Genomic DNA, 56,673 nt, shown 5'->3' with positions numbered 1-56,673 from the left:
CCTCGGTTTTGCACGAGACCCCAGTCTTCGGTACCCATGATCGAATCTACTGCGTCCCGTGGCGCCGGCGTGACAAGTTCTCCAACCGGTGGATTGTCGACAAGGCAACTTGGCGTGAAGCGATCGATAGCGGGGAGGCGTCTCCGGAGGTCCCCGAGGGGCGCGCCGGGGTGGTGAACGCCCCGGTACGCGGGGGGTGTGACCCCCTGGGACGGGGCTTCCGGGGGTGTCGGCGCCGGGGTTGGCCAATCGTTACGCCAAGGACGCGCCGGTCACCGGAAGTTGGCTGAAAACGTATGGGCTCGGGTGTGCGAGCCTGTCAACTCGGAGGGGGTCGGGGGCCGGTCGGGGACCCCTCCGGAACTAGTGCCGGCGTCCGCCGCGGGCGGTCTCCGCGCGCAGACCCCGCTCCGAGCGCCGCAGCAGCAGCCGGCAGGCCGCCGTCACCGCGACGAGGCCGAGGGCGGCCCCGGCCGCCCCGCCGGGCGAGGTGCCGTAGACGACGAGCACCACCGGGACCAGGGCGCAGCAGAAGACCGCCCAGCGGACGACGTCACCGGCGGCCTGCCCGCCCTTCTCCGCCCCTTCTTCCCCCACCGTCCCCTTCTCCCGTCTCCCCGGGTCCCCCGGAGCGGAGCCGGGCGGGGCGTCCGCGCGGCGGTGGGCGCGGGGCGCGGCGAGCGTCGGGGTGGGGATGACGGAGGACCGGGCGGCGGCGGACGGCGGTACGGGCACGGGCGCTCTCCCTGCGACGGTGGGGCGGACCTGTGGCAACGAGGAACGGAACGCTCCGGTCACTCTCGGCGACGTCCGTTCGGCCCCGCGCGGACCCCCGGTCCGGTTCCGTCCGGGCCCCCGGTCCGTCCCCGCGCGGACCCCCGGTCCGGCCCCGTCCGGACCCCCGGCCCGGTCCCGGGGCGGACGCTTGTAGGACACAACCGGCATTGCCAGATCCCGAACCGCTCGTGCATGCTCCCTGGAACGCCGCGCGCGAGCGGCGTGCCCGTCCGGTCGGGCGCGGTGGGCCCTGGGCAGGAGAGGAGTGCCGCCGTACCCTTGGGGGTATGGGCTTGGGAAGATGATTCCCGGACACAGCTCCGCCGCCTCCCGTCGTTCCTCTCCTCCTTCTCCCGTCCCTTCCCACGAGGACCCTCTTCGCCGAGACACCGATGGCCGGTCACGAATTCTCCGAACCCGCGGACCGCAAGCGCGTCGCCGACTCCACGGTCGACCCCCTCGCGGTCGAACAGCCACGTCATGCCTGCGACCCGGCCTTCCGGCACGGGGTCGTCATCGGCTTCGACGGCTCCACGTCCAGTGAGCGCGCCCTCGCGTACGCCATCGGCATGGCCCGCCGCTCAGGCTCGGGCCTGATCATCGTGCACGTGGCCAACCGGCTGCCCACCACGGTGTGGGCCGGCTGCGAGCCGCCCGTCTTCGTCGACGTGCCGGACCACCGCACCGAGGTCCTCGGCCTGGAGCTGGCCTGCGCCGAGCACCTCGCCGAGGTGCCGTGGATCCTGGTCGAGCGCGGTGGCGACATCTGTCACGAGCTGGAGGAGGTCGGCCGGGAGTACTCGGCCGACGCGATCGTGGTCGGTTCCACGCACGGGATCGTCGGGCGGATCTTCGGCTCGGTGGCCGGCCGCCTCGCGCGCCGCGCCCAGCGGCCCGTCGTCGTCATCCCGTAACTCCGCGGCGCTCGCTCCCCTTCCTCAACTGCCGTCATCCGGCCATGATTTCGGCCTTCCTCAGGTGAATTGTGTGCTTGTGAAGGGTAGATAAAGGCCACGGAACACAGCAGCTCACGCAGCACGACTGCGCATCTGAAGGGAGCCCGCCGTGGACAACGACGTCGCCGCGGGAAACACCAGCTCCACGCTCGGCCACCTCGCACTCGGACTGACCCTCCTGGCCTTCGGCCTGGGCGGCACCGGTGTCATCGACAACGTCGCGGCGACGGACGCCGCGGGCCTCGCCACCTGGGTCGGCGGGGTGACGCTCTTCCTCGTCGGCCTGCTCGCGCTGCGCGCGGGCGACGCCCGGGACGGCACGGCGTACACGGCGCTCGGCGCCTTCTGGTTCACCTGGGGGACCGCCGTCGGCGGCGGCGCCTCGGCCGACGCCGTGGGGGTCTTCCTGCTCCTGTGGGCGCTCCTCGCGCTCACGCTGACCCTGGCGGCCTCGGGCGGCGGGCTCTTCGGACAGGGCGTGTACGGGCTGCTGTTCGTCGCCCTGCTGCTGCTCGGCATCGGCGCCCTGGCCGGCATCGGCGTCCTCGGGACGGCGGGCGGCTGGGTCGCCGCCGTCGCCGGACTGCTCGCCTGGTACGGCGCCACGGCCGCCGTCGCGGTCCGGCCGACGGCGCTCCGGCGCCGGGCGTCGGGCGAGGGCGCCCCGGCCGCGGGCTAGGGGGTATCCGGCGGATCATGGCCGGGGCCGGGAAGTGCGTCGGTCCCCGTGCACGGGAGGTGTGTGCACGGGGACCGGCGCGTGTCAGGTCGGGCGGCGCCGGGGGACAGGCCCGGCGGCGGGTCCGGGGGACAGGCCCGGATCCCGCTGCTACTCGACCGTGACGGACTTGGCCAGGTTGCGCGGCTTGTCGATGTCGCGGCCCATGGCGAGGGCGGTGTGGTACGCGAAGAGCTGGAGCGGGATGCCCATGAGGATCGGGTCCAGCTCGTCCTCGTTCTTCGGGACCACGAGGGTGTGGTCGGCCTTCTCCTGCGGCTGGTGCGCGACCGCGAGGATGCGGCCGCTGCGGGCCTTGATCTCCTCCAGGGCGGCGCGGTTCTTCTCCAGGAGGTCGTCGTCGGGGACGATCGCGACCGTCGGCAGGGCCGGCTCGATGAGGGCGAGCGGGCCGTGCTTCAGCTCGGAGGCCGGGTAGGCCTCGGCGTGGATGTAGGAGATCTCCTTGAGCTTGAGGGAGGCCTCCAGGGCGACCGGATAGCCGCGCACGCGCCCGATGAACATCATCGACTGGGCGCCCGCGTACTCCTCGGCGAGGCGCTTGATCTCGTCCTCGCCCTTGAGGATCTCCTCGATCTGGGCGGGCAGCCTGCGCAGGCCCTCGATGATCCGCTTGCCGTCGGTGACGGACAGGTCGCGGATGCGGCCGAGGTGCAGGGCGAGCAGCGCGAAGGCGGTCACCGTGTTGGTGAAGCACTTGGTGGAGACGACGCAGACCTCGGGGCCCGCGTGGACGTACACGCCGCCGTCGGCCTCGCGGGCGATGGCGGAGCCGACCACGTTGACGACGCCGAGGACGCGGGCCCCCTTCCGCTTGAGCTCCTGGACGGCGGCGAGCACGTCGTAGGTCTCGCCGGACTGGGAGACGGCGATGTAGAGGGTGTCGGGGTCCACGACCGGGTTGCGGTAGCGGAACTCCGAGGCCGGCTCGGCGTCGGCGGGGATGCGGGCCATGGACTCGATGAGCCCGGCGCCGATGAGGCCGGCGTGGTACGAGGTGCCGCAGCCGAGGATCTTGATGCGGCGGATGGTGCGGGCCTCGCGCGGGTCCAGGTTCAGGCCGCCCAGGTGCACGGTGGAGAAGCGGTCGTCGATCCGGCCGCGCAGGACGCGGTCGACCGCGTCGGGCTGCTCGGAGATCTCCTTGTGCATGAAGGTGTCGTGGCCGCCCATGTCGTAGGAGGCGGCCTCCCACTCGACGGTCTCCGGGGTGGCCGTGGTGGTGGCGCCGGAGGTCGTGTAGGTGCGGAAGTCGTCGGCCTTGAGGGTGGCCATCTCGCCGTCGTCGAGGGTGACGACCTGGCGGGTGTGGGCGATCAGGGCGGCGACGTCGGAGGCGACGAGCATCTCCTTCTCGCCGATGCCGAGGATGACCGGGGAGCCGTTGCGGGCGACCACGATGCGGTCGTTGAAGTCGGCGTGCATCACGGCGATGCCGTAGGTGCCCTCGATGACCTTCAGGGCCTCGCGGACCTTCTCCTCCAGGGTCTCGGCCTGGGAGCGGGCGATGAGGTGGGTGATGACCTCGGTGTCCGTCTCGGAGGCGAAGACGACGCCGTCGGCCTCCAGCTTGGCGCGGAGCTCCTGGGCGTTGTCCACGATGCCGTTGTGGACGACGGCGACCTTGTTCTCGGGGTCCAGGTGCGGGTGCGAGTTGACGTCGCTCGGCGCGCCGTGGGTGGCCCAGCGGGTGTGGGCGATGCCGGTGGTGCCGGTGAAGCGCTTGGGGACGCGGGCCTCCAGGTCACGGACCCGGCCCTTGGCCTTCACCATCTTCAGGCCGGTGGCCTTCGGGCTGGTGACGACCATGCCGGCGGAGTCGTAGCCGCGGTACTCCAGGCGCTGCAGGCCTTCGAGCAGCAGCGGTGCCACGTCGCGCTTACCGATGTAACCGACAATTCCGCACATAAAGGTGAAACCCCTCCAGGTCAGTGGATGTACTCGGCCGCCCGAGCGATGGTTCGGGAGGTCGGCCGCTCAGCCGTACACGATCCGGCGCAGCTGCCGGAGCGAGAGCTCCGGCGGTGCCACGGCCCGGTGCGGCAGCTCCGCCGCGATCCGTTCGAAGATCTCGGCGTTCACGGCCCCGCCGGACTGCAGTTCGCGGTGGCGGCGGCGGACGAACTCCTCGGTCGTCTCGTCGAAGTACGCCAGCACGTCGAGCACCACCCGGGCGGCCTCACCGCGCTGGAGCGCGGTGCTGCGGACCAGGTGGTCGACGAGGTCGTCGTGCGACGGGCGGCGTTCGAGCACCCGTGAATACTGAGGGGTGTCATGGGCCCCACGCAAGAATCCTGCCCGAAATCGGGCAGGTATGGTCGGGTCACACCCTCGATCCGGGTGATTGGCCTAGACCTTGACCGGTGGTGAGCCCGGCGGTACGCAAGGGCATGGTTCGGATACAGAATCGACAGACGCGTCGACCACCCGAAGGGGAGCCCGCCCGTGAGACAGCTCCGAAGGATTCCACGCCTGATCGGATCCCTGCTCCTGGTCACGGCCGCCGGTGTCGGCTGCGGCGAGGCCGCCGGCGGCACCGACGGCACCGACGGCAAGGCGGCCGGCCACCGGGCCGCCGCCGAGCCCGAGGTCCGCCCGCTCGGCCGCATCGTCCCCGTGCCCGCCTCCGTCGCCCCCGGGGGCGAGCCCTACGCCCTCACCACCGCCACCCGCATCGGCGTGGACACCCGCTCCGCCGAGACCAAGGCCCTCGGCGCCTACCTCGCCGGACTCCTCCGGCCCGCCACCGGCTTCCCGCTGCCCGTCGTCGACGAGCAGGCGGCCGGCGGCGGCATCCGGCTCCGGCTCAGCCCCGGCGACACCGCCCTCGGCGACGAGGGCTACCGGCTCCGCTCCGGACCGGACGGCGTCACCCTGACGGCCCATCGCCCCGCCGGACTCTTCCGCGGCGTCCAGACCCTGCGCCAGCAGCTCCCCGCCGCCGTCGAGCGCGCGACCGTCCAGCCGGGCCCCTGGAAGGTCGCGGGCGGCACGATCACCGACACCCCGCGCTACGCCTACCGGGGCGCCATGCTCGACGTCGCCCGCCACTTCTTCACCGTCGACGAGGTGAAGCGGTACATCGACCAGCTCGCCCTCTACAAGGTGAACACCCTCCACCTGCACCTCTCCGACGACCAGGGCTGGCGCATCGCCGTCGACTCCTGGCCCCGGCTCACCACGTACGGCGGCTCCACCGAGGTCGGCGGCGGCCCCGGCGGCTTCTACACCAAGGAGGAGTACAAGGAGATCGTCCGGTACGCCGCCTCCCGCTACCAGGAGGTGATCCCGGAGATCGACGTGCCGGGCCACACCAACGCGGCCCTCGCCTCCTACGCCGAGCTCAGCTGCGACGGCGTCGCCCCGCCGCTCTACACCGGCACCAAGGTCGGCTTCAGCTCCCTGTGCGTGCCCAAGGCGGTCACGTACGACTTCGTCGACGACGTGATCCGGGAGATCGCCGCCCTCACCCCCGGCCGCTACCTCCACATCGGCGGCGACGAGGCCCACTCCACCAGCCACGCCGACTACGTGGCCTTCATGGACAAGGTGCAGCCGGTCGTCGCCAAGTACGGCAAGAAGGTCATCGGCTGGCACCAGCTGACCGGCACCACCCCCGCCCCCGGCGCCCTCGTCCAGTACTGGGGCCTCGACCGCACCCCCGCAGCCGAGAAGGAACGCGTCGCCGCCGCCGCGCGGAACGGCACCGGCCTGATCCTCTCGCCCGCCGACCGCACCTACCTCGACATGAAGTACACGAAGGACACCCCGCTCGGCCTCTCCTGGGCCGGATACGTCGAGGTGCGGCGGTCGTACGACTGGAACCCGGCGGCCTACCTCCCCGGTGTCCCCGAGAGCGCCGTCCGGGGCGTCGAGTCCCCCCTCTGGACCGAGACCCTCGCCACCACCGACGACCTCGACGTCATGGCCTTCCCCCGCCTGCCGGGCGTGGCCGAACTGGGCTGGTCCCCGGCGGCGACCCACGACTGGGACGCCTACAAGGTCCGCCTCGCCGAACAGGCCCCGCGCTTCGAGGCCCTGGGCATCGACTGGTACCGCTCGCCGGAGGTGCCGTGGCCGGCGCCGTAGCCGCCGCTTGAACGGGAACGCCCGGCCGGGTTCCTACCCGGCCGGGCGTTCCCGGTGTGCGCGGAAGCCGAAGAAGCCCAGGCCGTCGACCTCCCGCCCGGCGTCGACGTCTTCGAGCGTCCAGCAGTGGTCGGAGTGGTCGTCGACGACGACGCCGCCGGCTTCGAGGACGTGCGACAGGAGGGCACGGAGCTCGGCGGCGCCGTCGATGCGACCGGAGACGCCGACCAGCAGGGCCCAGGCCGGACGACGGCCGACCGCGGAGTCCAGCATGCGTACGGCCCCGGGAGTCCAGCCGGTGAACACGTGGTCCTTCCGCGCGTCCATGAGGTCGACGAAGAGCTTCCCGTCCGACCAGTACCCGTTCTCGCCGGGCATCAGCCGGTCGAGCCGTGCGGTCGTCGCGGCCGGCTCTCCGGCGGGGAACACGTAGACGCTGCGCATGGGCGGAGCATAGGAGGCGGCGCGGGGCAGCGGCCAAGGGGTTTCGTGACGGCATGTTGCCCGGACCGAAACGGGGGAGACGGACGGTGACCACGGAGACATCCGGTCGCCGGTCGCGGCGACCGGATGCGGAAGGGGCACCGCCGGCACCGCAAGGCTCTCGGCGTGCCACGACGACGCCGGAGGCGCTGGACCATGGTGGACTTATCGGTACTGCCGGGCTACATCGCGGTGATCCTGCTCTTCCTCGGCCCACCCGGGCCCGACATGGCCTACATGCTCGCGGTGGGCCTGGAGGGCGGCCGCCGGTCCGCGCTGAAGGCCATCCTCGGCATCGGGACGGGCATGAGCGTCTACGCCGCCGCCGTCGTCGCCGGGCTGGGCGAGATCGCCCGCTCGCACCCGGCGCTGCTCGACGCGGTGAGGATCGTGGGTGCGGCGTACCTGCTGTGGCTGGCGTACACGACCCTGCGCAGCGCGCGCCGCGCGATCGGCGGGCACGGTGACGTCAGGGCGGGCAGGTGGTACCTGCGCGGGGTGCTGATCAGCCTGACGAACCCGAAGATCATCCTCTTCTACCTCGCGATCCTCCCCCAGTTCCTGGGGAACGCGGAGGCCCCCGGGATGCAGATGGCCCTCCTCGGCGCGATCAACGTCCTGATGGAGGTGGTCCTCTACGGGAGCATCGGGGTGCTGTCGGGGTTCTTCCGCACACGGCTCACCGGCTCGTCGAAGGCGACGGCCGTGCTGAATTACGGCGCGTGCGCGGTCTACGTCGTGCTGGCGGCGACGATCTCCGTCGAGGTGCTCCTGGCGTGAGGCCGTCCTCTTCGGCTTCGCCGCCGCACGGACGACCCCTCAGCGGGCGCCGAATCCGCCGTCCCGGACGCAGGCCACGAAGGCGGCGAAGGTGGGGGCGGGGAGGTTGAGGACGGGGCCGGCGGTCTGCTTGGAGTCACGGACGGGAACGGTGCCGTGGGAGGGGGCGAGGTTGGTGGCGACCTCGACGCAGTCGCCGCCGTTGTTGCTGTAGGAGGACGTGAACCAGCGGGGGGTTTCGGTCGTCACGAGGTGCCCTTTCGTGCTTCTTGGATCGTGGCCACGGATTCCGCTGGTGAGAGCGACGCGGCCTGAAGCTGATGGTAGGCCGTCAACATGGGCACCACGGACGTCATTTGTCGGTCGAAGTGCCCCTGTGCCTGCGACTCGGCGTAGCACACTACGGCCCGGTCGGCGAGGGTGAGTAGGTTGACCGGCAGATCGAACGTGCGGCGCTCTCCTATTGTGTACGGGGCGATCTGGAGCAGGGCGTTGGGGCGGTCCGCGAACTCGACGAGCCGTTCCAACTGGGCGTCCATCACCTTGGTGCCACCGACGGGCCGCCGGATGCAGCTCTCGTCCATCACCAGGAAGATCATGGGCGGCTGCTCCCGCTCCAGTGCTGCTTGGCGTGCCGCCAGAACCGTGACGCGTTCGTCGGCCTGTTCGGGAGTGATGACTCCTCGCTTCACGGCGCTGTTCGCCAGTACGCGCGCGTACTCCGGGGTTTGCAGCAGGCCGGGAATGATCCCGATCTGGAACAGTCGGATCTCCACCGCCCGGCCCTCGTACCCCACGTACTCCGGGAAGCCCTCCAGCAGGACGCCGTGCCGCATGTCCCGCCACTCGCGCTCGAACGACTCTTTGCTTCCGGTGAGGCCGAAGACCTGATCGGCTCTGCGCGAGAACGGCAGGGTTGGCGATTTGCGACCAGTTTCGAGCGCGGAGATGTGCTGACTGGAGCAGCCCATGGGCTCGGCCAGGTCCTCCTGGGTCCAGCTTCGTTCCTCTCGCATCCTGCGTAGATGCGCCCCGTAAGCCGCCTGAGGGCTGGCTTCCGGACGTAACTCTTTGCGGTTGACCACGACTTGTCCTTCGCGCCGGATTAGTTGAAGGGAAGCCGACTGTAGTTCACGCTGGGCACCCCTGGTAGTGGTTCCGCTACAGAGAGGAGCGGCTGTGCCCGTGTGCGACAACCCCTCGTCCCTCCCCGCCGCCGGCGTCTTCGTCGCCGACATCGGCGGGAAGACGGTCCGGCTCGGTCAGGTCTGCCGTACGCAGAGCGGGCGCGTGTACGTACGGCCTCCCGGCGGCGGGGCCGAGTGGGCCGCCTCGCCCGGGGACCTGCGGGCGCCGACCGAGGAGGAGTGGACGCGCATCCGGGTCCTCACCACCCCCGTGCTCGTCCTCTCCGCCGACCACGGCCTCCGCGCCCGGCCCGAACCGGCCCCCGACTGCACGCCGTGCGTGCACCTGGCCCGGTGGTTCGACCACTACATGCGCCGGGGCCCGCAGCACGACGAGTCCGCCGCCGTGGACTGCGCGGTGGAGATCCGCAACCACCCGCACGACCCGCCGAAGATGACCCTGAAGAGGGACGCCCCGCCGGAAGTGCGGCGCTGACCTGCGCAGACGAGCCCGGTCGAGGTCCTCCGCCCTCCCGGGTGAACCCCCACGACTCCGCTCCCTCGTTCCAGAGGCGGCGGTCGCGTCCCGCCCCCGGTGATGTCCGGCAAGACCGTCCGGGGGCGGGACCCAGTCCCCATCGAAGACATCGAAGACATCGAAGACATCGAAGACAGAGACAGGAGACCCACGGTAATGAGTGATCTGTACGAGCGGGAGGTGTCCGGCGACTTCGCCGCGCTCTGCGGCGGCGGAACGGACAACGACGGGAACATGGAGAGCTGCATCACGCTCGCCGAACTGCACGGCGGCGGATACGCGCTCGGTGACAGCAAGCCCGGGGGAGCCGGCCGGGAGCTGCGGATGAGCGCGGAGGAGATCACCGCGTTCGCCCGTGGCTGGATCGCCAGGGCCGACGCGAACGCCTGACCCGGGGCGGGGCCCGCGCCGCGCGAGGCCCCGCCGACTCCCTTCCCCCCCCCGTACACCCGTAAGGAGTCAGCCATGCCGCTGGCCGATCTCGTGGACGACGTGCCCAAAATCCTGGAGAAATGGCCCACCGGGCCGACGCTCTTCCGCCGCGACCCCGCCGACCTGGCCCACCTGTGGTCCCTCGCGGAATTCGACGCCCTCGTGGACGCCGAATGCCTCCCCGCCCGCAATGTCGTCCTGCTCAAGGACGGGAAGATCCTGGAGCGGCACGCCTACGTCGACGGCGACATGCCCCGGCCCGGTGCCGTCCGCGCCCACCTCGACGGCGGGGGCACGGTCTCCGTCCGGCAGCTCCAGACCGTCAGACCGTCCCTGAGCGTCCTGCGCCGCGAGATCCAGGACGAGACCGGCTGCCTGGTGCACGTGAACGCGTACCTCACCCCGCCGGGCGCGCAGGGACTCAAGTACCACTACGACCCGTACGTCACGCTGATCGTCCAGCTCTCCGGGCGGAAGGCGTGGCCGCTGCACCCGCCCTTCGTGGAGAACCCGACGACGGAACACGGGAACTTCCTGGAGCGGGGGTTCACCCCCGAGGAGCGGCACCACCTCGCCCGTACCGCTCCCGTCCAGTCGTTCGCCCTGGAGCCCGGTGACGTCTTCTGGCTGCCGCGCGGCTACGTCCACTCGCCGTACACCGTGGGCGGGGAGCCCTCACTGCACCTGACGTTCGCGCTCAAGGAGCGCACGTTCCACTGGCTGGCGTCCGAGATGACGCGCGAGATCCTTTCCCAGGCCTTGGTGGACCCCGCGCTGCGGGCCGAGATCCCGCCGGCCTCCCTGCTGGCCGCGCCCGACGCGGCCATCCGGTGGACCCGCGAGTACCTGATCGGCGCGCTCCTCCTCCTGGAACCCGGGCGCGTGGCCGAGGCCGCGCGGAAGGCCGCCGCCCATGTCGGGGGATAGGGAGGGCGTACGCCAGCACTGGCACGCGTACGCGTACACCGGGCGGTCCTATCCCGACTCGGCGATCAGGCGCGGTGAAGTACCGGCCGACCACCCGCCGATCGAGATCAAGGACTGGCTGCGGCGGCCCGCCGCGCAGGTGACGGCCACGTACGCCGACGTGGAGGAGGCCGTTTCCTGGATCGAGGGCGAGCTGACCCAGAACCCTCCCGTGGACCAAGAGCACTTTCCGGTCTGGGACCGGCTCCAGCGCGTCCGGGAGACGCTGCGGCTGACGGCCGGGAACGACGTGGTGCTCGGTTACTACTCGAAGGCGCAGCAGTACGTGTCCCGCGCGCTCATCGCCTGCCCGAGAGGGGAAGGCGACTCCTGCCCCTATGGAGAGGGCTGACCGCCGCCACGGTGGAAAAGATGCGAGCCCCGGCGGAGGACCGTCTCCGTCGGGGCCCGCACCGGTCCCGGGTCAGGCGAAGCGGGCGATCGGGTTCACCAGGTCGCCGACGAGCTGGAGGGCCGCCGACGGGTCCGAGAGGTCGACCATCTGCTTGTTGTTGCGGAGCTGGAGGCGGTTGAGGGCCGACAGGGCGAAGGTCTCCGCGAACACGTCGTACCGCTCGAAGCGGGCCGCGAACTCGGGGTGCTCCTCCTGGTAGCCGCGCACGCACTCCGCGACCGTGCGCCAGAAGCCGTCCTCGTCGAGGACGCCCTCCGCCGCGAGCGTCGCCGCCATGAAGCGGAAGAAGCAGTCGAAGACGTCGGTGAAGACCGAGAGGAGCTTCATGTCCTCCGGGACCTCGGCGCGGACCCGCTCCACCGCCGGCGGCAGGACCGCCGAAGGGTCCATGACGACGATCTCCTCCGCGATGTCCTTGAAGACCGCCCGCACGACCGCGCCGCGCTCGTCCAGGACCAGGATCACGTTCTCGCCGTGCGGCATGAACGCCAGGTCGTACGCGTAGAAGCTGTGGAGGACCGGGAGGAGGTAGGCGTCGAGGTACTGCCTCAGCCAGACCGCCGGCTCCAGGTCCGACTCCCTCATCAGCGCGCCCGCGAAGGACGCGCCCGCGTGGTCCACGTGCAGCAGCGAGGCCATCGTCGCCAGGCGCTCGCCCTCCGCGAGGGACGGCACCGGCGACTCGCGCCAGAGCGCGGCCAGCATCTTGCGGTAGGGGGAGTAGCGGTCGGTGGCGGCCTCGTACTCCAGGTGCCGGTAGCCGACCGCCGCCCGCTCCCGGATGATCGAGAAGCCGGCCGACTTGAAGACGGAGTCCGACTCGATCAGGTCGTGCAGCCAGTCGTTGATCGCCGGGGTCGCCTCCATGTACGCGGCCGAAAGGCCCCGCATGAAGCCCATGTTGAGGACCGAGAGCGCCGTCTTCACGTAGTGCCTGGCCGGGTCCGAGGTGTTGAAGAAGGTACGGATCGACTGCTGCGCCAGATACGCGTCGTCGCCCTCGCCCAGGTACACCAGGCGCTCCTGCGCCACCTCGGCGGCGAAGGTGACGGACAGCTTGTTCCACCACTGCCAGGGGTGGACCGGCATGAGGAGGTAGTCGGCGAGGTCGAGGCCCCGCGCCGCGAGCGTCGCCGCGAAGCCGTCCACCGCCGCGTCGCCCAGCTCCGCGCGGACGAACGACTCGTAGTCGATGCCCGCCCCGGCGGTGAAGGCGGCCCGGTCGCGGCGGGCGGCCAGCCAGATCAGGTGGATGTCGCTCGCGGCCTCGGGGGCGTACGCGCGGAACTCGTCGACGCCGAAGCCGAGCCGGCCGTTGTTGGCGACGAAGCAGGGGTGGCCCTCGGTCATCCCGGTCTCGATCGCCTGGAAGCCGGCGCGGGCCAGGTCGGCGGAGGACACCCGCGGCTTGGTCGCCTTGTAGGCCGTGCCGGCCAGGGTGGAGGAGATCTCCTCCAGGTAGACCGGCAGGATCTCGTCGCTCAGGCCCAGGGCGCCGCGCAGCTCGGTGATGAAGAGGAGCGCGTCCAGGGGGAGTTCGTCGTCGCCCCGGTGGCGGGTGATCGACGCCGGGTCGATCTGCCAGTGGTCGAGGGCGTACCGGTCGGCGGCGAAGCGGTACGCGGTCGCGCCGTCGTCGGACAGGACCTCGTACCGGCCCCCGCCCAGCTCGCGCGGGTCGAGCAGCCGCTCGTGGGCGAACTCGGCGAGGCCCTTGCGGATCAGCGCGCGGTTGGCGTCGGCCCAGCGCCCGGGGGTGAGGTGGGCGACGGGGTCGGCGGTCTGCGGAACGGTGCTCATGCGGCGGCTCCCACGGCGGCCTCGAACTGCGCCCGGGTGCAGAAGCTCAGCAGGGCCTTCTTCTCCGGCTTCTGGATCTCGCGCTCGGGCACGAAGCCCACGGCCGCGTTGAGCGCGTGCACGGCCTTGTTGTCGACGTCCGGCTCGACGACCACGCGGGCGGTCGCCGGGTCGGCGAACAGCTCCGCCATCACGGCGGTGATCACCTTGCGGGTGAAGCCGTGCACGGGGGTGTCGGTGGGCGCCACCAGGAAGTGCATGCCGACGTCACCCGGCCGCGGCTCGTAGAGGCCGACCAGCTCCAGGTGGGCCGGGTCGTAGCGCTCCATGAGGATCGCGGGCACCTCGTCGACCAGGCCGACGAACGCCTCGTGGTGCGGGTGCTCGGCGAAGGCCGTGTACTCGCGCACGACGTCCTCCAGGCTCGCGTCCTGCATCATCCAGAAGGCGGCCTTGGGGTGGGTGACCCAGCCGTGGAGCAGCTCCGCGTCCTGGACGGGGTCGAGCGGGCGGAAGCGGACGCTCATACGGCGAACTCCTGGAAGGCGATGGTCTTCTCGACGGGGTAGTACTCGTAGCCCAGCATCGCGCCGATGATGTAGGCGTTCCGGTACGGGCCCATGCCCAGGTCGGGCGAGGTGATCGAGTGGGTGTGGACGCCGGCGTTCTGGAGGAAGATCCCGCGTCCCGTCGTGTCGATCGCGTAGTTGCGGGCCGCGTCGAAGCGGCCCTGCCCGTCCCAGCGGAGGCGGTCGCGGACCGGCTCCAGGAAGGCGGGGACGCTGTACCTGTAGCCGGTGGCCAGGATCAGGCCGTCGGTCTCCAGGGTGAAGTCCTTCTCCTGCTCCTCCTGGCGCAGGCCGAGCGCGTACGTGCCGCTCTCCTCGTCGTACGCGGCGCTGTGCAGCGCGGAGTTGGTGAGGAGCCGGGTGGGCACGGGGCCGTTCAGGTTCTTCTGGTAGAGCAGGTCGAAGATGGCGTTGATCAGCTCGCCGTCGATGCCCTTGAAGAGGCCCTTCTGCTCGGTCTCCAGGCGGTAGCGGGTCCGCTCGGGCAGCGCGTGGAAGTAGTCCACGTACTCCGGGGACGTCATCTCCAGGGTGAGCTTGGTGTACTCCAGCGGGAAGAAGCGCGGGGAGCGGGTCACCCAGTTGAGCCGGTAGCCGTGGACGTCGATCTCGCTCAGGAGGTCGTAGTAGATCTCGGCGGCGCTCTGGCCGCTGCCGACCAGGGTGATCGTCCTCTTCTTCTGGAGCTCCGCCTTGTTCGGCAGGTAGCGCGAGTTGTGGATCAGGTCGCCGCCCAGGTCCCGGCAGGTCTCGGGGACGTACGGCGGGGTGCCGGTGCCCAGGACGATCCGGCGGGCGCGGTGCGTCGCGCCGCCCTCGGTGGCCACCTCGTACACCTCGGCGGCCTCGTCGAAGGTGACGGCGGTGACCGTGGTCGAGAAGCGGATCGAGGTGAGCTTGTCGGCGGCCCAACGGCAGTAGTCGTTGTACTCGGTCCGCAGCGGGTAGAAGTTCTCCCGGATGTAGAACGAGTACAGGCGGCCCTTCTCCTTCAGGTAGCTGAGGAAGGAGTACGGCGAGGTCGGGTCCGCGAGGGTGACCAGGTCCGACATGAACGGGGTCTGGAGGTGGGCGCCCTCCAGGAACATCCCGGAGTGCCACTCGAAGCCGGGCTTGGACTCCAGGAAGAGGCCGTCCAGCTCGTCGATCGGCTCGGTCAGGCAGGCGAGTCCGAGGTTGAACGGACCGAGCCCGATGCCGATGAAGTCGTGGATCCGAGCCGTGTCGCGTGCGGCGGTCCCGGACGTGGCGGTCCCGGGCGCGGCCGTCTCGGGCAGGGCCGTCTCGGGCAGGGCCGTCTCGGGCAGGGCCTTCTCAGGCGTGGACAAGGTTCTCTCCCAGGTACTGCTCGGCGTGGCCGGCTATCAGATCGAGGACGGCCGCGATGTCGGCGGCGGTGGTCTCGGGGTTGAGCAGGGTGAACTTGAGGTACTGGCGGCCGTCGACCCTGGTCCCGGCGACGACGGCCTCGCCGGAGGCGAACAGGGCCTTGCGGGCGTGCAGGTTGGCCCGGTCGACGGCCTCGGGGTCCGTATCGCCCGCGGGGACGTAGCGGTAGACGAGCGTGGAGAGGCTCGGCTCGGTCACGACGTCGTAGCGGGGGTCGGCGGCGAGCAGCGCGTGGCCCTCCCGGGCCAGGGCGCAGACCTCGTCGAAGAGCCCGCCGACGCCGTCGGCGCCCATCACCCGCAGGGTCATCCAGAGCTTGAGCGCGTCGAACCGGCGGGTGGTCTGGAGGGACTTGTCGACCTGGTTCGGGATCTTCTCGGCGATCGTGCGCAGCGGGTTGAGGTAGTCCGCGTGGTAGGTCGCGTGGCGCAGGGTGGCGCCGTCGCGGACCAGGAGCGCAGAGGAACTCACCGGCTGGAAGAAGGACTTGTGGAAGTCGACGGTGACCGAGTCGGCCCGCTCGATGCCGTCCAGGAGGTGGCGGCGGGTGGGGGAGGCGAGCAGTCCGCAGCCGTAGGCGGCGTCGACGTGCATCCAGGCGCCGTACTCGTCGGCCAGGGCGGCGATCTCGGGCAGCGGGTCGATGGAGCCGAAGTCGGTGGTGCCGGCGGTGGCCACGACCGCCATCGGGACCAGGCCCTCGGCGCGGCAGGCGGCCAGCTCGGCGGCGAGGGCGGTGGCCCGCATCCGCCTGCCCGCGTCGACCGGGACGGAGACGACGGCGGCGGCGCCCAGGCCGAGGAGGCCGGCCGACTTCTGGACGCTGAAGTGGCTGCACTCGGAGGAGAAGATCCGGAGCTTCGACAGGTCGTCCGTCTTGGCCTCCTCGCGGGCGAGGAGCAGGGCCTGGAGGTTGGACTGCGAACCGCCGCTGGTGAACACGCCGTCGGCGGCGGGCCCGAAGCCGGCCCGGCCGTTGGTCCAGTCGATCAGCTTCCGCTCGATGAGGGTGCCGCCGGCGCTCTGGTCCCAGGTGTCCAGGGAGGAGTTGACCGCCGAGAGGACGGCCTCGCCGACGACGGCGGGGATGACGACCGGGCAGTTCAGATGGCCCAGGTAGCGGGGGTGGTGGAAGTAGACGGCGTCGCGGAGGTAGACGTCCTCCAGCTCGCCGAGGGCGGCGGAGACGTCTCCGAGCGGCCGGTCGAGGTCGACGGCGTCGATGACGGGGGCCAGTTCGGCGGGGGTCGTACCGGTGAACGGCCCTCGCACCGAGGCGAGTTTGTCCGCCACCCGCCCGACCCCTTCGGTGACGGAGCGACGGTAGCTCTCCGCCGTGGTGCCGTTGAGCAGGTGGGAGCGCATGGGGGCCCTTTCGGGAGGAAACGCTGAGGGGGACATGGGGGACCGCCGGGGGAAGCGATCACCGGAATGTAGGTGAGCCTAACCTAATTTCTTGGCACCGGGTGCCGCCAAGCCACCCCGGAACGGGGTGCCTTGAGTGAGATGGATTACGTGGCGGGGACGGGGGCCGTGACGGGCTCACGCCCCGTCGCGGGCCGCGTCCTCCCGCGTCTCGTCCGGCACCTCGCGCAGGGCGTCCTCCGACAGCCCCTTGCGCCAGTAGCCGACGAACGTCACCCGGCGCCGGTCGAGTCCGCGCTCCCGCACGAAGTGCCGCCGCAGCGCCTTCACCGACCCGGACTCGCCCGCGATCCAGACGTACGGGGAGCCGCCCGGCAGTCGGGCGTCGCGCACCGCGTCCACGGCGGACGGCGCCCCCTCCTCCCGTACGAGCCAGGTGACCTCGGCGTCGGCGGCGGTCGGCAGCGCGGTCCGGTCGCCGGAGTGCGGGACCTCCAGGAAGACCCGGGCGCGGGTCCCGGCCGGCAGCCACTCCAGGATGGCCGAGGCCGCCGGGAGGGCCGTCTCGTCCGCCCAGATCACGACGGAGTCGGCGTCCTCGGGCGGCCGGAAGCGGACGGCCGTGTTGTCGGCCACGGCGGGGCCGAGGACGACCACCCGGTCGCCGGGCCCCGCGCTCCCGGCCCAGCGGCAGGCCGGCCCGCCGTCCTCGTGGAGCGCGAAGTCGATGTCCAGCTCGTCCGGCCCGGTGCGCTGCTCGCGGGCGGTGTACGAGCGCATCACGGCCCGCTCGCCGTGGGGCATCGCCCGCCAGGCGCCCAGGACCGCGTACATGTCCCGCCCGTCCAGGGGCGGCAGGACGGGGGCCTCCTGGCCGGGGTGCGGCAGGAAGAGGGAGAGGGACTGGTCGCGCCCGCCGGCGGCGAATCCCTTCAGGTCCTCCCCGGTGAAGGTGACCCGGACCAGGGACGGGCCGAGCCGCCGCGTCCGGTCGACCCGGAGCGAGAAGAACCGGAAGGGGGCGGTCTCGGTGTGCGTCATGGGGCGGGCGCCTTCTCGGTACGGGGTCTCCACGGGGGTCTCCCGGGCGTGCGGGGGGCCGCCCTGTCCGGCGGCGAACATAGGTTAGCCTAACCTCATAATCACCGGTCGGTCGGGGGTGCCCCGGAGCCGGGGCCCGGACGCGACGGAGCCCGCCGCCCCCGGAGGGGACGACGGGCGTCACGGTCGTGCCGGATCAGGCCGACAGGCCCAACTCCCGCGCGATCAGCATCCGCTGCACCTCACTGGTGCCCTCGCCGATCTCCAGGATCTTCGAGTCGCGCCACATCCGGGCCACCGGGTACTCGTTCATGAAGCCGTACCCGCCGTGGATCTGGGTCGCCTCGCGGGCGTTGTCCACCGCCACCGTGGAGGAGTACAGCTTCGCGATGGCCGCCTCCTTCTTGAACGGCTCGCCCAGGACCAGGCGCGAGGCCGCGTCCCGCCAGCCGATCCGGGCCATGTGCGCCCGGGTCTCCATGTCCGCGATCTTGAACTGGATGGCCTGGTTGTCGCCGATCGGCCGTCCGAAGGCGTGACGTTCCTTCGCGTACTTCACGGACTCGTCCACACAGCCCTGCGCCAGGCCCGTCGCGAGTGCCGCGATGGCGACCCGGCCCTCGTCCAGGATCCGGAGGAACTGCGCGTATCCCCGGCCCTCCTCGCCCAGCAGGTTCCCCACCGGCACCCGGACGTCGTCGAAGGACAGCTCGCGGGTGTCCGAGGCGTTCCAGCCGACCTTGGAGTACGGGGCGGCGACCGTGAAGCCCGGGGTGCCGGAGGGGACGATGATCGAGGAGATCAGCGGGCGCCCGTCGGGCTTGCGGCCGGTGACCGCCGTGACCGTCACCAGGCCCGTGATGTCCGTGCCGGAGTTGGTGATGAAGCACTTCGAGCCGTTGATCACCCACTCGTCGCCGTCGCGGACGGCCGTCGTGCGGGTGCCGCCCGCGTCCGAGCCCGCGCCGGGCTCGGTCAGGCCGAACGCGCCCAGGAGCTCGCCCGCGCACAGCCTCGGCAGCCACTCCCGCTTCTGCTCCTCGGTGCCGAACAGGTGCAGCGGCATCGCGCCCAGCGAGACGCCCGCCTCCAGGGTGATGGCCACCGAGGAGTCCACCCGGGCCAGCTCCTCCAGGGCGATCCCGAGGGCCAGGTAGTCGCCGCCCATGCCGCCGTACTCCTCGGGGAACGGCAGCCCGAACAGGCCCATGCGGCCCATCTCGCGGACGATCTCGTACGGGAACTCGTGCCGCTCGTAGTAGTCGCCGATCTTCGGCGCGACCACGTCGTGGGCGAACGCCTCGACGGTGCGGCGGAGTTCCTGGTGCTCGGCGGAGAGCCGGTGGTCGAGGGACATGGGGCTGTTCACTCCTTGTGGGAGAGGGCGCGGACGGTACGGGACGGGCTGGGCCGGCCCAGCTGTTCGGCCATCCACACGCTCGTGGCGGTGAGGGCGGCCAGATCGACCCCGGTCTCGATGCCGAGGCCGTCGAGCATCCACACGAGGTCCTCGGTGGCGAGGTTGCCGGTCGCGCTCTTCGCGTACGGGCAGCCGCCGAGGCCGCCGGCGGAGGCGTCGACCGTGGTCACCCCGTGCCGCAGCGCGGCCAGGGTGTTGGACAGGGCCTGCCCGTAGGTGTCGTGGAAGTGCACGGCGATGCGGGAGGCGGGGATCCCGGCCTCGTCCAGCGCGGTGAGCAGCGCCTCCACGTGGCCGGGGGTGGCGACGCCGATGGTGTCGCCGAGGCTCAGCTCGTCGCAGCCCATGTCGGCGAGGGCCTTGGCGACCCGGACGACCCGCTCGATCGGGACCGGGCCCTCCCAGGGGTCGCCGAAGCACATCGACAGGTAGCCGCGGACCTTCAGACCGGCCTCTATGGCCCGGATGACGGTCGGCGCGAAGAGGGCGAGGGCCTCGTCCACGGTCCGGTTGAGGTTGGCCCTGGCGAAGGACTCGGTGGCCGAGGCGAAGACGGCGATCTCCCGGGCGCCGAGCGCGAGGGCCCGGTCGAGCCCGCGCTCGTTCGGCACCAGGACCGGGAGGCGGACCGGGAGGTCGCGGACCAGCGGGAACAGGTCCTCGGCGTCGGCGAGCTGGGGCACCCACTTCGGGTGCACGAAGCTGGTCGCCTCGACGGTGCCGAGCCCGGCGGCGGCGAGACGGCGGACGAACTCCGCCTTCACCTCCGTCGGGACGGCCGTCTTCTCGTTCTGGAGGCCGTCGCGGGCCCCGACCTCGTGGATCCGGACCCGGGCGGGGAGCCCGCGGCCGGGGACGGTCATCGGCAGTCCGGCGGCGCTCACGCGTCCTCCCCGGGGGTCTCGTGCGGGGTCACCACGGCCAGGACCTGGTCCATGGCGACGGTGGTGCCGGGCGTGACGTCCAGCTCGGTGACGGTGCCGGCGTGCGGGGCGGAGATGACGTGCTCCATCTTCATCGCCTCCACGACGAGCAGGCTCTGACCGGCCTCCACCTCGTCCCCGACGGCCACCTTGACGACGGTCACGGTGCCGGGCATCGGCGCGGCCAGCGTGTCCGCGCCGCCCCGCCCGGCCCCGCTGAGCGCGGCCTCGACGGGGTCGTGGTCGAGCACGTGCCAGGAGTCGCCGTCGCGGCCGAGCCAGGCGCCGGCGCGGTGGAAGCGGTGGCCGACCCCGTCCACGACGACCGTCACCGAGGCGCCGGTGACCCGGGCGCCGGGCGGCGCCTCCACCGTGACCGGTTCGAGGCCCGGTACGCGCAGGGGGAAGGCGAGCGGGGCCGGAGCGCCGCCCAGGCGCCAGCCGTTCGGCACCGAGAAGGGGTCCGTCCAGCCGTCCCGGGGCGCCGGGGCCAGCTCCGCGAGCCGTACGGCCGCCGCCGCCGCGTACACCTCGGCCGGGACGTCCTTCGGGACCAGCCCCTCCGCCTCGCGCTCCACCAGGCCGGTGTCCAGGGCGCCCTTCACCACGTCCTCGTGGGCGAGGAGGCGGCGCAGGAAGCCCGCGTTGGTGGGGACGCCGAGGGTGACCGTGTCCGCGAGGGCCGCGCGCAGCCGGCGCAGGGCCGTGGGGCGGTCCGGGGCGTGCACGATGACCTTCGACAGCATCGGGTCGTAGAGGGACGAGACCTCGGTGCCCTCGCTCAGGCCCGAGTCCGTACGCGCTCCGCCGCCCTGCGGCTCGTTCAGCGCCAGGACCGTGCCGCCCGAGGGCAGGAAGCCGCGGGACGGGTCCTCGGCGCAGATCCGGGCCTCGATCGCCCAGCCGTCCAGGCGGACGTCCTCCTGGGCGAAGGGCAGCGGCTCGCCGGCGGCGACCCGCAGCTGCCACTCCACCAGGTCGACGCCGGTGATCAGCTCGGTCACCGGGTGCTCGACCTGGAGCCGGGTGTTCATCTCCATGAAGCAGTACGAGGCGGGGTCGCCGCCCGGGACGATGAACTCGACCGTGCCCGCGCCCACATAGCCGCAGGACCGGGCCGCCTCCACCGCCGCCGCGCCCATCGCCGCCCGGAGCTCCGGGGTCAGCAGGACGCTCGGCGCCTCCTCCACGATCTTCTGGTGGCGCCGCTGGAGCGAGCACTCGCGCTCCCCGAGGTGCAGCACGTTCCCGTGGGCGTCGGCGAGGACCTGGATCTCGATGTGCCGGGGCCGGTCGATCCACCGCTCCACCAGCAGCGTGTCGTCGCCGAAGGAGGCGCGGGCCTCGCGCCGGGCCGCCGCGATCTCCTCGTCCAGGACCGCCAGGTCCCGCACGAGCCGCATGCCCTTGCCGCCGCCGCCCGCGCTGGGCTTGAGCAGCACGGGCGCGCCCAGTTCGCGGGCGGCCTCGGCCAGTTCGGGATCGGCGGCGCCCGGGACGACGGGCACGCCCGCCGCCTTCACGGTCTCCTTCGCCCGGATCTTGTCGCCCATCAGGGAGATCGCCTCGGCGGACGGCCCGATGAAGACGAGCCCCGCCTCCGCGCAGGCCCGCGCGAAGCCGGCGTTCTCCGCGAGGAAGCCGTAGCCGGGGTGGACGGCCTGCGCGCCGGTGCGGCGGGCCGCGTCCAGCAGCGCGGGCACGGACAGGTACGACTCGGCGGCCGGCGGCGGGCCGATCCGCACCGCCGTGTCCGCCTCCCGCACGTGCCGGGCGTCGGCGTCCGCGTCGCTGTACACGGCCACCGAGCGCACGCCGAGCTCCCGCAGGGTGCGGATGACCCGGACCGCGATCTCGCCCCGGTTGGCGACGAGGACGGTGTCGAACATGGACGGCATCTCCTGGGATCCCCTCACATCCGTGGACTGCATCTCCTGGGACATCTCCTGGAGCCCTCTCACATCCGGAAGACGCCGAACTGGGGGTCACCCAGGGGCGCGTTGGCACAGGCGGTCAGGGCGAGTCCGAGGACCTGCCGGGTCTCCAGGGGGTCGATGACCCCGTCGTCCCACAGCCGGGCGGTGGCGTAGTAGGCGCTGCCCTGGGTCTCGTACTGCTCGCGGATCGGGGCCTTGAAGGCCTCTTCCTCCTCCGCGCTCCAGTCGTCGCCGAGCTGGTCGCGCTTGACGGTCGCGAGGACGGAGGCGGCCTGCTCGCCGCCCATGACCGAGATCTTGGCGTTGGGCCACATCCACAGGAAGCGGGGGGAGTAGGCCCGGCCGCACATCGAGTAGTTGCCCGCGCCGTACGAACCGCCGACGACCACGGTCAGCTTCGGGACCCGGGTGGTGGCCACGGCCGTGACCATCTTGGCGCCGTGCTTGGCGATGCCGCCGTGCTCGTACGCCTTACCGACCATGAAGCCGGTGATGTTCTGGAGGAACACCAGCGGGATGCCGCGCTGGTCGCACAGCTCGATGAAGTGCGCGCCCTTCTGGGCGGACTCGGCGAACAGGATGCCGTTGTTGGCGACGACGCCGACCGGGTGCCCGTGGATCCGGGCGAAGCCGGTGATCAGGGTCTGCCCGTACTCGGCCTTGAACTCCTGGAAGCGGGAGCCGTCCACGACCCGGGCGATGACCTCGCGCACGTCGTAGGGGGTGCGGGAGTCGACGGGCACGGCCCCGTACAGCCCGTACGGGTCGACCTTCGGCTCCTCGGCCGGCTCGACCGACCAGGGCAGCGGGCCGCGCTCCGGGAGCGTGGCGACGATGTTCCGCACGATCCGCAGGGCGTGGGCGTCGTCCTCGGCGAGGTGGTCGGTGACGCCGGAGATCCGGGAGTGGACCTCGCCGCCGCCCAGTTCCTCGGCCGTGACGACCTCGCCGGTCGCGGCCTTCACCAGCGGCGGGCCGCCGAGGAAGATCGTGCCCTGGTTCCGCACGATCACGGCCTCGTCGCTCATCGCGGGGACGTACGCGCCGCCGGCCGTGCAGGAGCCGAGGACGGCCGCGATCTGCGGGATGCCCGCGCCGGACATCCGGGCCTGGTTGTAGAAGATCCGGCCGAAGTGCTCCCGGTCGGGGAAGACCTCGTCCTGCATCGGCAGGAAGGCGCCGCCGGAGTCGACCAGGTAGAGGCAGGGGAGACGGTTCTCCAGGGCCACCTCCTGGGCCCGGAGGTGCTTCTTCACCGTCATCGGGTAGTACGTGCCGCCCTTGACGGTCGCGTCGTTCGCGACGATCACGCACTCGCGGCCCGAGACCCGCCCGATGCCCGCGACGACGCCGGCGGCCGGGGCCTGGCCGCCGTACATGCCGTCGGCCGCGAGCGGGGCCAGCTCCAGGAACGGCGAGCCCGGGTCGAGGAGGGTGTCCACCCGGTCCCGGGGCAGCAGCTTGCCGCGTGCGGTGTGCCGCGCCCGGGACTTCTCACCCCCGCCCAGCGCGGCCGCCGCGAGCTTGGCGCGCAGGGTCGCGGCCAGCTCGTGGTGCGCGGCCTCGTTCGCCTGCCAGGCCGGCGAGGCGGGGTCCGCCGCACTCGACAGCACGGGTGCCTGCTGCATCGACCGATCTCCCTTGTCCGGTTAATGAGCGTTAACGTATGGCGGACAGGTTAACGACCGCTAACGGGGTTGTCTAGAATCGAATCCATGGCCACGACTACGACCGCCGGCGGCAGGACCGACGCCCCCACGCGCCGCGAGCAGATCCTCAAGGAGGCCGCCCGCCTCTTCGCCGAGCGCGGTTTCCACGGCGTGGGCGTGGACGAGATAGGGGCCGCCGTCGGCATCAGCGGCCCCGGCCTCTACCGGCACTTCCCCGGCAAGGACGCGATGCTCGCCGAACTGCTCGTCGGCATCAGCGAGCGGCTCCTCGACGGGGGCCGGCTGCGGGCCGGAGAGGCGGCGGGCGACCCCCGGGCCCTGCTCGGCGCCCTCATCGACGGGCACATCGACTTCGCCCTCGACGACCGGCCCCTGATCACCCTCCACGACCGGGAGCTGGACCGGCTCAGGGACGAGGACCGCAAGCGGGTCCGCAAGCTCCAGCGGCAGTACGTGGAACTGTGGGTGACGACGGTCCGCGAGCTGTACCCGGACGCCCCCGAGAGCGAGGCCCGCACCGCCGTCCACGCGGTCTTCGGCCTGCTCAACTCCACCCCCCACCTGGCCGCCCTCGGCCGCCGCCCCATGGAGGAACTCCTGCGCCGCCTGGCCCACGGGGCCTTCGGGGCGCTCGCGGTCTCCTGACGCTTCCCCGCACCCCCGCCGGTCCACGGGACGGAACGCGGTCCCCGTCGCCCCCGGCGCTCGGACAGAATGAGACCCATGCCGATACTCAGCCGCCCCGCCCTCGTCGAGCACCTCGTCCGCACCCGGATCGCGGGAGACGTCGCCACCCCGCGCGACAACAACCTCTCCCACTACAGAAGGCTCGCCAACGGCGACCGGCACTACTGGCTCGGCCTGGAGCTCGGCGACCGCTGGACCGACGAACAGGACGTGCTCGCCGTGATGGCCGAGCGGTGCGGCGTCGTCGACGACCCGGCCCACCGGACCGGCCAGGACACCATCGACCCCGAGCTGACCGTGGACGCCCTCGACCGGGCCGCCGCCCGGCTGCGCAAGGCCGCCGAGGGCCGGGAGCGGGTCCTCTTCGCGACCGGCCACCCCGGCTCCCTCATCGACGTCCACAGCCGGGTCGCGGCCGCGCTGCGCGCCCGGGGCTGCGACATCGTCCGCATCCCCGGCGGCCTGATCGCGGACGAGGGGTACGTCGTGCAGTTCGCGGACGTCGCCGTCTTCGAGCGGGGCGCCAGCCTCTGGCACACCCACTCCCCGGAGCCGATGAACGCGATCCTGGACGGCCTGGAGGTCCTCGGCGAGCCCGCGCCCGACCTGGTGGTCGCGGACCACGGCTGGGCCGGGCGCGCGGGCCAGCGCGGCATCGACTCCGTCGGCTACGCGGACTGCAACGACCCCGCCCTCTTCCTGGGCGAGGCCGAGGGCACGATGCAGGTCACGATCCCGCTCGACGACCACGTCCTGGACCCCCGCTCCTACGAGCCGATGACCGCGTACCTGCTCGACGCGGCCGGTCTGGGCTGACGCGCGGGCTCACTCCGGCCCGCGCCGCCCCCGGCCCGGCGTCGGGTCCAGGTACACCCGGCGGACCGCCGGCACGCGCGCGCGGAGCCGGTCCTCGGCCTCCTCGCAGGCCCACTCGACCTCCTCGGCCGTGGCCCCGTCCCGGAAGTCGACCTTGGCGGCGACCAGCGCCTCGCCCGGCCCCTGGATGAGGGTCGTCAGGTCGAGCACGCCCGCGACCTGCGGGACGGACAGCAGCTCCGCGCGCACGGCGTCCCGCATCTCCTTCGGCAGCGGGCGGCCGACGAGCAGCTCGGCGTTGGAGCGGCCGAGCACCCAGGCCACGTACACGAGCAGGGCGCCGATGAGGATCGAGGCGATCCCGTCCCAGACGCCGGAACCGGTGAGCTGGCCGCCGAGCAGGCCGCCGGCCGCGAGCAGCAGTCCGGCGAGGGCGGCCGAGTCCTCCATGACGACCGCCTTGACGGTGGTGTCGGGGGTGCGCCGCAGATAGGCCGCGAGCGGGGTGCCCCGCTCCTTCGCCTCGCCCCTGACCTGCCGGAGCCCGGTCCGCAGCGAGAAGCCCTCCAGGAGGAAGGCGAGGGCGAGGACGACGTACGAGACGAGCGGGTCGCCCAGCTCCTCGCCGTGGGTGAGGGTGTGGATCCCGTCGTAGACGGAGAAGACCGCGCCGCCGACGAAGGTCGCGACGGCCGCCAGCATCGCCCAGACGTACCGCTCGCCCGCGTACCCGACCGGGTGGTCCTCGTCGGCCGGCTTCCCGCTCCGCCGGAGCGCGGTGAGCAGCATGACCTCGGTGACGGTGTCGGCGACCGAGTGGGCCGCCTCCGACATCATCGCGCTCGACCCGCTGATCAGACCCGCCACGGCCTTGGCGACGGCGATCCCGAGGTTCGCCCCCGCCGCCACGAGCACGGTGAAGGTGCTCTCGCCGTTCCCGTCCTTCGCCTTTCGCCCCATGGTCGGAACGTATGCCCGGTCAGGAGCGCGGCACGCGAACGACACCCTCCTGGATGACCGAGATGGCCAGCTTCCCGTCCCGCGTCCAGATCCTGGCCTGGCCGAGACCGCGCCCGCCGCCGGAGGAGGGGGACTCCTGGTCGTACAGGAGCCACTCGTCGGCCCGGAAGGGCCGGTGGAACCACATGGCGTGGTCGAGGGAGGCCCCCACCACGTCCCCGACGGCCCAGCCGCCCCGCCCGTGCGCGAGCAGGACGGAGTCGAGCAGCGTCATGTCGGAGACGTACGTCGCCAGACAGACGTGCAGCAGGGGGTCGTCGGCGAGCTTGCCGTTGGTGCGGAACCACACCTGCGAGCGCGGTTCGCGCGGCTCCCCGACCGAGCCCCAGGGCGGGGTGTCCCCGTACCGCAGGTCGAAGGCCGCGCGGGCCTCGACGAGCCGCCGGGCCACGTCCTCCGGCAGGTGCCGGGGCAGCATCTCCCCGGCCGTCGGCAGCGTCTCCGGGTCCGGCGCGGCCGGCACGTCCGCCTGGTGGTCCAGCCCCTCCTCGTACGCCTGGAAGGAGGCGGAGAGGTGGAAGATCGGCTGTCCGTGCTGGACGGCGACGACCCGGCGGGTGGTGAAGGAGCGCCCGTCCCGGATGCGGTCGACCGAGTACACGATCGGCGCGCCGGGGTCGCCGGGACGCAGGAAGTACGCGTGCAGGGAGTGCGCGAGACGGTCTCCGGGCACGGTCCGGCCCGCCGCCACCAGCGCCTGGGCGGCCACCTGGCCGCCGAAGACGCGGGGGACGAGCGAGGACCGGGACCTGCCCCGGAAGATGTCCCGCTCGATCCGCTCCAGGTCGAGCAGATCGAGCAGGGAATCCAGGGCGTCGTGCGCCTCGGGCACCTACAGGCCCATCGACTTCGCGATGATCGACTTCATGATCTCGCTGGTGCCGCCGTAGATGCGGTTGACGCGGTTGTCCGCGTACAGGCGGGCGATCGGGTACTCGTTCATGTAGCCGTAGCCGCCGTGCAGCTGGAGGCAGCGGTCGATGACGCGGTGGGCGACCTCGGTGCAGAACAGCTTGGCGCTCGCGGCCTCGGCCGGGGTCAGCTCGCCCGCGTCCAGGGCCTCCAGGGCGCGGTCCGCGACGGCCTCGGCGGCGTCGACCTCGGCCTGGCAGGCGGCCAGCTCGAACTTGGTGTTCTGGAAGGAGGCGACCGTCTTGCCGAAGACCGTGCGGTCCGTGACGTACTGCTGGGCGAAGCGGACGGCGGCCTTGGCCTGCGCGTAGGCGCCGAAGGCGATGCCCCAGCGCTCGGAGGCCAGGTTGTGGCCCAGGTAGGAGAAGCCCTTGCCCTCCTCGCCGAGCAGGTCCTCGACCGGCACCTTCACGTCGACGAACGCCAGCTCGGCGGTGTCGGAGGTGCGCAGGCCGAGCTTGTCCAGCTTGCGGCCGATCGAGTAGCCCTCGGACGTGGTGTCCACGGCGAAGAGGGAGATGCCGAAGCGGCGGTCCTCGGCCGACGGGGCGGAGGTGCGGGCGCAGACGATCACGCGGTCGGCGTGGACGCCGCCGGTGATGAAGGTCTTGGCGCCGTTGAGGACGTAGTGGGTGCCGTCCTCGGAGAGCTTGGCGGTGGTCTTCATGCCCGCGACGTCGGAGCCGGTGCCCGGCTCGGTCATGGCGAGCGCCCACATCTCCTCGCCGGAGACGAACTTCGGCAGGTAGCGCTTCTTCTGGTCCCCGGTGGCCAGCATCTTGATGTACGGCAGGGCGAGCAGGACGTGGACGCCGGAGCCGCCGAACTGGACGCCCGCGCGCGAGGTCTCCTCGTAGAGGACCGCCTCGAACTTGTGGGTGTCCAGGCCCGCGCCGCCGAACTCCTCGGGCACGTTGATGCCGAAGATGCCCAGCTCGCCGAGCTTGTAGTAGAAGTCGCGGGGCGCCTGGCCGGCCGCGAACCACTCGTCGTAGACGGGGACGACCTCGGCCTCGATGAAGGCCCGGATGGTCTCCCGGAACGCCTCGTGGTCCTCGTCGAATACGGTACGGCGCACGGTGCGACTCCTCCGGTGTGCGGGCCCAGTTTTCTAAGCGCTTGCTCAGTCTGTCGTCAACGAAGTTACCCAGCGGTCACCCACCCTGTCCAGACCTCTCCCCTGTGATCCAGGCCCGCCCCACGGAGTCGTATCCGTACCCGGGCCGCCCCTTCGCCCCGCTCGTCCGAAAGGGTGCGCCGTCCTCGTCCCCGATCCGGACCGTGCCCCGGCGCCCCTCCGAGCTCCACTCCAGCTCCAGGTACCAGCGGCAGTCGCACCCCGCCGTCCCCGCCGAGACCAGCAGCTCCTCCGGCTCGGCGGCGCTGACCGCGTACGGGAAGGAGACCGCCGGGAGCGTCCGGCCCTCCTGCCCGGAGGCGTCGTACCCGTCCCGCGCCCGCGCCACCGGCCGCGGCCGGTCCAGGTCCACCTCGAAGCGGCGCGGCGTCACCGCCCCGCCGCACCCGTCGTCCATCCGGTACGCCGCCCACGGCAGCGGCGCGCCCCGCTGCACCACCCGCACGTGCAGCGCCTGGAGCACCACCGCCGCCGCGCCCCTCCCCTGCACCGACACCCGCACCAGCGTCTCCCCGCCGTCCACGGCCCCCTGCGCCGCCGCCCAGCTCCGCGCGTCGGCCGCCTCCGGCGGGGGAGGGGGCGTCCGCTCGACGAGATAGGTGTGCCCGCACCCGTTCTTCCAGAGGTGCGAGGCGACCGTCCACGTCAGCGGCGCCGGCGGCTCGACGGCCCGCTCCCGGGCCTTCCCGGGCAGGAGTACGGCTCCGAGCGTCACCGCCCCCACGACCGCCAGCGCCCCGCCGACCACGCCCGTCCACCCCCACCGACGCCTCCGCCACCGGGGCGGGAGGTCCGGCACGGGCGCGTGCACGGGTTCCGGCGCGGGCGCGGGCCCGGGCTCGGGTGCCGGCTCCGGCTCCGGGCCGGGCTCGGGCGCCGGAGGGCGGCGGGCGCCGTCCGCGCGGGTCCAGGCCGCCGCCAGGGCCCGTCGCTCCTCCTCGTCCGCCCCGCACAGCAGGGCGAGGCGGTCGACCACGGCGAACTCCTCCGGGACGGTCGCGCCCGAGCAGTAGCGGTGGAGGGTGGACGCGCTGACGCTCAGGCGCCGGCCCAGCGCCTCGTAGCTCCTCCCGTCCCGCGCCTTCAGCGCGCGCACGAGCCGCGCGAACTCCTCGACGGCGACGTCCTTCGGCATTCCATCCCCCTTGACCCCACGTCCCACCCTTCACGTCCTTGCACGTCAGCAGGGGTGGAATGGTTCCGGGACGGGTGGTGGGCGCGGCACCGTTGCCCGGGGCGGGCGGGGGCCCGACGCTGGTGGAGCACCGACCGAACCACCCGACGGGGGATCCACCACCATGAACAAGCTCCGCACCGCACTCGCCGCCCTCACCGCCGCCGCCGGCCTCGTGGCCCTCGCCGCCGTCCCGTCCCAGGCGGACACGGCGGCGGCCCAGCGGGCCCGGGCCGGCCAGGCGTTCCCGTACCCGCACGGCTCCACCTTCCTGACGCCGGCGCAGCTGCCGCCGTCCTCGACGCCGTGGACCGCCACCCGGGTCTTCACCGGCGTCCCGGAGAACGGCGGCGTCCTCTGCGCCCCGTACAAGATCCCGGCGCGGAACACCCGCCACCGCGAGTTCAACACCGAGCTCGACACCAACGGCGTCCAGGTCACCACCGTCGCCCGCACCGAGGCCGACGCCGTGAAGCTGGTCGACACCCTCCGCAAGGCCCTGGCCGGCTGCGGGCCCCTGCTCGAACAGCAGAACCCGGGCCTGCACGCCGTCAGCGCCTCCCACGGCAAGATCGACGTCGAGGAGGGCGCCTGGGTCTACAGCCTGGACACCGCCGACCCGCAGATCGGCAGCACCGACATCCACCTCTTCTCCGTCGGCCGCGACGGCCGCACCGTCACCCTCGTCCGCTGGGGCCAGCTGGGCGATCTCGAGGACGCCCCGCTGACCGCCTTCCGCACCACGACGAAGACCGCCGTCGACAAGCTCGGGTGACACACCGCCTCACCCGAGCGCGAACCACAGCTCCATCCGCACGTCCGGGTCGTCCAGGTCCCGGTCGAGGAGCGCCGCGCAGCGGGCGATGCGCTGGCGGACCGTGTTGCGGTGGACGTCCAGGGCCACCGCCGTCCGGTCCCAGCCGCCGTGCAGGGAGAGCCAGACGCGCAGGGTCTCCCTGAGCGGTTCGCCCAGGGGGGCGAGGAGGGTCCGGGCGTGGGCGGCGGCCTCGTCCGGGTCCACGAGGGACGCGAGGCCGCCGGGGCGGTGGCGCACGAGCGCCGTCCGGGTGGCCTCCGCCCGGCGCAGGGCCCGCGCCGCCTGCGCGTCGGCGGCGGGGAGGTCCCCGGCGGCGGCCGGGGCGGAGACGCCGAGAAACCAGCCGGGCCGGGCGGTGACGGCGGAGGAAGCGGGCAGAAGGAGTCGTACGGAGGCGGGGGCCGCCCCGGAGACACGGGCCGCTCCTGCCTCCCCAAGGGCCTTTCCCGGCGCTGCCGTCGTGTCCGTCTCCCCGGCACCGGTGGCCCCCTCCGGCTCCACCAGCGCCGTCCCCAGCGCCGCCGCCAGGTCCGCCGTCGCGAACGGGGTGCCGTCGCCGCCCCGCGCGTGGACCACCGTCCACGGGCCCGGGTCCAGGGCGGCCGCCGCCTCCGCCGGGGACGCGCCCAGGAGCAGCCGGACCAGGGCCGCGTCCCGTACCGCCGCGTCCGCGCCCCGGTGCGGGGCCGTCAGGAGGGAGAGGAGGACCACCGCGACGCCCGCGATCGTGTGGTCGCCGGGGTCCCGCCGCTCCGTCGCCACCCCCAGGGCCGGCCCGTCGCCGCCGCCCAGCGCGTACGCCGCCAGGCGCAGGCCGCCGCCCTCCCCGCCCGCCGACGCCGGGCCGCCGGGGCGCGGGCCGAGCACCCCCGCCAGCTCCCGCAGCGCCCGGGACGCCTCCGCGGGGACCTCCCGGCCGGCCGTCGCCGCCTCCGTGCCGTCCGGGGCGAAGAGGACCGCGCGGCCGCCGAGCCGGGCGGCGAGCGCGCCGAGGACCGCCGGGACCGGGGCCGGCCGGGCCGCCGCCGTCGCCAGGGCCCGCTGGGCCTCCGTCACCCGGCGCAGCTCGTGCAGCCGGGCCTCCGCCATCAGCCGCCACACCGCCCGCGCCACCGCCGTGAACGGGGTGCGCGGCGGCACCTCCACGAGGGGCAGGCCCCGGCGTTCGCAGGCCCCGACCAGCTCCGCCGGGACCGTGTCGTACACCGGCGTCACGCCGAACGCGAGCGCCGCCGCCCCCGCCTCCGCCACCCGCTCCACGTACCGCGCCGGATCGGCGAGCTGCACGCCCGCCGTCATCAGCAGCTCCCCGCCGAGCAGGTACGGGTACGGGTCGGCCATCTCCGAGGTGTGCACCCAGTGCAGGGAGGCGTCCCCGGGCCCGGCGAGCAGCCGCAGGCCCAGGTCCCGGCGGGCGAGCAGCGCGGCCAGCGGGACCGGCGGGGCCGGGGGAGTGGAGGCGGGGTGCGCGGGGCTCGTCGTCATGGACCCTTCGTACACCACCCGCTCGTACAGTGGAGGAAACGCACACTTCTGCGCCGCTTTCCCGGCGCCTACCGTCGTGCCGGAGAACCAAGCCGGAGAAACCGATCCGGAAAACCCCCTCGCCCCCGGAGGACCCGACCATGAGCAGCGACCAGAACGCCTTCCGCGGCCCGATCGACTCGTCCCGCGTCCCGCGGTACGCCGGTCCCGCGACGTTCGCCCGGCTGCCGCGGCTCGACGAGGTCGGCACCGCCGACGTCGCCGTCGTCGGCGTCCCCTTCGACAGCGGCGTCTCCTACCGCCCCGGCGCCCGCTTCGGCGGCAACGCCATCCGCGAGGCCTCCCGCCTGCTGCGCCCCTACAACCCGGCGCAGGACGCCTCCCCGTTCGCCCTCGCGCAGGTCGCGGACGCCGGTGACATCGCCGCCAACCCGTTCAACATCAACGAGGCCGTCGAGACCGTCGAGGCCGCCGCCGACGAGATCCTCGGCACCGGCGCCCGCATGATGACCCTCGGCGGCGACCACACCATCGCGCTCCCGCTGCTCCGCTCGGTCGCCAAGAAGCACGGCCCGGTCGCCCTGCTCCACTTCGACGCGCACCTCGACACCTGGGACACGTACTTCGGCGCCGAGTACACCCACGGCACCCCGTTCCGCCGGGCCGTCGAGGAGGGCATCCTCGACACCGAGGCGCTGTCGCACGTCGGCACGCGCGGCCCGCTGTACGGCAAGCAGGACCTGACCGACGACGAGAAGATGGGCTTCGGCATCGTCACCTCCGCCGACGTCTACCGGCGCGGCGCCGACGAGGTCGCCGACCAGCTGCGCCAGCGCATCGGGAACCGCCCGCTGTACATCTCCATCGACATCGACTGCCTCGACCCGGCCCACGCGCCCGGCACCGGCACCCCCGAGGCGGGCGGCATGACCTCCCGCGAGCTCCTGGAGATCCTGCGCGGCCTCTCCTCCTGCAACCTGGTCTCCGCCGACGTCGTCGAGGTCGCCCCGGCCTACGACCACGCCGAGATCACCGCCGTCGCCGCCTCCCACACGGCGTACGAGCTGACGACGATCATGTCCCGCCAGATCGCGGCGGGCCGCGCCGCGAAGTAGCCGGCGGACGCGCGGGGCGGGGCGCGGCCCCGTCCCGCGCGACCCGGCCCGCCCCGCTCCGGCTCCGCGCGACACTGGTGAGCGCCGGGCGCGGCCGCTCCCGGCCGCGCCCGGCCCACCCCGCCACCGCCCCGAGGGACCCGCCATGACCCACGACCACGACCTGGTCCTGCGCCCCACGCCCGCCCAGACCGAGGCGGCCCTGAACCCGCCCCCGGGGCGGACCGGCGGGGACCTCGTCGTCGAGACCCTCTCCGGGCTCGGCGCGACCACCGTCTTCGGCCTCCCGGGACAGCACGCGCTCGGCGTGTTCGACGCGCTGCGCCGCTCGCCGCTGCGGTACGTGGGCCTGCGCGTCGAGAACAACGCGGGCTTCGCCGCCGACGCGTACGGCCGGATCACCGGCGAGGCGGCCCCGCTGCTGCTCTCCACCGGGCCCGGCGCGCTCCTGTCGCTCGCCGCGCTCCAGGAGGCGGCCGCCGCCTCCGCGCCGGTCGTCGCGATCTGCAGCCAGGTCCCGGTGGCCGGGCTCGGCGGCGGGCGGCACGGCCACCTGCACGAGCTGCGCGACCAGCAGGCCTCCTTCCGCGACGTCGTGAAGTCCGTCCACACGGCCCGCACGCCGTCCCAGATCCCCTCCGCGATCGCCGCCGCCTGGGAGTCGGCGCTCACCGCCCCGCACGGGCCCGTCTGGGTGGAGATCCCGCAGGACGTGCTCACGGCGGAGACGACGCTGCCGGTGGTCACCGCGATGGACGCGACCCCCGAGGACGTCGTCCCGCGCCCCGAGCTGACGGCGGTGGCGGCCCATCTGCTCGCGCACGCCGAGCGGCCCGTGATCGTCGCGGGCGGCGGGGTCGTCCGCTCCGACGCGTCGGGGAAGCTGCGGGCCCTGGCCGAGCGGATCGACGCGCCCGTGGTCACCACCTTCGGCGGCAAGGGCGCCTTCCCCTGGAAGCACCCGCTGTCCCTCCAGTCCTGGCTGGAGGACCGGCACACCACCGACTTCCTGGAGGACGCCGACGTCCTCCTCGTCGTCGGCTCCGGACTCGGCGAGCTGTCCTCGAACTACCACACCTTCGCCCCGCGCGGCCGGGTGATCCAGATCGAGGCGGACGCGGGGAAGCTGGAGTCCAACCACCCGGCGCTCGGCATCCACGCCGACGCCCGGCTCGCGCTCCAGGCGATCCTGGAGACGGTCGGCGAGCGCACGGACCCGACCGCCCCCGAGCGGGTCGCGGCCGTCCTCGGCAGGGTCCGGGACCGGATCGCCGCCCAGGACCTCGACGCGGAGCGGCGGGTCGTCGCCGCCGTGCGCGAGGCGCTCCCGGCCCGGGCCCCGAGCTTCTGGGACATGACGATCCTCGCGTACTGGGCGTGGTCGGCCTTCGACGCCCGGCACCCGAACACCATGCACTCCGCCCAGGGCGCCGGCGGCCTCGGCTACGCCTTCCCCGCCGCCCTCGGCGCGGCCGTCGCGGACCCCTCCCGGCCGGTCCTGGCGGTCTCCGGCGACGGCGGCGCGATGTACTCGCTCGCGGAGCTGGCCACGGCGAAGCAGTACGGCCTCGACGTGACGTGGCTGATCGTGGACGACGGGGGCTACGGCATCCTGCGCGAGTACATGACCGACGCGTACGGCGAGGCCACCGGCACCGAGCTGACCCGCCCGGACTTCGTCGCCCTCGCGGAGTCCTTCGGCGTCCCCGGCGTCCTCACCGCCCCGGACACCCTGGCGGCCGACCTCGCGAAGTCCCTCGCGACCCCGGGCCCCTCGGTGGTCGTCCTCCCGGCCCTGCTGCGGATGTTCGAGCCGACGCACCTGTGACACCGCTGACGAGCGGCGAACCCGTGCGCTACTGGTTCGCCGGCGCTCCCGCCCGGATCGCGGCCTCGATCTGAGCGAGCTGGGCGGCGAGGATCTCCTCGAACGCGGCGCGGCGGTCCGCCCCGAGGGGGCGGACGTCGCGGGCGAAGTGGGCCAGGGCCGGGAAGCGTGCGGGGTCGGCGCCGAGGACCGCGACGCGGAACAGCTCCACGCCCTGTTCGTGCTCCTCGGGGGTGACGGCGCCGACCCCGGCCTCGGAGGCGACCAGCGCGGCGATGAGGACCGCGAGCCGGTGGTAGCGCGCCGGGACCTCCTCGTCGGGCAGTCCCGACGCGCGCAGCGCCTGGAGCACCTCCTCCATGACCAGCCGGGAACCGGTGCCGCTCGACGCGTAGCGCCCCCAGACGGCGGCGAGCTGGGGCTGCTGCCCGAACGCCTCCCGCACGCGCAGGGCCAGGGCCGTGACGCGCTGCTTCCAGTCGCCCTCCGGACGGTGGCCGTCCATGGCGGCGAGGAGGATCCGGTCGGCGACCGCGCGCAGCAGTTCCGTCTTGCTGCGGAAGTGCCGGTAGAGGCTGGAGGAATCGGTCCCGAGGGCCGCGGCCAGCTTGCGCACGCTGAACGACTCGGCGTCGCTCGTGCGCAGCAGCTCCGCCGCCGCGTCCAGGATCTCCTCGGTCGACCAGCGCCTTCGGCCCGCCATGCCGCTCCTCCCGTTGCCTCTCGTACCTCCCGCCGGATCTCAGCCTAACTCATGCGCTTGGCAATGCACTTGGTGCTGCACGCACCGCGTGCATAATGAGGACATGAGCATGCCGGGCGGCCCGGAAGGGGGCGGGCCGGCATGCCGCTCGTGCCCTGCTATCCGGGTCCGGCGACCGATGCGGAGCTCGTCCCGGGGAAGACGAAAGGACGCATGACGTGAAGAACCCGCTGGATTCCGCGGCGCTGGACGCCGCCATCGAGAACGTCCACCACGCCGGGGTGCCGGGCCTGTTCGCCGAGGTGCGCGACGGCGACCGGGTCTGGCGCGGTGCCGCCGGGATCGCCGATATCGCCACCGGCCGCCCCGTCACCGCCGACCTGCGGCACCGGGTCGGCAGCATCACCAAGACCTTCACCGCCGCGGCGGTCCTGCAGCAGGTCGAGAGCGGCCGGATCGGTCTCGACACGCCGATCGGCCGGTACCTTCCGGAGCTGGTCCCCGGAGAGCGCGGTGACGCCGTCACGGTCCGGATGCTGCTCAACCACACCAGCGGCCTCGCCGAGTACCTCCCGTACGCCTACCCCTCCCTCAAGGCGTTCCCCGTGCTCGCGGACACCGGACCCCAGAGCCTGGACGACCACCGGTTCACGCGGTTCGACCCCGCCGAACTGATCGGGGCGGGGGTCGCCGCACCTGCCGTCGGCGCCCCGGGCGGCACGCCGGGGGTGTACTCCAACACCAACTACCTGCTCCTCGGCGCACTCCTGGAACGGGTGACCGGCACCACGGCCGAGCGGTGCATCACCCGGAACGTCATCGAGCGCGCCGGGCTCCGGGACACCGGGTTCCCCACCGGACCGTCCGTGGAAGGGCCGCACTCGCGGCTCTACGAGGCGTGGTTCGGCATGATCGACCCGCCGCGCGACTACAGCGTTTACGACATGTCGTGGGTGGGGCCGGCGGCCTCGCTGATATCGACCGTCGCGGACCTCAACCGTTTCTACGGCATGCTGCTCGCCGGGAAGATCGTCGGTCCGTCGTCCCTGGAGCAGATGCGGCGCACCGTCCCGGTCGTCTCCCAGGAGGGGAGGACGATCGACTACGGCCTCGGCCTGCACCCGATGGAGGGCCCCGGGCAGGGCGCCTTCTGGGGACACGGCGGCACGGTCTGGGGCGGTGGAACACTGGCCATGGCCCGCGCCGACGGCAAGCGGCGGATGGCCATCGCGGTGAACCTGCAGCGGTGGAACCGGCTCGACCCCTCCGGCAGGCCGCGGCCCCATCCCGTCGACGCCGCGCTCGCGACCCTGTACCGCGTGGCGATGCACGGCTGACCGGGCCGGGGAGGGATTCGAGAAGGCCCCGACGTCGTCAAAGGCGGGAAGGCGTCAACGGCACCTCCACTTGCGAGTGAACGGCTTTGCCGTGCCGTTTCCGTGGTGCACATCCTCCCTGTGTCACCGGCGTGGGGAGGATTTGTCATGTCGAATCCTTACGTCGAGGTCGACGACGCCGCTCTGGCCGAGGCCGCCGAAATACTGGGCACGAAGACGAAGAAGGACACGGTCAACGCGGCCCTGCTTGAGGTCGCGCGGCGGCACAAGCGGCTGCGGGCGCTGGAGCAGCTGACGGCCATGGCGGAACGTGGGGACTTCGACGTCCTCATGGACAAGAGGAACTACCGTCGGTGAGCCCGGTCACCCACCTCGTGGACACGTCCGCCGCCGTCAGGATCCTGGCCAGGAAGCAGGTCCAGGAGGAGTGGGTCAAACACCTGACGGAAGGCACCGTCGGCCTCTGCGACCTCACCGAGCTGGAGATCCTCTTCTCGGCCCGGTCCGCCAACGACCGGCTCGCGAAGGAGGACCTCCTCGCCCAGTTCTTCAACTGGACCGCCGTGCCCGACGGCATCCACACCCGCGCCCGCCGCGTCCAGCAGATGCTGACCAACCGCGGCGAGCACCGCAGCGCCGGCCCGGTCGACCTCCTGGTGGCCGCCACCGCCGAACCGACCGGCCTCACGCTCCTCCACCACGACAAGGACTTCGACACCGTCGCCCGGGTCACCGGCCGGCCGACCCAGTGGGTCGCCCCGCCCGGGACGGCCTGAGCCGGATGCCGGGGGAGGGTCCTAGGACCACCGCCCGATCTCCCTCCGACCCGGGCCCCGTCTTTGTTGCGGCGGGATGAAATCCCACGTCGGCCGTGTTGGGCCTTCCGGTAGAGCAGGACGAACGGGAGGCCACACGTGGCAGCGGCAGGGGAGAAACAACAGGGCTGGGCGCGCAGGCTCGCCGGGTACGCCTGGCGGTACCGGACCAACACGCTCCTCGCGCTCGGGTCGTCCCTCGTCGGCATGGGCGTCCTCGCCCTCGTGCCGCTCTTCACCAAGGTGATCATCGACGACGTCATCGGGACGAAGACCCGGGACCTCGCCACCTGGACCGGGCTCCTGATCGGGGCCGCCGTCCTCGTCTACGCCCTCACCTACGTCCGCCGCTACTACGGCGGCCGCCTGGCGCTCGACGTGCAGCACGACCTGCGCACCGACATGTACGGCACCATCACCCGGCTCGACGGGCGGCGGCAGGACGAGCTGTCCACCGGGCAGGTCGTCGGGCGGGCCACCACCGACCTCCAGCTGATCCAGAGCCTGCTGTTCATGCTCCCGATGACCGTCGGGAACGTCCTGCTCTTCCTGATCTCGCTGGGCATCATGGCCTGGCTCTCCCCGCCGCTCACCCTCGTCGCCCTCGCCGTCGCCCCCGCCCTCTGGTACATCGCCCGGCGCAGCCGCACCCGTCTGCACCCCGCCACCTGGCACGCCCAGCAGCAGGCCGCCCTCGTCGCCGGCGTGGTCGACGGGGCCGTGTCCGGCGTCCGGGTCGTCAAGGGCTTCGGCCAGGAGGACCAGGAGACCGGCAAGATCCGCGAGGCCGGGCGGAGGCTCTTCGCCGGCCGGCTGCGGACGGTCCGGCTGAACGCCAGGTACACCCCCGCCCTCCAGGCCGTGCCCGCCCTCGGCCAGGTCGCCGTCCTCGCCCTCGGCGGCTGGCTCGCCTACAAGGGCCAGATCACCCTCGGCACCTTCGTCGCCTTCTCCTCCTACCTGGCCTCCCTCGTCGGCCCGGTCCGCATGCTCGCCATGGTCCTCACCGTCGGCCAGCAGGCCCGCGCCGGCGTCGAGCGCGTCCTCGACCTCGTCGACACCGAGCCGGTCGTGCAGGACGGCACCAAGGAGCTCCCGGCGGACGCCCCCGCCACCGTCGAGTTCGACGACGTCTCCTTCGCGTACGAGGACGGGCGTCCCGTCCTCGACGGGTTCTCCCTGGAGATCCGGCCCGGCGAGACCGTCGCCGTCGTCGGCGCCTCCGGCTCCGGCAAGTCGACCGTCTCCCTGCTCCTGCCCCGCTTCTACGACGTCTCCCGCGGCGCCGTCCTCGTCGGCGGCCACGACGTCCGCGAGCTCACCCTCGACTCGCTGCGCGCCGCCGTCGGCCTGGTCCCCGAGGACTCCTTCCTCTTCTCCGACACGGTCCGCGCCAACATCGCGTACGGCGCCCCCGACGCCACCGACGAGCAGATCGAGAAGGCCGCCCGCGCCGCCCGGGCCGACCGGTTCGTCGCCGAGCTGCCCCAGGGGTACGACACGAAGGTCGGCGAGCACGGCCTGACCCTCTCCGGCGGCCAGCGCCAGCGCGTCGCGCTCGCCCGCGCGATCCTGGCCGACCCCCGGCTGCTCCTCCTCGACGACGCCACCTCCGCCGTCGACGCCCGGGTCGAGCACGAGATCCACGAGGCCCTGAAGTCGGTGATGGCGGGCCGTACGACCCTGCTCATCGCCCACCGCCGCTCCACCCTCAACCTCGCCGACCGCATCGCCGTCCTCGACGGCGGGCGCCTCGCCGACATCGGCACCCAGGAGGAGCTGGAGGAGCGCTCCCCGCTCTTCCGGCGCCTGCTCACCGACCCCGAGGAGCTGGGCGCCGTCTCGCCCGGCCGGACGACCCCGGCCGCCCCCGTCGAGGACCGCACGCTGCGGGACGAGCTGGACGCCGAGTTCGACGCCGAGCGGGGCATCACCCCCACCCTGTGGGTACGGGACGACGCCCCCGGCCGGGAGAGCCCCGCGCCCGGGGCCACCCCCGAGCTGCTCGCCGCCGTCGCGGCCCTGCCGCCCGCCACCGACGTCCCGGACGTCGACGAGGCGCGGGCCGTGGCCCCCGAGGACGCGTACGGCCTGCGCCGGCTGCTCCGCGGCTTCGGCGTCCCGCTGCTCATCAGCCTCGGCCTGGTCGCCCTCGACGCCGGCACCGGGCTCCTGCTGCCCGTCCTGATCCGGCACGGCATCGACGAGGGCGTGAACCGGCTCGCGATCGGCGCCGTCTGGGCGGCCTCCGCCCTCGCCCTGGTCACCGTGCTCGTGCAGTGGGTGGCGCAGACCGCCGAGACCCGGATGACCGGCCGCACCGGCGAGCGGGTCCTCTACGCCCTGCGCCTGAAGATCTTCTCCCAGCTCCAGCGGCTCGGCCTGGACTACTACGAGCGCGAGCTGACCGGCCGGATCATGACCCGGATGACCACGGACGTGGACGCCCTGTCCACCTTCCTCCAGACGGGCCTGGTCACCGCCTTCGTCTCCTTCGTGACCTTCTTCGGGATCATGGTCGCGCTGCTCGTGCTCGACCTCCAGCTCGCCCTGGTGGTCTTCGCGACCCTGCCGGTCCTCGCCGTCGCCACGTACTTCTTCCGGCGCTCCAGCGTGAAGGCGTACGAGCTGGCCCGCGAGCGGATCAGCGTCGTCAACGCCGACCTCCAGGAGTCGGTGGCCGGGCTGCGGATCGTGCAGGCCTTCCGCCGCGAGCGCTCCGGCGCCGAGCGGTTCGCGGAGCGCAGCGACTCCTACCGCGAGGCCCGCGTCCGGGGCCAGTGGCTGATCTCGATCTACTTCCCGTTCGTCACCCTGCTGTCCTCGGCCGCCGCCGCGGCCGTCCTGGTCGTCGGCGCGAACCGCGTCGAGGCCGGGACGCTCACCACCGGCGCCCTCGTCGCCTACCTCCTCTACATCGACCTGTTCTTCGCGCCCGTGCAGCAGCTCTCGCAGGTCTTCGACGGCTACCAGCAGGCCGCCGTCTCCCTGAAGCGGATGCGGGAGCTCCTCCAGGAGCCGACGTCGACGGCCGCCGCCGACGCGCCCCTGGACGTGCTCTCGCTGCGCGGCGAGATCGCCTTCGAGGACGTGTCCTTCGACTACGGCAACGACGTCGGCGACGGGGGAGAGGCGGCCCTGACCGGGATCGACCTGCGGATCCCCGCCGGGCAGACCGTCGCCTTCGTCGGCGAGACCGGGGCCGGGAAGTCCACCCTGGTCAAGCTGGTCGCGCGGTTCTACGACCCGACGGGCGGCCGGGTCACCGCCGACGGCACCGACCTGCGGGACCTCGACCTCACCGCGTACCGGCACCGGCTCGGGGTCGTCCCCCAGGAGGCGTACCTCTTCGCCGGGACGGTCCGGGACGCCATCGCCTACGGGCGGCCCGAGGCGACCGACGCCGAGGTGGAGGCGGCGGCCCGCGCGGTCGGCGCGCACGAGATGATCGCCACGCTCGACGGCGGCTACCTCCACGAGGTGGCCGAGCGCGGCCGGAACCTGTCCGCCGGGCAGCGCCAGCTCATCGCCCTGGCCCGCGCCGAGCTCGTCGACCCGGACGTCCTGCTCCTGGACGAGGCGACGGCGGCCCTGGACCTGGCGACCGAGGCCCAGGTCAACCAGGCCACCGACCGCGTCGCGGGCCGCCGCACCACCCTCGTCGTCGCCCACCGCCTGACCACGGCCGCGCGCGCCGACCGGGTGGTCGTCATGGACCACGGGCGGGTCGCGGAGGACGGCACCCACGACGAGCTGCTCGCCCTGGGCGGCCGGTACGCGAAGCTCTGGAGCACCTTCGTGGGGGAGGCGGAGCCGGCGCGGGTCGAGGCCTGAGCCGGCGCGGGTCGAGGCCTGAGCCGGGGCGGAGGCAACCGTTCGGGGCCCCGGCGCGTCGTAGAGCCGTACACCCGTACGGAGCTCCACCCGGGAGGGGGCCTCATGGTCACGGACGACACGCCGGCCGCACGGCGCGGGCGGCGCGCGGCCGCCCGTGTCCTCGTGCCGTGCCTCACCGCCCTCGCGCTGCTCCTGCTGCCCTTCCCCGGCGGCCCGGGCGCCGGCACCGCCGACGCCGCCTCCGTCTGCCGGGGACGGCCCACCCGGACGCTCGCCTTCCCCACCGGGGAACTGCGCCTCTACCGGACCCGGCAGTACGTCTGCGCGGTCACCGTCGGCAAGGGCACCGGCCCCCGCCGGCCCATGTCCGTCTCGCTCCAGCCGCGCGGCGGCCACCCCGCCGTCAAGGCCGGCCGGTTCGACCGCCAGGCCGGGCCCCTCACCGTCCACGCCCTCAACCGCTGCGTCCGGGCGGCCGGTTCGGTGGCCGGAAGTGGCACGTCCACGGGGTGGATCCTGTGCTGAAGCACAGGAAAGTTCACGAGTAAGGACCAACTGGGTCTGGCGGTCCACACGTTGCCCCCGCTAGGTTCGCGACACCGTTGTGAATCATGGGGAGGGTGCATGCGCAAGTCGCTCAGGCTGCTGCTGTCGCTCTCGGTGCTCATAGGCACCGTGGGCTCGACCGGCGTGGCCACCGCCGCGGACACGGACACCGACAGCGCGTCCGTCGTCGGCTCGCAGGGCGGGGCCGCCGACAAGGCCGCCGCCGAGGACATCAAGGACCGCATCCTGGCGATCCCCGGGATGACCCTGATCGAGGAGAAGCCGTACGCCGGCTACCGCTTCTTCGTCCTGAACTACGAACAGCCGATCGACCACGCGCGCCCGTGGAAGGGCACGTTCCAGCAGCGGATCTCGGTCCTCCACAAGGACACGGACCGCCCCACCGTCTTCCGCACCAGCGGCTACGGGCTGAGCACCACGCCGAGCCGGGCCGAGCCGACCCGGATCGTCGACGGCAACCAGATCTCCATGGAGTACCGCTTCTTCACCCCGTCCCGGCCGCAGCCGGCCGACTGGTCGAAGCTGAACATCTGGCAGGCCGCCAGCGACCAGCACCGGATCTTCGCCGCGCTGAAGAAGGTCTACGGCAAGAAGTGGCTCTCCACCGGCGCCTCCAAAGGCGGCATGACCGCCACCTACTACGAGCGCTTCTACCCGCGCGACATGGACGGCGTCGTCGCCTACGTCGCCCCGAACGACGTGGTCAACGACGAGGACTCGGCCTACGACCGCTTCTTCGCGACCGTCGGCACCGAGGAGTGCCGCGACCGCCTGAACGACCTCCAGCGCGAGGCCCTCGTCCGGCGCGCGCCCCTCCAGGCCAAGTACAAGGCGTGGGCCGAGGCGCAGGGCGCCACCTTCCACACCGTCGGCACGCTCGACAAGGCCTACGAGGCCGTCGTCCTCGACTTCGTGTGGGGCTTCTGGCAGTACTACGGCCAGGACGTCTGCGACCAGATCCCGGTCGCGAAGACCGCGACCGACGACGAGGTGTACGACACGATCGACGCCTACTCCGGCTGGTCCGCCTACACCGACCAGGGCCTGGAGCCGTACACGCCGTACTACTACCAGGCGGCCACCCAGCTGGGCGCGCCCTTCATCAAGCAGCCGCACCTCAAGGGCCTGAGCCGCTACGGCTACCAGCCCGCCCGCAACTTCGTGCCGCGCGAGATCCCGATGAAGTTCGACCCGCGCGCCATGAAGGACGTGGACGGCTGGGTCCGCAACAACGCCCGCCGGATGCTGTTCGTCTACGGCGGCAACGACCCGTGGGGCTCCGAGAAGTTCCGCCTGGGCAAGGGCGCCCGCGACAGCTACGTGTACGTGGCCCCGGGCGCCAACCACGGCGCGAACGTGGCGGGCCTGGTCGAGGCCGAGCGCACGAAGGCCACCGCCCGCATCCTGGCCTGGGCCGGCGTCCCCGCCCCGGCCGAGCGGGCGGCGCGGCCGCTGGCCCGCTTCGACGCCCGCCTCGACCGGGCGGTCGACGAGGAGGCGACCCGGGAGCACGGCCTGCGGCCGTGATCCCGTCCGCGTGAAGCGGGGGCGCACCCGGCCGGGTGCGCCCCCGCCGTCGTCAGCGGTACGAGAGGCCGTACCCGACCGGATACAGCACCCGCTCCGGGTCGGCCGCGCTCTGCACCGGCACCGGGAGCCGGCCCACGGGCTTCGCCCGCCCGGCCAGGACCCGGACGGCGGCCCGGAGTTCGACGTCGGTCCAGGAGTACGCGGCGAGGGTCGCCCGCTGGCCCGTCAGGTGCGCGATGTCGTACGGGTTGCGGATCGCGACCGTCACGACGGGCACCCCGGTCGCCGCGAGCCGCGCCACCAGCGTGCGCTGGGTGCTGGTCGCGGTGACGTTGTACGTGCCGACCACCACCACGTCCCGGCCGGCCGCGGCGGCCACCGCCTCCTCGATCCCGGCCGCCGTCGGGGCGGTCCCGGTGGAGAGCGCCGTCGCGGTGAACCCCAGCTCCCGCAGGGCCGCCGCCAGGGTGGCGGTGGGCGGCCCGGTGGTGCCGGACGGCGAGGCCGGGTCCGCGCCGACGACCAGGACCGAGCGGTGGCGCGAGGGGCGCAGCGGCAGGAACCCGCCCTCGTTGAGGAGCAGGGTGGTGGTCGTCTCGGCGATCCGGTCGGCCTGCGCGAGGTGGGCCTCGGAGCCGACCACCCGCTCGACGCCCGCCCGGGTCACGTACGCCTGCCGGAACAGGCCCAGCTTCGCCTTCAGCCGCAGGATGCGCAGGATCGATTCGTCGAGGCGGGCCTCGGTCAGCTCGCCGTCGCGGACCGCCTTCAGGACCGCGTTCCGGGCGACGTCGAGCTTCGGCGGGTTGAGCAGCTGGTCCACCCCGGCCTTGAGCGCGAGGACCGGGACGCGCTCGTCGCCGTACTTGGTGCGCACGCCCTCCATGCCGAGCGCGTCGGTGACCACCACGCCGTCGTAGCCGAGCCGTTCGCGCAGGATGCCGGTGAGGACGGGCCGGGAGAGGGTCGCCGGGTCCCCGCTCGGGTCGAGCGCGGGGACCACGATGTGGGCGGTCATGATCGAGTCGATCCCGGCCGCGATCGCGGCCCGGAACGGCGGGGCGTCCAGCTCCTCCCACTGCTCCCGGGTGTGGGTGATCGTCGGCAGGCCGTAGTGGCTGTCGACGGCGGTGTCGCCGTGGCCGGGGAAGTGCTTGGAGGTGGCCGCGACCCCGGCCCCCTGGTAGCCCTCGACCTGCGCGGCGACGAGACCGGCGACCGCGCGCGGGTCGGAGCCGAAGGAGCGGACGCCGATGACCGGGTTGGCCGGGTTGACGTTCACGTCGGCGACCGGGGCGTAGTTCTGCCGGATGCCCAGGGCGGCGAGCTCGGCGCCCGCGATCCGCGCGGCCCGGCGGGCGTCGGCGTGCGAGCGGCCGGCGCCGAGGGCCATCGCGCCGGGCAGCAGGGTGGCGGGCTCGCCCACCCGGCAGACGATGCCGTGCTCCTGGTCGGTGGAGACGAGCACCGGCACCGGGACGGGCTGCGCGAGGGCCGCCTGCTGGATGCCGTTGGAGAGGTCGGCGATCTGGTGCGGGTCGCGGGTGTTGTGGGCCCAGGAGAAGTAGATGATCCCGCCGACGTGGTAGCGCGCGACCAGCTCGGCGGCCGTACGGACCCCGATCTCGGCGAGGTTGGCGTCGACGTCGGCCTGGTCCGGGGCGGTCGCGGAGTGCCCGTACACCCGCATCACGAAGAGCTGGCCGACCTTCTCCTCCAGGGACATCCGGTCGATGATCCGCCGGAGCCTCCGGTCGTCGTGCCGCTCGGGCGCGGCCAGGGCGGGGGCGCTCGCCCCGGTGACGGCGGCGGCCGCGGCGGCGGCGGTCACCGCGAGGAGGGTGCGTCGGGAGGGGGTGGGGGTGGGAGCGGAGGAGGATGCGGGGGCGCGGTGGTGCACTGGTGCTCCTTCCGGCCGTGCGGGGATTGAAGGAAACTTCCAAGGAGTCACGGATAGCCGGAAAGTAACTGCCAGGTCAAGGACCCGCGCGGGAATCGCCCGGCGACGGGCCTGAGTGGAGGCGCCCGGCGGGCTCGGGGGAGGCGCGGGCGCCGGGGGCGCGTCAGACCGAGGACGCTATGGCCGGCCAGAGCTCCTGGAGGGTGCGGACCGTCTCGCGGATCGCCGGCCGGCGGGCCGCGCCCGTGCGCCACATGGCGTGCAGACGGCGCTTCGGCATCGGGTCCAGACGGATCGGCGCCACCCCCGGCGGCAGCGCCCCGCGCCCCAGGCGGGGCACCAGGGCGATGCCCAGGCCGGCCGCCACCAGGGCCACCTGCGTGTGGTTCTCGCCCGCCTGATGCACGATCAGCGGCTCGTACCCCGTCGCCCGCAGCGTCCGTACGAGCCAGTCGTGGCAGACCGACCCCGGCGGCTGCGAGATCCACCGCTCGCCCGCCAGCTCCTCCCGGCGCACCGAGTCCCGCGCCGCCAGCGGATGGTCCCGGGGGACGAGGATGTCGCACAGGTCGTCGCCGACGACCGCCTGCTCGACCCCCGGCGGGGCCGGCAGCGGCGCGATGTCCCAGTCGTGCGCCACGGCCAGGTCGATCACGCCCCGCGCCACCAGGTCGACCGACAGATGGGTGTCCACCTCCGAGAGCCGGAGGTCCAGGTCGGGGTGGAGCCGGGTCAGCTCCGCGAGCGCCCGGGGCATCAGACCGCGCGCCGCGCTCGGGAAGCAGCCGATCGCGAGCCGCCCGGAGGGCCTGCCGCGCCGCTCCTCCAGGCGCACCTCCGCCTCCTCCATCAGGGCGAGGAGCCGGCTCGTCGTGGCCGCCAGCTGGTGGGCCTCGTCGGTGAGCCGGATGCCCCGGCCCTGCCGTTCGAGCAGGGTGGTGCCGGTCTCCCGCTCCAGCTTGGTGATCTGCTGGGAGACCGCGGACGGGGTGTACCCCAGGGCCGCGGCGGCGGCGCCCACCGTCTTGTGGACGGAGACGGCGTGCAGGGCGCGAAGACGGCCGATGTCCAGCACGGTGACCACCTCGGGGGCTGCGGAGGAGCGCGGGATGTAGCGTCACTACATCCAATCATGTAGCGATCCGTGCTGGTGCTACACGGTCGCCGAGGGGATCCTCGGACCATGCGCCCCGCACACATCGCCCTGGCAGCGCTGGTCGCCGCTGTCTGGGGAGTCAACTTCGTCGTCATCGAGGTCGGCCTCGGCCACTTCCCGCCACTGCTCTTCTCGGCCCTCCGGTTCCTCGCCGCCGCCCTGCCCGCCGTCTTCCTCGTCGGCCGCCCCAAGGTGGCCTGGAAGTGGATCGTGGGCGTCGGACTCGTCCTGGGCGTGGTCAAGTTCAGCCTGCTCTTCATCGGCATGGACCTGGGGGCCCCGGCCGGGCTCTCCTCGCTGATCCTCCAGATCCAGGCGGTCTTCACGGCCCTGTTCGCCTTCGTCGCCCTCGGCGAGCGGCCGGGCCGGGTCAAGGTGGCGGGCATGGCGATCGCCCTCGCGGGCATCGCGGTCGCGGCGGTCGACGAGGGCACCTCGGGCCCCCTGATCGGCTTCCTCCTGGTGATCGGCGCGGCGGTCTGCTGGGGCGTCTCCAACGTCCTGACCCGCAAGGCGTCCCCGCCCGACGCGCTCAACTTCATGGTCTGGGTCAGCACCGTGCCGGTCCTGCCGCTGCTCGTCCTCTCGCTCCTCGTGGAGGGACCCGAGCGGGACCTCGCCGCACTGCGCGGCCTCGACTGGACGGGTGTCGGCGTCATCGTCTACGTCGCCTGGATCACCACCATCTTCGGCTTCGGCGCGTGGGGCTGGCTCCTGCACCGCTACCCGGCCTCCTCCGTGGCGCCGTTCTCGCTCCTCGTCCCGGTCTTCGGGATGTCGTCGGCCGCGCTGTTCCTCGGGGAGGGGATCAGCGGGCTGCGCTGGTGCGCGGCGGCGCTGCTCGTCGGCGGCGTGGCGCTGACCTCGCTGTGGCGGGGATCGCCGCCCCCCGCTCCGCCGGCGGCGACGCCCGCGGAACGGGAGACGGCTCCCTCGGACCCGTCTCCCGGCGCCGGTCTGCCTAGTGGCCGCTGAACGGCTCCTTGCTCAGCAGGTAACCGGCGTGCAGCCGGTTGCGGGCGCCGATGCTTTTCATGATGTGGGAGATGTGCCGCTGGCAATTCCGCAGGGAAATTCCGACGACCTGGGCTATTCGCTTGTCCGATTCCCCCTGGGTGAGAAGCGAGATAATCGCGTGCTGAATCTCGGACGTGGCCGCGACCCGATCGGCCCTGCGTTCTTCGGTCGAGAGGTCGGAAGCGGCCGTCCAGGCCCGTTCGAAGGCCTCCGCCACGAAAGCGAGGAGCTGCGGGTCCCGTACGACCACGGCGCCTTTCGAGTCGTCGAGGAGCGGCAGGATGCCGATCTTGCGGTCGAAAACGATGCAGCGCGGAAATCCGCCCGCGAGGGTACGCACCTGGGCGCCGAGGGGGGTCACCAGGTCGACGTACGAGAGGGTCGCGGGACTGAAGCGCGCGGTGTGCTGGTAGAGGGTCCGCATCCTGACCCCGCGGCCGAGCAGCCGGGTCGTGCGGTCCATACTGTCGGCGAGGACCTCCTCCACGCGGGCACCACCGGGCTGCGAGGAGAGCGCCTCCTCGCGGCACTCGTCGGCGAAGCCGGTGATCAGCCGGCGCACGTCGGACAGCTCGTGGACGACCTCCAGCGAGCAGTGGGCGTGCTGGGAACGCGGAGTGCGCAGTTCGAGCTGGTCCAGGCCGCTCCGGAGCTCGTCGACGAGCGCCTGGGCGCGGTTCAGCTCCCGCTGGAGCGGGTTGAGGACCTTCACGCGGGCGAAGTCCACGGGATGCGGGACCAGGGGTTCCGGACCGGTGCCGCCGCCGGCGCCCCCGGTGCCCAGGAGCCCCAGCTCGCGCAGGTCCCGGACGGCCTCGTCGGTCTCCCGCCGGTCCATGCCGAGGGCCTCCGCCGCGGTTTCGACGGTGCACCTGGGCGATTCCGAGACGAACCGGTACAAACGGTCCGCCGATTCGTGGAGCGGCGGCGGGGTAATCGCACGGCTTCTGCCGGTTTCATTCAATGTATCCTCCTGTCATGTTTCCGCCAGGGGCAACATGATCCCAGAGGGGACTGGTCTAGAAACGGCTTTCCGCCGGAGGATGAGCGAAGCGCTGACGAACTCAGCGCTCGTCCGAAAGGTAGGGGTTTTCCATGGCACGTGCAGCGAGAAACCTTCTCGCCATCACGGCTTCCGCGGCTCTGTCCTTCCTTCTCGTCCAGGGAACCGGTGCTCAGGAAGAGCGCGCATTCCTCGCCGGATCCGGCCAGGGCAAAGTGATCAACGACCTCGGGTGGGGATGACCATGCCTCGTAGCAAGTCGTACAACACGTACTCCAGCCTCCAGCGCCCCGAGTTCCGCAAGCGTGTGGACGAGCTCCTCCTGAAGTTCGAGCGTGACTTCTACGAGAAGAGCAAGGGCGCGGAGGGCATGCTCGACGCGAACAAGTTCGACCTGGAGCTCTACAAGCGCCACAACGTCGAGACGATGATCCGGATCGGCCTCAAGCGCGCCGTGGACCCGCTGGTCGCCAACTACTGGGCCACCCGCGACCCGCAGCTCTCCAAGGAGTGGGGCCTGTACGGCGCCGAGGAGGGCCGGCACGACCGCATGTTCGCCGGTGACCTGCACAAGGTCGGCATGACGGACGAGGAGATCTACGCGATCCGTCCGACCTTCGCCACCGAGCTGCTCAACGGCTACTTCTACTACACGCTCGCCACCGAGGGCCCGCTCGCCTCGATGATCAGCGGCTTCTACCTCGAGTACATCGCGGGCAAGACCCAGCCCGACTGGCTCGACATCATGGAGCAGCACGTCGGCGCCAACAACACCAAGGGCGCCCGCGCGCACCTCGCGCTCGACGAGGACGACGACCACGTCGACATGGTCTGGAACATGATCATGCGCGTGATCAAGGACGAGGACGACGAGGAGCGCTTCGTCGAGCACCTCACGAAGATCAACTCCCTCTTCGTCTCGTACTTCGTCGAGGTCTACGCCGCCACGGTCCTGGGCCTCGGGTCCGACCCGTCGCAGCTGACGCAGGTCTCGCCCGGCGCCGCGGTGCAGACCAACCTGCAGGCCCGGGTCGCCGCGGTCTGACGTTCCGGGTCCTGCGTTCCGGGAGCGGCGACGCCCCGGAGCGCGCACCGGACCCGTCCGGCACCCGAACACCCCCCTGGCGGCACCGGACACCGCGTACCCACGACCCCGCCCCACGCCGCCCCGCGCGGTGCCGGGCGGTGCGGGCGGCGGCGTCCGGTGTCCCTGCGGGCTGCCCACCGTCCGGCAAACCCACAGGAAGACCCATGCGATACGAATGGCCGCGCGAACTGTCCGAGAAGGACATGCGCGAAATGATCGAGCTGATGGACGCCGTCGCGGTCAAGGAGCAGACCCTCGGCTTCTACGAGCCCGTCGGCCCGGAGAAGGGCCTGCCGCTGATGCGGGCCTTCGACGCCGACCTGCGCAAGGGCGCGATCGACGTCCTCGCGGTCCGCGACGAGCAGGACGACCGGATCGTCGGCATGGTGACCCTCGCCCGGGCCCCGCTGCCGGCCCGCCGCCACATCGTCGACATGCGCCGATGTGTCATCGCCCCCGACCGCCGGGGCGAGTTCCTCCTGGAGGGCTGGTCCGTGGCCCTGCACAAGGCGCGCGACATGGGCTGTGAGGTCATCACCCTCGAAGTCCGCAGCGACGGCCCGGTCGGCCTCTGGGAGCGGCTCGGCTTCCGCGAGTACGGACAGCTGCCCGACTACGCCCGCCTCGACGGGCGCGAGGCCGTCACCGGCCACTACCTGTACGCGCGGATCGCCGACGTCCTGGCCCACTTCGAGGCCACCGGCACCTGGCTGCACGAGCCGCGGCAGGAGAGCGCCGCCCTCGCGGGCTGACCCCGCGCTCCCCGCACCACCGCGCTCCCCGCACCACCGCTCCTCCCGCACCACCGCTCCTCCCGCACCACCGCTCCTCCCGCACCACCGCTCCTCCCGCACCACCCCTTCCCGTACCGCCCCCGTCCCTCCGGACGCCCCCGGCGCGTACGTCTCCCTCCCGGACCCGCCCGCGCCCCGCGGGCCGGCCCCGCCGTGCCCGCACCCGGCCCGGCGCGCCGCCGCACGTCCCGGAGCCTCCCGCCTGCGCGCCCTTCCGCGCGCCCGGCGCCCACACACCCGCACGGCCTCACCGAAGGGCACACCCATGTCCAAGATCGCCGTCCTCACCAACGACCTCCAGTACGAGCTCGTGGAGAAGAACCCCGAGCGCGTCGCGGCCGTCGCCGCCGCCACCCCGCACTTCACCGGCTTCCTCGACGAGATCCGCCGCCGCGGCCACCACGTCTTCCACCTCCAGCTCGTCAACGACCCCGACGACCCGAACGCCGAGCGCTACGACGGCCACCTCCCGGTCCAGCGCGGCACCCGCGGCGCCGAGGTCATCGAGGAGTTCCTCGCCCCCGAGGACGTCGTCATGGAGAAGAGCAAGGACTCCGGCTTCTACGAGACCGACCTGCACGAGCGCCTCCAGGCCCTCGGCGTCGACACCGTCCTCATCACCGGCATGCAGACCCAGATCTGCGTCCAGACCACCGCCGCCGACGCCTTCTTCCGCGGCTACAACATCTGGGTCCCCTCCGACTGCGTCGTCTCCGCCCGCCAGGAGGACAAGGACCGCGCCCTGGAGTGGCTGGAGGGCTACTGCGCCACCGTCTCCGACTCCGCCGAGGTCATCAGCGTCCTCGACGCCGAGGGCACCCTGCCCCGCAAGAACATCAAGACCCCGTGACCGCGACCCTCCCCGACCAAGGAGCAGCCATGACCGCGAGCACGGCCGGCAGCAGTGACGAGATCCTCCTCGACCACGGCACCGGGGCGAAGCTGAGCCAGGAACTGGTCCAGCTGATCGCCGAGACCCTCGGCGACGTCTACATCGGCATCATGGAGGACAGCGCGATCCTCCCGGTCGAGACCGGGCGCATCGCCATGACGACGGACTCCTTCGTCGTCGACCCGCCCTTCTTCGGCAACGGCGACATCGGCAAGATCGCCGTCTGCGGCACGGTCAACGACCTCGCCGTGGCCGGCTCCCGCCCCAAGTACCTCACCCTCGGCATGATCCTGGAGACGGGCCTGCCGATCGACCGCCTCAAGCAGGTCCTCGTGTCGATCCGCGAGACGGCCCGCGAGGCCGGCGTGCAGATCGTCGGCGGCGACACCAAGGTGGTCCGCAAGGGCGAGGCCGACCAGCTCTACCTCAACACCGCGGGCGTCGGCGTCTTCGAGCGCGAGCCGCTCTCCATGACCGACGTGCGCCCCGGCGACAAGGTCATCCTCAGCGGCCCCATCGGCAACCACACCGTCCACCTGCTCTCCATCCGCGAGGGCCTCGGCTTCGAGCAGCGCGTCGACAGCGACTGCGCCCCGCTGAACAACCTCATCGACGGGGTCCTCGGCAGGGTGCCGGCCGGCGCCGTCCGCTCGATGCGCGACGTCACCCGCGGCGGACTGACCGCCGTCCTCCACGAGTACGCCGGGAAGCTCGGCCGCACGATCCGGGTCGACACCCCCAGCCTGCCGATCCAGCACGAGACCGCCATGGCGGCCGACATGCTCGGCATCAACCCGCTGCACTGCGCCAACGAGGGCTGCCTCGCCGTCTTCGTCGACCCCGCCGCCGAGGCGGACGTCCTGGCGGCGCTGCGCTCGCTCCCCTACGGCGAGCACGCCGTGACCGTCGGCGAGATCTCCGAGGACACCGAGGCCCTGGTGCTGCTGCGGGACGCCGACGGCCGGGAGACGCAGCTGGAAGAACTCCTCGGGGCCGAACTGCCCCGGCTCTGCTGAGGACCCGACCCAGGAAACGAGGGGGATCACCATGAGCACCGTGACGTCTCCGCCGGACACCGCGACCTCCCCGCCGGCCACCGAGGAGTGGCGGCTGCGGGTCACCGGGGTGGTGCAGGGCGTCGGCTACCGGCCGTTCGTCTACAAGCTGGCCCGTGAACTGGGCCTCTCCGGCTGGGTCCGCAACGACCCCGAGGGCGTCCTCGTGGAGGCGTCCGGACCGGACGCCGCCCTGGCCGCGTTCGCCGCCGGTCTGAAGGACCGCGCGCCCGAACTCGCCCGCGTCGACGGTGTCGTGGTGACCCGGGGGCTCCCCGCGGGCAGTGTGCCCGCGGGCCCCTTCACCATCGTCCACAGCGAGCACACCGGCGCCCGCACCGCCCTGCTCCCCGCCGACACCCACGTCTGCGGCGACTGCCAGGGCGAGCTGCGGGACCCGAACGACCGGCGCCACCGCTACCCGTTCATCAACTGCACCAACTGCGGGCCGCGCTACTCCATCATCCAGGACCTGCCCTACGACCGGCCGGCCACCACCATGGCGTCCTTCACCATGTGCGCGGCCTGCAAGGCCGAGTACGAGGACCCGCTCGACCGGCGCTACCACGCCCAGCCCAACGCCTGCCCCGACTGCGGGCCCCGGCTGCTGCTCACCGACCGGGAGGGCCGCACCACCGAGGGCGACACCGCCCTGCGCGGCGCCGCCGAGGTCCTCGCCGACGGCGGGATCGTCGCCGTCAAGAGCGTCGGCGGCTTCCACCTCGCCGTGGACGCCACCCAGCCGGAGGCCGTGGCCCTGCTGCGCCGCCGCAAGCGCCGCGACTCCAAGCCGTTCGCGGTGATGGTCCGCGACCTGGCCACCGCCCAGCGCCTCGCCGTCCTCTCCGAGGACGAGATCGACGTCCTGCGCTCCCCGGCCCGCCCCATCCTGCTCGCCCGCAAACAGCCCGACGCCCTGCCCGAGTCGGTCGCGCCCCGCAACCCCAACCTCGGGATCATGCTGCCCTCGGCGCCCCACCACCACCTGCTCCTGGACGAACCCGGCCTGGAAGCCCTGGTGATGACCAGCGGCAACATCTCCGGCTACCCCATCGCGTACCGCAACGAAGAGGCCCTGGAACAGCTCTTCGAGATCGCGGACGTCATCCTCTACCACGACCGCGACATCGAGATCCGCGTCGACGACTCCGTCGTCCGGCTCTCCGTCCACGACGAACTGGACGCGCCCCTGCTCCAGTTCATCAGGCGGGCCCGCGGCTACGCCCCGTACCCCGTCGACGTCGGCCGCGAGGTCGCGCCCGCCGTCGCCCTCGGCGCCGAGCTGAAGACGACGGTCGCCCTGTCGCACGGCAGCAAGGTCTTCCTCAGCCAGCACATCGGCGACCTCAAGAACGACGAGACCTTCGCCTCCCACCGGCGCACCGCCCGCCACCTCGCCCGGCTCTACGCCCTGGAGCCGCGCCTGACCGCGCACGACCTGCACCCGCAGTTCCGCTCCACCCGGGCGGCGCTCGACGGGGACGGGGACGGCGCCGGCCGGACCGTCGTCGAGGTGCAGCACCACCACGCCCACATGGCCTCCTGCATGGCCGAGAACCACGTCACCGGCACCACCCTCGGCGTGATCTTCGACGGCTTCGGCTACGGCGAGGACGGCACCGTCTGGGGCGGCGAGTTCCTGCTCGGCGACTACGCCGCCTACCGGCGCGTCGGACGCCTGCGCCGACTGCCCCTGATCGGCGGCGACCAGGCCGTCCGCGAACCGGTCCGCACCGGCTACGCCCTCGCCCTCGACGCCTTCGACGGCGACCGGGAGAAGGCCGTCGCCGCCTTCCCCGCCCTCGCCGCGCTCGACGAGCAGCAGCGGCACGTGTACGCCACCATGGCCGCCCGGGGCGTCAACTCCCCGGCCACCTCCAGCATGGGGCGCCTCTTCGACGGCGCCGCCGCGCTCGCCGGGGTCTGCTCCCGGGCCGAGTACGAGGCCCAGGGGCCGATCGAACTGGAGGGCCTGCTCGCCCGCGACTCCGCCCCGGAGGCCGCCTACCGCTTCGGCGCCCGCGCGCCCGAGGAGGACGGTCCCGTCGAGGTCGACCCCCGGCCCGTGATCCGGGCCATGGCCGACGACCTCGCGGCCGGACTGCCCGCCGACCGGATCAGCCGCCGCTTCCACACCGCCGTCGTGGAGATGGTCCGCGACCGCTGCCGGGCCTTCCGCGAGGAGACCGGCGTGCGCCAGGTCGTGCTCTCCGGCGGCGTGTTCCTCAACGAGTTCCTGCTGCTCAACTGTCTGACCGGGCTGACCGCCGACGGTTTCGACACCTACGTCCACCGACAGGTCCCGACCAACGACGGAGGCATCGCCCTCGGTCAGGTCATGGTCGCGGACGCCCGTACATCCCCTGGGAAGTGATGACGTGACCACCCGCACGACCGCCCCCACACCGGACGAGATCTACGCGTACGTCCAGGCCCGCGAATCCGGCGCCCGCACCTACGCCACCGCTTTCGGCCAGGTCCTCCAGGACGGGCACGGCGCCCGCGTCCGCGACGGCCACGGCACCGAGTACATCGACTGCCTGGCCGCCGCCGGCACCCTCGCCCTCGGCCACAACCACCCCGAGGTGCTGCGCCGGGTCCGCGAGTACCTGGAATCCGGCCAGGTGCAGCAGGCCCTCGACCTGACCACCCCCGCCAAGTACGCCCTCCTGTCGGCGCTCTACGAGCGGCTGCCCGGCACGATGGCCGACACCTTCCGCACCCAGTTCTGCGGCCCCGCCGGTGCCGACGCCACCGAGGCGGCGATCAAGCTCTTCAAGACCGCCACCGGCCGCCGCACGGTCCTCTCCTTCCACGGCGCCTACCACGGCATGACGGCCGGCTCGCTGGCCCTCACCGGCAACCTGGGCGCCAAGGAACCGGTGCCCTCGCTCATGCCGGACGTCCACCACCTGCCCTACCCCTACGACTACCGCTGCCCCTTCGGCCTCGGCGGCGACCAGGGCGTCCGGGTCGGCCTCACCTACATCGAGCGGCTGCTCACCGACCCCGAGAGCGGCATCACCAAGCCCGCCGCCGTCTTCGTGGAGGCCGTGCAGGGCGAGGGCGGCGTGATCCCCGCGCCCCCCGAGTGGCTGCGCGGACTGCGCGAGATCACCGCCCGCCTCGACATCCCGCTCGTCCTGGACGAGATCCAGGCCGGCTGGGGCCGCACCGGCACCATGTGGGCCTTCGAGGAGTCCGGCATCGAGCCCGACGCCGTCCTCGTCTCCAAGGCGATCGGCGGCGGCTTCCCGCTCGCCCTGATGCTCTACCACGGCAAGTACGACGCCTGGCGGCCCGGCGCCCACGCGGGCACCTTCCGCGGCAACCAGATCGCCCTGGTGGCGGGCGCCGCCGCCCTGGAGGTCTTGGCCGAAGAAGGTCTCGTGGAGAAGGCCGCCGTCAAGGGAGAGTTGCTCGGCGGCCTGCTGCGGCGCCTCGCCCGGACCCGTCCGGAGATCGGCGACGTCCGCGGCAGGGGCCTGATGTGGGGCATCGAGCTCGTCGACCCGGACGGCGAGGCCGACGCCCTGGGCGCCCGGCCCGCCGACGGCGACCGCGCCCGCCGCGTCAAGAAGGCCTGCCTGGAACACGGACTGCTCCTGGAGAGCGGCGGTCGGCACGGCGCCGTGCTCCGGCTCCTTCCGCCCCTCACCATCACGGAGGAAGAGATCCACGAAGTGGTCGGCGCCCTGGAGAAGGCCCTCATCGACTGCGCCTGAGGGCCCGCTCCCGGCACGCGGGGCACCACGCGGACAACGCGACGACATGAAGGAACGAAGCACATGACGACGGCAACCGGTGCCGGGCAGTGGCGGGTCGACTTCGACGCCGAGGTGGTCTTCAGCAACGGCGGCTCCCTGCGGACCGAGGGCTTCCGCCTGGACATCCCCGGTGACGACATCGACGACGCCGAGCTGGGCGAACTCCTCGTGCGCCACCTGGGGCTGCTGATGGTCGGCGGTACGACCATCAGCCGCAAGGAGCTGATCCGGGAGCCGCACAAGGGCTCGCGGAACACGGGGGCGGCCGGGGCGGAGGACGGCGCGCCGGACCGCCGCACGGTCGACCTGACCGGGCCCGGCACCCGCCTCGACCGGCCCGCCGGGGCGCCGGAGGACATCGGGGGCCTGGTCGACCTGCCCGTCGTCCTGGTCCGGCTCGCCGGCACCGCCGAACCGGTCGCCGACCGGCTCGCGCTCGCCCCCTTCGAACCGGCCGGGCACGCCGTCGTCGTCCACACCGGCCGCCCGGACGGCCCCTACCTCACCCCGGACGCCGCCCTGCTCCTCGCCGGGCGCGGCGCCGCCCTGGTCGCCACCGACAGCGTCGAGCGCGACAGCCCCGCCGCCAAGGCCCTCGCCGAGGCCGGCGTCCCCACCGTCACCGGACTGACCGGCCTGACGGACCTCCCGGCGGCCGGCGCCCGCCTCCACGCGGTCCCGCACCCGGCCGGACACGGCGACGGGGACGGCGCACGGGTCTACGGGGTGACCGGATGAGCACCTCGGAGATAGGCACGGGGGCGGTGCCTCCGGCCGGGACCACCCCGGCGGCACCGGCCGGAGG

51 protein-coding genes are annotated in these 56,673 nt (G+C 72.9%); 27 read left to right on the top strand and 24 right to left on the bottom strand.

Going from position 1 to position 56,673, the window contains the following annotated elements; genetic code table 11:
* Nucleotides 1–363: 363 nt before the first annotated feature.
* The gene (locus ADL08_RS39175; RefSeq protein WP_420709554.1) at nt 364–735 is read right to left on the bottom strand and encodes a hypothetical protein; all 372 of its coding nucleotides are present in this window, start codon (nt 733–735) and stop codon (nt 364–366) included.
* 434 nt (nt 736–1,169) lie between these two features.
* Between ADL08_RS39175 and ADL08_RS12755 the strand changes: the two genes are divergently transcribed.
* Both ADL08_RS12755 and ADL08_RS12750 read left to right on the top strand, forming a co-directional pair.
* Nucleotides 1,170–1,691, top strand: coding sequence for a universal stress protein (locus tag ADL08_RS12755; RefSeq protein WP_053642261.1), 522 nt, complete (start codon nt 1,170–1,172; stop codon nt 1,689–1,691).
* Nucleotides 1,692–1,842: 151 nt separating this feature from the next.
* Nucleotides 1,843–2,412 carry a GPR1/FUN34/YaaH family transporter gene (locus ADL08_RS12750; protein WP_053642259.1) on the top strand — a complete coding sequence of 190 codons (570 nt, stop codon included), beginning with the start codon at nt 1,843–1,845 and terminating at the stop codon, nt 2,410–2,412.
* Nucleotides 2,413–2,562: 150 nt separating this feature from the next.
* On the opposite strand, the gene glmS is transcribed toward ADL08_RS12750, so the two are convergent.
* Both glmS and ADL08_RS12740 read right to left on the bottom strand, forming a co-directional pair.
* A complete protein-coding gene (gene glmS, locus ADL08_RS12745) occupies nt 2,563–4,380 on the bottom strand; it encodes a glutamine--fructose-6-phosphate transaminase (isomerizing) (RefSeq protein ID WP_053642257.1) in 1,818 nt (605 codons plus the stop codon).
* A 69-nt stretch (nt 4,381–4,449) separates the two neighbouring features.
* A complete protein-coding gene (locus tag ADL08_RS12740) occupies nt 4,450–4,725 on the bottom strand; it encodes a hypothetical protein (RefSeq protein ID WP_024758123.1) in 276 nt (91 codons plus the stop codon).
* A gap of 192 nt (nt 4,726–4,917) precedes the next feature.
* On the opposite strand from ADL08_RS12740, the gene ADL08_RS12735 reads away from it, so the two are divergent.
* On the top strand, nt 4,918–6,561 hold the full coding sequence (locus tag ADL08_RS12735; RefSeq protein WP_053642255.1) for a beta-N-acetylhexosaminidase: 1,644 nt from the start codon (nt 4,918–4,920) through the stop codon (nt 6,559–6,561).
* Between the two features lie 33 nt (nt 6,562–6,594).
* On the opposite strand, the gene ADL08_RS12730 is transcribed toward ADL08_RS12735, so the two are convergent.
* Nucleotides 6,595–7,005, bottom strand: coding sequence for a hypothetical protein (locus tag ADL08_RS12730; protein ID WP_053642253.1), 411 nt, complete (start codon nt 7,003–7,005; stop codon nt 6,595–6,597).
* Nucleotides 7,006–7,200: 195 nt separating this feature from the next.
* Here ADL08_RS12730 and ADL08_RS12725 point away from each other — a divergent pair, with 195 nt between their 5' ends.
* Nucleotides 7,201–7,824 (top strand): LysE family translocator, encoded by a 624-nt coding sequence (locus ADL08_RS12725; protein ID WP_053642251.1) that lies wholly within the window; start codon nt 7,201–7,203, stop codon nt 7,822–7,824.
* A 39-nt stretch (nt 7,825–7,863) separates the two neighbouring features.
* On the opposite strand, the gene ADL08_RS12720 is transcribed toward ADL08_RS12725, so the two are convergent.
* Both ADL08_RS12720 and ADL08_RS12715 read right to left on the bottom strand, forming a co-directional pair.
* The gene (locus ADL08_RS12720) at nt 7,864–8,073 is read right to left on the bottom strand and encodes a DUF397 domain-containing protein (RefSeq protein WP_053642249.1); all 210 of its coding nucleotides are present in this window, start codon (nt 8,071–8,073) and stop codon (nt 7,864–7,866) included.
* The gene (locus ADL08_RS12715) at nt 8,070–8,909 is read right to left on the bottom strand and encodes a helix-turn-helix domain-containing protein (RefSeq protein WP_053642247.1); all 840 of its coding nucleotides are present in this window, start codon (nt 8,907–8,909) and stop codon (nt 8,070–8,072) included. Before ADL08_RS12715 ends, ADL08_RS12720 begins: the two co-directional genes overlap by 4 nt.
* 100 nt (nt 8,910–9,009) lie before the next feature.
* Here ADL08_RS12715 and ADL08_RS12710 point away from each other — a divergent pair, with 100 nt between their 5' ends.
* From ADL08_RS12710 to ADL08_RS12695, 4 genes are all read left to right on the top strand, one after another.
* Nucleotides 9,010–9,447 (top strand): hypothetical protein, encoded by a 438-nt coding sequence (locus ADL08_RS12710; RefSeq protein ID WP_078967944.1) that lies wholly within the window; start codon nt 9,010–9,012, stop codon nt 9,445–9,447.
* A 198-nt stretch (nt 9,448–9,645) separates the two neighbouring features.
* A complete protein-coding gene (locus ADL08_RS12705; RefSeq protein WP_053642243.1) occupies nt 9,646–9,879 on the top strand; it encodes a hypothetical protein in 234 nt (77 codons plus the stop codon).
* 75 nt (nt 9,880–9,954) lie between these two features.
* The gene (locus ADL08_RS12700; RefSeq protein WP_053642241.1) at nt 9,955–10,848 is read left to right on the top strand and encodes a JmjC domain-containing protein; all 894 of its coding nucleotides are present in this window, start codon (nt 9,955–9,957) and stop codon (nt 10,846–10,848) included.
* Complete coding sequence (locus ADL08_RS12695) at nt 10,835–11,239, top strand: hypothetical protein (protein ID WP_053642239.1); 405 nt, start codon at nt 10,835–10,837, stop codon at nt 11,237–11,239. Before ADL08_RS12700 ends, ADL08_RS12695 begins: the two co-directional genes overlap by 14 nt.
* A gap of 72 nt (nt 11,240–11,311) precedes the next feature.
* Here the strand turns inward: ADL08_RS12695 and ADL08_RS12690 are convergent, their stop codons facing one another.
* From ADL08_RS12690 to ADL08_RS12650, 9 genes are all read right to left on the bottom strand, one after another.
* Nucleotides 11,312–13,102, bottom strand: coding sequence for an IucA/IucC family protein (locus ADL08_RS12690; protein WP_053642236.1), 1,791 nt, complete (start codon nt 13,100–13,102; stop codon nt 11,312–11,314).
* The gene (locus ADL08_RS12685) at nt 13,099–13,629 is read right to left on the bottom strand and encodes a GNAT family N-acetyltransferase (protein ID WP_053642234.1); all 531 of its coding nucleotides are present in this window, start codon (nt 13,627–13,629) and stop codon (nt 13,099–13,101) included. The genes ADL08_RS12690 and ADL08_RS12685 overlap by 4 nt, the downstream gene beginning before the upstream one ends.
* On the bottom strand, nt 13,626–14,885 hold the full coding sequence (locus ADL08_RS12680) for a lysine N(6)-hydroxylase/L-ornithine N(5)-oxygenase family protein (protein WP_053642312.1): 1,260 nt from the start codon (nt 14,883–14,885) through the stop codon (nt 13,626–13,628). Before ADL08_RS12680 ends, ADL08_RS12685 begins: the two co-directional genes overlap by 4 nt.
* 100 nt (nt 14,886–14,985) lie before the next feature.
* A complete protein-coding gene (locus ADL08_RS12675; protein WP_053642233.1) occupies nt 14,986–16,425 on the bottom strand; it encodes a pyridoxal phosphate-dependent decarboxylase family protein in 1,440 nt (479 codons plus the stop codon).
* A 177-nt stretch (nt 16,426–16,602) separates the two neighbouring features.
* Entirely contained in the window at nt 16,603–17,466 is an 864-nt protein-coding gene (locus ADL08_RS12670; protein ID WP_053642310.1) for a siderophore-interacting protein, read from the bottom strand.
* A gap of 196 nt (nt 17,467–17,662) precedes the next feature.
* Nucleotides 17,663–18,823: an acyl-CoA dehydrogenase family protein gene (locus tag ADL08_RS12665; protein WP_053642231.1), complete on the bottom strand. Its 1,161-nt coding sequence runs from the start codon at nt 18,821–18,823 to the stop codon at nt 17,663–17,665.
* A gap of 8 nt (nt 18,824–18,831) precedes the next feature.
* Nucleotides 18,832–19,749: a hydroxymethylglutaryl-CoA lyase gene (locus tag ADL08_RS12660; protein ID WP_053642308.1), complete on the bottom strand. Its 918-nt coding sequence runs from the start codon at nt 19,747–19,749 to the stop codon at nt 18,832–18,834.
* A 17-nt stretch (nt 19,750–19,766) separates the two neighbouring features.
* Entirely contained in the window at nt 19,767–21,707 is a 1,941-nt protein-coding gene (locus tag ADL08_RS12655; protein ID WP_053642229.1) for a biotin carboxylase N-terminal domain-containing protein, read from the bottom strand.
* Between the two features lie 59 nt (nt 21,708–21,766).
* Nucleotides 21,767–23,374: a carboxyl transferase domain-containing protein gene (locus ADL08_RS12650; RefSeq protein WP_053642227.1), complete on the bottom strand. Its 1,608-nt coding sequence runs from the start codon at nt 23,372–23,374 to the stop codon at nt 21,767–21,769.
* A gap of 87 nt (nt 23,375–23,461) precedes the next feature.
* Between ADL08_RS12650 and ADL08_RS12645 the strand changes: the two genes are divergently transcribed.
* Together ADL08_RS12645 and ADL08_RS12640 are read left to right on the top strand one after the other, a co-directional pair.
* On the top strand, nt 23,462–24,061 hold the full coding sequence (locus ADL08_RS12645; RefSeq protein WP_053642225.1) for a TetR/AcrR family transcriptional regulator: 600 nt from the start codon (nt 23,462–23,464) through the stop codon (nt 24,059–24,061).
* Between the two features lie 78 nt (nt 24,062–24,139).
* Nucleotides 24,140–24,919, top strand: a complete 780-nt coding sequence (locus ADL08_RS12640; protein WP_053642224.1) for a phosphatase — start codon at nt 24,140–24,142, stop codon at nt 24,917–24,919.
* 9 nt (nt 24,920–24,928) lie between these two features.
* On the opposite strand, the gene ADL08_RS12635 is transcribed toward ADL08_RS12640, so the two are convergent.
* From ADL08_RS12635 to ADL08_RS12620, 4 genes are all read right to left on the bottom strand, one after another.
* Entirely contained in the window at nt 24,929–25,879 is a 951-nt protein-coding gene (locus tag ADL08_RS12635) for a cation diffusion facilitator family transporter (RefSeq protein ID WP_053642222.1), read from the bottom strand.
* Nucleotides 25,880–25,898: 19 nt separating this feature from the next.
* Nucleotides 25,899–26,771 (bottom strand): acyl-CoA thioesterase, encoded by an 873-nt coding sequence (locus tag ADL08_RS12630; RefSeq protein WP_053642220.1) that lies wholly within the window; start codon nt 26,769–26,771, stop codon nt 25,899–25,901.
* Nucleotides 26,772–27,929 carry an acyl-CoA dehydrogenase family protein gene (locus ADL08_RS12625; protein ID WP_053642218.1) on the bottom strand — a complete coding sequence of 386 codons (1,158 nt, stop codon included), beginning with the start codon at nt 27,927–27,929 and terminating at the stop codon, nt 26,772–26,774.
* Between the two features lie 76 nt (nt 27,930–28,005).
* A complete protein-coding gene (locus tag ADL08_RS12620; RefSeq protein ID WP_053642216.1) occupies nt 28,006–29,124 on the bottom strand; it encodes a helix-turn-helix domain-containing protein in 1,119 nt (372 codons plus the stop codon).
* A 163-nt stretch (nt 29,125–29,287) separates the two neighbouring features.
* Between ADL08_RS12620 and ADL08_RS12615 the strand changes: the two genes are divergently transcribed.
* Entirely contained in the window at nt 29,288–29,938 is a 651-nt protein-coding gene (locus tag ADL08_RS12615; RefSeq protein WP_053642214.1) for a hypothetical protein, read from the top strand.
* A 9-nt stretch (nt 29,939–29,947) separates the two neighbouring features.
* Here the strand turns inward: ADL08_RS12615 and ADL08_RS12610 are convergent, their stop codons facing one another.
* Complete coding sequence (locus tag ADL08_RS12610; protein ID WP_053642213.1) at nt 29,948–31,465, bottom strand: PucR family transcriptional regulator ligand-binding domain-containing protein; 1,518 nt, start codon at nt 31,463–31,465, stop codon at nt 29,948–29,950.
* A 140-nt stretch (nt 31,466–31,605) separates the two neighbouring features.
* Here ADL08_RS12610 and speB point away from each other — a divergent pair, with 140 nt between their 5' ends.
* The gene (gene speB / locus ADL08_RS12605; protein WP_053642211.1) at nt 31,606–32,580 is read left to right on the top strand and encodes an agmatinase; all 975 of its coding nucleotides are present in this window, start codon (nt 31,606–31,608) and stop codon (nt 32,578–32,580) included.
* A gap of 145 nt (nt 32,581–32,725) precedes the next feature.
* Entirely contained in the window at nt 32,726–34,408 is a 1,683-nt protein-coding gene (locus ADL08_RS12600) for a thiamine pyrophosphate-binding protein (protein WP_053642209.1), read from the top strand.
* 28 nt (nt 34,409–34,436) lie between these two features.
* On the opposite strand, the gene ADL08_RS12595 is transcribed toward ADL08_RS12600, so the two are convergent.
* Nucleotides 34,437–35,111 (bottom strand): TetR/AcrR family transcriptional regulator, encoded by a 675-nt coding sequence (locus ADL08_RS12595; RefSeq protein ID WP_053642207.1) that lies wholly within the window; start codon nt 35,109–35,111, stop codon nt 34,437–34,439.
* Nucleotides 35,112–35,329: 218 nt separating this feature from the next.
* Between ADL08_RS12595 and ADL08_RS12590 the strand changes: the two genes are divergently transcribed.
* The 6 genes from ADL08_RS12590 (at nt 35,330) to ADL08_RS12565 (ending at nt 43,194) form a co-directional block, all read left to right on the top strand.
* Nucleotides 35,330–36,448 (top strand): serine hydrolase domain-containing protein, encoded by a 1,119-nt coding sequence (locus ADL08_RS12590; protein ID WP_053642205.1) that lies wholly within the window; start codon nt 35,330–35,332, stop codon nt 36,446–36,448.
* A 147-nt stretch (nt 36,449–36,595) separates the two neighbouring features.
* Entirely contained in the window at nt 36,596–36,805 is a 210-nt protein-coding gene (locus ADL08_RS12585) for a type II toxin-antitoxin system VapB family antitoxin (protein ID WP_053642203.1), read from the top strand.
* Nucleotides 36,802–37,224 (top strand): PIN domain nuclease, encoded by a 423-nt coding sequence (locus tag ADL08_RS12580; protein WP_053642201.1) that lies wholly within the window; start codon nt 36,802–36,804, stop codon nt 37,222–37,224. The genes ADL08_RS12585 and ADL08_RS12580 overlap by 4 nt, the downstream gene beginning before the upstream one ends.
* A 138-nt stretch (nt 37,225–37,362) precedes the next feature.
* Nucleotides 37,363–41,097 carry an ABC transporter ATP-binding protein gene (locus ADL08_RS12575; protein ID WP_053642199.1) on the top strand — a complete coding sequence of 1,245 codons (3,735 nt, stop codon included), beginning with the start codon at nt 37,363–37,365 and terminating at the stop codon, nt 41,095–41,097.
* A 105-nt stretch (nt 41,098–41,202) separates the two neighbouring features.
* Entirely contained in the window at nt 41,203–41,625 is a 423-nt protein-coding gene (locus ADL08_RS12570) for a hypothetical protein (RefSeq protein ID WP_053642197.1), read from the top strand.
* A 99-nt stretch (nt 41,626–41,724) separates the two neighbouring features.
* The gene (locus tag ADL08_RS12565; RefSeq protein ID WP_053642195.1) at nt 41,725–43,194 is read left to right on the top strand and encodes a S28 family serine protease; all 1,470 of its coding nucleotides are present in this window, start codon (nt 41,725–41,727) and stop codon (nt 43,192–43,194) included.
* Between the two features lie 52 nt (nt 43,195–43,246).
* Here the strand turns inward: ADL08_RS12565 and ADL08_RS12560 are convergent, their stop codons facing one another.
* Together ADL08_RS12560 and ADL08_RS12555 are read right to left on the bottom strand one after the other, a co-directional pair.
* Nucleotides 43,247–45,097 carry a glycoside hydrolase family 3 protein gene (locus ADL08_RS12560; RefSeq protein ID WP_053642193.1) on the bottom strand — a complete coding sequence of 617 codons (1,851 nt, stop codon included), beginning with the start codon at nt 45,095–45,097 and terminating at the stop codon, nt 43,247–43,249.
* Between the two features lie 163 nt (nt 45,098–45,260).
* A complete protein-coding gene (locus ADL08_RS12555; RefSeq protein WP_053642306.1) occupies nt 45,261–46,172 on the bottom strand; it encodes a LysR family transcriptional regulator in 912 nt (303 codons plus the stop codon).
* A 108-nt stretch (nt 46,173–46,280) separates the two neighbouring features.
* Between ADL08_RS12555 and ADL08_RS12550 the strand changes: the two genes are divergently transcribed.
* Nucleotides 46,281–47,228 carry an EamA family transporter gene (locus ADL08_RS12550; protein WP_053642191.1) on the top strand — a complete coding sequence of 316 codons (948 nt, stop codon included), beginning with the start codon at nt 46,281–46,283 and terminating at the stop codon, nt 47,226–47,228.
* Here ADL08_RS12550 and ADL08_RS12545 read toward each other — a convergent pair.
* On the bottom strand, nt 47,215–48,108 hold the full coding sequence (locus ADL08_RS12545; protein ID WP_159042971.1) for a LuxR C-terminal-related transcriptional regulator: 894 nt from the start codon (nt 48,106–48,108) through the stop codon (nt 47,215–47,217). The genes ADL08_RS12550 and ADL08_RS12545 overlap by 14 nt on opposite strands.
* 409 nt (nt 48,109–48,517) lie before the next feature.
* On the opposite strand from ADL08_RS12545, the gene ADL08_RS12540 reads away from it, so the two are divergent.
* From ADL08_RS12540 to ADL08_RS12510, 7 genes are all read left to right on the top strand, one after another.
* On the top strand, nt 48,518–49,318 hold the full coding sequence (locus ADL08_RS12540; protein ID WP_063885281.1) for a hypothetical protein: 801 nt from the start codon (nt 48,518–48,520) through the stop codon (nt 49,316–49,318).
* A 206-nt stretch (nt 49,319–49,524) separates the two neighbouring features.
* Nucleotides 49,525–50,112, top strand: coding sequence for a GNAT family N-acetyltransferase (locus ADL08_RS12535; protein ID WP_053642185.1), 588 nt, complete (start codon nt 49,525–49,527; stop codon nt 50,110–50,112).
* Nucleotides 50,113–50,419: 307 nt separating this feature from the next.
* On the top strand, nt 50,420–51,004 hold the full coding sequence (locus ADL08_RS12530; RefSeq protein WP_053642184.1) for a cysteine hydrolase family protein: 585 nt from the start codon (nt 50,420–50,422) through the stop codon (nt 51,002–51,004).
* A gap of 29 nt (nt 51,005–51,033) precedes the next feature.
* Nucleotides 51,034–52,062, top strand: a complete 1,029-nt coding sequence (gene hypE / locus ADL08_RS12525; protein ID WP_053642182.1) for a hydrogenase expression/formation protein HypE — start codon at nt 51,034–51,036, stop codon at nt 52,060–52,062.
* A 31-nt stretch (nt 52,063–52,093) separates the two neighbouring features.
* A complete protein-coding gene (hypF, locus tag ADL08_RS12520; RefSeq protein WP_053642180.1) occupies nt 52,094–54,475 on the top strand; it encodes a carbamoyltransferase HypF in 2,382 nt (793 codons plus the stop codon).
* Between the two features lie 4 nt (nt 54,476–54,479).
* Entirely contained in the window at nt 54,480–55,826 is a 1,347-nt protein-coding gene (locus ADL08_RS12515; RefSeq protein WP_199836993.1) for a diaminobutyrate--2-oxoglutarate transaminase family protein, read from the top strand.
* A 63-nt stretch (nt 55,827–55,889) separates the two neighbouring features.
* Entirely contained in the window at nt 55,890–56,606 is a 717-nt protein-coding gene (locus ADL08_RS12510) for a hypothetical protein (RefSeq protein ID WP_053642178.1), read from the top strand.
* Nucleotides 56,607–56,673 lie beyond the last annotated feature (67 nt).

This window comes from Streptomyces sp. NRRL F-6492, from assembly GCF_001280125.1.
GTDB lineage: Bacteria > Actinomycetota > Actinomycetes > Streptomycetales > Streptomycetaceae > Streptomyces.
This window is presented reverse-complemented; position numbering and strand designations above follow the sequence as displayed.

Bases quoted from the DNA above. Each gene is read 5' to 3' on its own strand.
- ADL08_RS12755 (WP_053642261.1), top strand. From the start codon at position 1,170: ATGGCCGGTCACGAATTCTCCGAACCCGCGGACCGCAAGCGCGTCGCC.
- glmS (WP_053642257.1), bottom strand. From the start codon at position 4,380: ATGTGCGGAATTGTCGGTTACATCGGTAAGCGCGACGTGGCACCGCTG.
- ADL08_RS12730 (WP_053642253.1), bottom strand. From the start codon at position 7,005: ATGCGCAGCGTCTACGTGTTCCCCGCCGGAGAGCCGGCCGCGACGACC.
- ADL08_RS12725 (WP_053642251.1), top strand. From the start codon at position 7,201: ATGGTGGACTTATCGGTACTGCCGGGCTACATCGCGGTGATCCTGCTC.
- ADL08_RS12705 (WP_053642243.1), top strand. From the start codon at position 9,646: ATGAGTGATCTGTACGAGCGGGAGGTGTCCGGCGACTTCGCCGCGCTC.
- ADL08_RS12700 (WP_053642241.1), top strand. From the start codon at position 9,955: ATGCCGCTGGCCGATCTCGTGGACGACGTGCCCAAAATCCTGGAGAAA.
- ADL08_RS12695 (WP_053642239.1), top strand. From the start codon at position 10,835: ATGTCGGGGGATAGGGAGGGCGTACGCCAGCACTGGCACGCGTACGCG.
- ADL08_RS12690 (WP_053642236.1), bottom strand. From the start codon at position 13,102: ATGAGCACCGTTCCGCAGACCGCCGACCCCGTCGCCCACCTCACCCCC.
- ADL08_RS12685 (WP_053642234.1), bottom strand. From the start codon at position 13,629: ATGAGCGTCCGCTTCCGCCCGCTCGACCCCGTCCAGGACGCGGAGCTG.
- ADL08_RS12675 (WP_053642233.1), bottom strand. From the start codon at position 16,425: ATGCGCTCCCACCTGCTCAACGGCACCACGGCGGAGAGCTACCGTCGC.
- ADL08_RS12670 (WP_053642310.1), bottom strand. From the start codon at position 17,466: ATGACGCACACCGAGACCGCCCCCTTCCGGTTCTTCTCGCTCCGGGTC.
- ADL08_RS12665 (WP_053642231.1), bottom strand. From the start codon at position 18,823: ATGTCCCTCGACCACCGGCTCTCCGCCGAGCACCAGGAACTCCGCCGC.
- ADL08_RS12660 (WP_053642308.1), bottom strand. From the start codon at position 19,749: ATGACCGTCCCCGGCCGCGGGCTCCCCGCCCGGGTCCGGATCCACGAG.
- ADL08_RS12655 (WP_053642229.1), bottom strand. From the start codon at position 21,707: ATGCCGTCCATGTTCGACACCGTCCTCGTCGCCAACCGGGGCGAGATC.
- ADL08_RS12650 (WP_053642227.1), bottom strand. From the start codon at position 23,374: ATGCAGCAGGCACCCGTGCTGTCGAGTGCGGCGGACCCCGCCTCGCCG.
- ADL08_RS12645 (WP_053642225.1), top strand. From the start codon at position 23,462: ATGGCCACGACTACGACCGCCGGCGGCAGGACCGACGCCCCCACGCGC.
- ADL08_RS12640 (WP_053642224.1), top strand. From the start codon at position 24,140: ATGCCGATACTCAGCCGCCCCGCCCTCGTCGAGCACCTCGTCCGCACC.
- ADL08_RS12635 (WP_053642222.1), bottom strand. From the start codon at position 25,879: ATGGGGCGAAAGGCGAAGGACGGGAACGGCGAGAGCACCTTCACCGTG.
- ADL08_RS12620 (WP_053642216.1), bottom strand. From the start codon at position 29,124: ATGCCGAAGGACGTCGCCGTCGAGGAGTTCGCGCGGCTCGTGCGCGCG.
- ADL08_RS12615 (WP_053642214.1), top strand. From the start codon at position 29,288: ATGAACAAGCTCCGCACCGCACTCGCCGCCCTCACCGCCGCCGCCGGC.
- ADL08_RS12610 (WP_053642213.1), bottom strand. From the start codon at position 31,465: ATGACGACGAGCCCCGCGCACCCCGCCTCCACTCCCCCGGCCCCGCCG.
- speB (WP_053642211.1), top strand. From the start codon at position 31,606: ATGAGCAGCGACCAGAACGCCTTCCGCGGCCCGATCGACTCGTCCCGC.
- ADL08_RS12600 (WP_053642209.1), top strand. From the start codon at position 32,726: ATGACCCACGACCACGACCTGGTCCTGCGCCCCACGCCCGCCCAGACC.
- ADL08_RS12595 (WP_053642207.1), bottom strand. From the start codon at position 35,111: ATGGCGGGCCGAAGGCGCTGGTCGACCGAGGAGATCCTGGACGCGGCG.
- ADL08_RS12585 (WP_053642203.1), top strand. From the start codon at position 36,596: ATGTCGAATCCTTACGTCGAGGTCGACGACGCCGCTCTGGCCGAGGCC.
- ADL08_RS12570 (WP_053642197.1), top strand. From the start codon at position 41,203: ATGGTCACGGACGACACGCCGGCCGCACGGCGCGGGCGGCGCGCGGCC.
- ADL08_RS12565 (WP_053642195.1), top strand. From the start codon at position 41,725: ATGCGCAAGTCGCTCAGGCTGCTGCTGTCGCTCTCGGTGCTCATAGGC.
- ADL08_RS12550 (WP_053642191.1), top strand. From the start codon at position 46,281: ATGCGCCCCGCACACATCGCCCTGGCAGCGCTGGTCGCCGCTGTCTGG.
- ADL08_RS12545 (WP_159042971.1), bottom strand. From the start codon at position 48,108: ATGGACCGGCGGGAGACCGACGAGGCCGTCCGGGACCTGCGCGAGCTG.
- ADL08_RS12540 (WP_063885281.1), top strand. From the start codon at position 48,518: ATGCCTCGTAGCAAGTCGTACAACACGTACTCCAGCCTCCAGCGCCCC.
- ADL08_RS12535 (WP_053642185.1), top strand. From the start codon at position 49,525: ATGCGATACGAATGGCCGCGCGAACTGTCCGAGAAGGACATGCGCGAA.
- ADL08_RS12530 (WP_053642184.1), top strand. From the start codon at position 50,420: ATGTCCAAGATCGCCGTCCTCACCAACGACCTCCAGTACGAGCTCGTG.
- hypE (WP_053642182.1), top strand. From the start codon at position 51,034: ATGACCGCGAGCACGGCCGGCAGCAGTGACGAGATCCTCCTCGACCAC.
- hypF (WP_053642180.1), top strand. From the start codon at position 52,094: ATGAGCACCGTGACGTCTCCGCCGGACACCGCGACCTCCCCGCCGGCC.
- ADL08_RS12510 (WP_053642178.1), top strand. From the start codon at position 55,890: ATGACGACGGCAACCGGTGCCGGGCAGTGGCGGGTCGACTTCGACGCC.